This window comes from Pseudomonas sp. zjy_15, assembly GCF_043101865.1.
GTDB classification, from domain to species: domain Bacteria; phylum Pseudomonadota; class Gammaproteobacteria; order Pseudomonadales; family Pseudomonadaceae; genus Aquipseudomonas; species Aquipseudomonas putida_Y.
In genome coordinates this window covers 1-56,258 of sequence record NZ_JBICII010000105.1, presented here as the reverse complement: position 1 = coordinate 56,258, position 56,258 = coordinate 1, and the positions used below count along the sequence as shown (strand labels likewise).

Annotated in this window: 49 protein-coding genes and 3 pseudogenes (1 of these 52 running past the window's edge); 27 read left to right on the top strand and 25 right to left on the bottom strand. The window is 62.6% G+C overall.

Features of this window, described 5'->3' with window-relative positions; genetic code table 11:
- The 3 genes in view from ACF8EF_RS19790 to ACF8EF_RS19780 are tightly spaced (at most 14 nt apart) and all read right to left on the bottom strand, a layout consistent with a single transcriptional unit that may run on beyond the window.
- Positions 1-5,953 carry the 5' portion of an AAA domain-containing protein gene (locus ACF8EF_RS19790; protein ID WP_392462373.1) on the bottom strand. Its footprint begins 347 nt before the window's first position, so the window shows 5,953 of its 6,300 coding nt (coding positions 1-5,953); its start codon is at positions 5,951-5,953; the stop codon falls past the left edge of the window.
- Positions 5,954-5,967: 14 nt separating this feature from the next.
- Positions 5,968-6,603, bottom strand: coding sequence for a 4Fe-4S cluster-binding domain-containing protein (locus ACF8EF_RS19785; RefSeq protein ID WP_176684157.1), 636 nt, complete (start codon positions 6,601-6,603; stop codon positions 5,968-5,970).
- Between the two features lie 2 nt (positions 6,604-6,605).
- On the bottom strand, positions 6,606-8,438 hold the full coding sequence (locus tag ACF8EF_RS19780) for an AAA family ATPase (RefSeq protein WP_176684029.1): 1,833 nt from the start codon (positions 8,436-8,438) through the stop codon (positions 6,606-6,608).
- 252 nt (positions 8,439-8,690) lie between these two features.
- Here ACF8EF_RS19780 and arfB point away from each other — a divergent pair, with 252 nt between their 5' ends.
- From arfB to ACF8EF_RS19765, 3 genes and pseudogenes are all read left to right on the top strand, one after another.
- The gene (arfB, locus tag ACF8EF_RS19775; RefSeq protein WP_392529300.1) at positions 8,691-9,104 is read left to right on the top strand and encodes an alternative ribosome rescue aminoacyl-tRNA hydrolase ArfB; all 414 of its coding nucleotides are present in this window, start codon (positions 8,691-8,693) and stop codon (positions 9,102-9,104) included.
- A 242-nt stretch (positions 9,105-9,346) separates the two neighbouring features.
- Positions 9,347-9,787: pseudogene (locus tag ACF8EF_RS19770) on the top strand (outer membrane lipoprotein-sorting protein); the annotation flags it as partial.
- Positions 9,783-10,237 (top strand): annotated as a pseudogene (locus tag ACF8EF_RS19765) (transporter); the annotation flags it as partial. The pseudogenes ACF8EF_RS19770 and ACF8EF_RS19765, both read left to right, overlap by 5 nt.
- A 69-nt stretch (positions 10,238-10,306) precedes the next feature.
- On the opposite strand, the gene ACF8EF_RS19760 reads toward ACF8EF_RS19765, so the two are convergent.
- The 4 genes and pseudogenes from ACF8EF_RS19760 to ACF8EF_RS19745 all read right to left on the bottom strand — a co-directional run bounded on the left by ACF8EF_RS19760 (position 10,307) and on the right by ACF8EF_RS19745 (position 13,087).
- Positions 10,307-10,690 (bottom strand): MerR family transcriptional regulator, encoded by a 384-nt coding sequence (locus tag ACF8EF_RS19760; protein ID WP_176684027.1) that lies wholly within the window; start codon positions 10,688-10,690, stop codon positions 10,307-10,309.
- Between the two features lie 161 nt (positions 10,691-10,851).
- A complete protein-coding gene (locus ACF8EF_RS19755) occupies positions 10,852-11,430 on the bottom strand; it encodes an NAD(P)H-dependent oxidoreductase (protein WP_176684026.1) in 579 nt (192 codons plus the stop codon).
- A gap of 282 nt (positions 11,431-11,712) precedes the next feature.
- Positions 11,713-12,011: pseudogene (locus ACF8EF_RS19750) on the bottom strand (type II toxin-antitoxin system PrlF family antitoxin).
- Between the two features lie 161 nt (positions 12,012-12,172).
- Positions 12,173-13,087, bottom strand: coding sequence for a LysR family transcriptional regulator (locus tag ACF8EF_RS19745; protein ID WP_003253946.1), 915 nt, complete (start codon positions 13,085-13,087; stop codon positions 12,173-12,175).
- A gap of 206 nt (positions 13,088-13,293) precedes the next feature.
- On the opposite strand from ACF8EF_RS19745, the gene ACF8EF_RS19740 reads away from it, so the two are divergent.
- From ACF8EF_RS19740 to ACF8EF_RS19720, 5 genes are all read left to right on the top strand, one after another.
- Positions 13,294-14,316 carry a zinc-dependent alcohol dehydrogenase family protein gene (locus ACF8EF_RS19740; protein WP_176684025.1) on the top strand — a complete coding sequence of 341 codons (1,023 nt, stop codon included), beginning with the start codon at positions 13,294-13,296 and terminating at the stop codon, positions 14,314-14,316.
- A 516-nt stretch (positions 14,317-14,832) separates the two neighbouring features.
- A complete protein-coding gene (locus ACF8EF_RS19735; RefSeq protein WP_176684024.1) occupies positions 14,833-16,218 on the top strand; it encodes a hypothetical protein in 1,386 nt (461 codons plus the stop codon).
- Positions 16,218-17,573, top strand: coding sequence for a GntR family transcriptional regulator (locus tag ACF8EF_RS19730; protein WP_392462371.1), 1,356 nt, complete (start codon positions 16,218-16,220; stop codon positions 17,571-17,573). The genes ACF8EF_RS19735 and ACF8EF_RS19730 overlap by 1 nt, the downstream gene beginning before the upstream one ends.
- Positions 17,574-17,719: 146 nt before the next feature.
- On the top strand, positions 17,720-19,369 hold the full coding sequence (locus tag ACF8EF_RS19725) for a VRR-NUC domain-containing protein (protein ID WP_176684022.1): 1,650 nt from the start codon (positions 17,720-17,722) through the stop codon (positions 19,367-19,369).
- On the top strand, positions 19,366-21,627 hold the full coding sequence (locus ACF8EF_RS19720; protein ID WP_392462369.1) for an ATP-dependent DNA helicase: 2,262 nt from the start codon (positions 19,366-19,368) through the stop codon (positions 21,625-21,627). Before ACF8EF_RS19725 ends, ACF8EF_RS19720 begins: the two co-directional genes overlap by 4 nt.
- A gap of 87 nt (positions 21,628-21,714) precedes the next feature.
- Here the strand turns inward: ACF8EF_RS19720 and ACF8EF_RS19715 are convergent, their stop codons facing one another.
- Complete coding sequence (locus tag ACF8EF_RS19715; protein WP_392462367.1) at positions 21,715-22,896, bottom strand: NnrS family protein; 1,182 nt, start codon at positions 22,894-22,896, stop codon at positions 21,715-21,717.
- 216 nt (positions 22,897-23,112) lie between these two features.
- On the opposite strand from ACF8EF_RS19715, the gene xerC reads away from it, so the two are divergent.
- From xerC to ureG, 9 genes are all read left to right on the top strand, one after another.
- Entirely contained in the window at positions 23,113-24,027 is a 915-nt protein-coding gene (gene xerC, locus ACF8EF_RS19710; RefSeq protein WP_021782337.1) for a tyrosine recombinase XerC, read from the top strand.
- Between the two features lie 278 nt (positions 24,028-24,305).
- Positions 24,306-25,139, top strand: a complete 834-nt coding sequence (locus ACF8EF_RS19705) for an urease accessory protein UreD (RefSeq protein ID WP_176684019.1) — start codon at positions 24,306-24,308, stop codon at positions 25,137-25,139.
- Between the two features lie 9 nt (positions 25,140-25,148).
- Positions 25,149-25,451 carry an urease subunit gamma gene (locus ACF8EF_RS19700; RefSeq protein WP_003253929.1) on the top strand — a complete coding sequence of 101 codons (303 nt, stop codon included), beginning with the start codon at positions 25,149-25,151 and terminating at the stop codon, positions 25,449-25,451.
- 19 nt (positions 25,452-25,470) lie between these two features.
- Positions 25,471-25,788, top strand: a complete 318-nt coding sequence (locus ACF8EF_RS19695) for an urease subunit beta (protein ID WP_010953752.1) — start codon at positions 25,471-25,473, stop codon at positions 25,786-25,788.
- Complete coding sequence (gene ureC / locus ACF8EF_RS19690; RefSeq protein WP_392462364.1) at positions 25,785-27,488, top strand: urease subunit alpha; 1,704 nt, start codon at positions 25,785-25,787, stop codon at positions 27,486-27,488. Before ACF8EF_RS19695 ends, ureC begins: the two co-directional genes overlap by 4 nt.
- Before the next feature lie 9 nt (positions 27,489-27,497).
- Positions 27,498-28,001, top strand: a complete 504-nt coding sequence (gene ureE, locus ACF8EF_RS19685; protein WP_021782340.1) for an urease accessory protein UreE — start codon at positions 27,498-27,500, stop codon at positions 27,999-28,001.
- 18 nt (positions 28,002-28,019) lie between these two features.
- Positions 28,020-28,565 carry a HupE/UreJ family protein gene (locus ACF8EF_RS19680; RefSeq protein WP_021782341.1) on the top strand — a complete coding sequence of 182 codons (546 nt, stop codon included), beginning with the start codon at positions 28,020-28,022 and terminating at the stop codon, positions 28,563-28,565.
- Positions 28,565-29,239 (top strand): urease accessory protein UreF, encoded by a 675-nt coding sequence (locus tag ACF8EF_RS19675; protein WP_176684017.1) that lies wholly within the window; start codon positions 28,565-28,567, stop codon positions 29,237-29,239. The genes ACF8EF_RS19680 and ACF8EF_RS19675 overlap by 1 nt, the downstream gene beginning before the upstream one ends.
- Before the next feature lie 11 nt (positions 29,240-29,250).
- Entirely contained in the window at positions 29,251-29,874 is a 624-nt protein-coding gene (ureG, locus tag ACF8EF_RS19670; protein ID WP_176684016.1) for an urease accessory protein UreG, read from the top strand.
- 533 nt (positions 29,875-30,407) lie between these two features.
- Here ureG and ACF8EF_RS19665 read toward each other — a convergent pair.
- The 10 genes from ACF8EF_RS19665 to mcpP form a co-directional block, all read right to left on the bottom strand.
- Positions 30,408-32,609, bottom strand: coding sequence for an LTA synthase family protein (locus ACF8EF_RS19665; RefSeq protein WP_392462362.1), 2,202 nt, complete (start codon positions 32,607-32,609; stop codon positions 30,408-30,410).
- Between the two features lie 135 nt (positions 32,610-32,744).
- Complete coding sequence (locus ACF8EF_RS19660; RefSeq protein WP_176684014.1) at positions 32,745-34,025, bottom strand: hypothetical protein; 1,281 nt, start codon at positions 34,023-34,025, stop codon at positions 32,745-32,747.
- Positions 34,026-34,071: 46 nt separating this feature from the next.
- A complete protein-coding gene (locus ACF8EF_RS19655) occupies positions 34,072-34,824 on the bottom strand; it encodes a hypothetical protein (RefSeq protein ID WP_176684013.1) in 753 nt (250 codons plus the stop codon).
- 45 nt (positions 34,825-34,869) lie between these two features.
- Positions 34,870-35,550 carry a C39 family peptidase gene (locus ACF8EF_RS19650; protein ID WP_176684012.1) on the bottom strand — a complete coding sequence of 227 codons (681 nt, stop codon included), beginning with the start codon at positions 35,548-35,550 and terminating at the stop codon, positions 34,870-34,872.
- Positions 35,551-35,611: 61 nt separating this feature from the next.
- Entirely contained in the window at positions 35,612-37,063 is a 1,452-nt protein-coding gene (locus tag ACF8EF_RS19645; RefSeq protein WP_176684011.1) for a heme utilization protein, read from the bottom strand.
- Between the two features lie 49 nt (positions 37,064-37,112).
- Positions 37,113-37,691: an adhesin gene (locus ACF8EF_RS19640; RefSeq protein WP_176684010.1), complete on the bottom strand. Its 579-nt coding sequence runs from the start codon at positions 37,689-37,691 to the stop codon at positions 37,113-37,115.
- Position 37,692: 1 nt separating this feature from the next.
- Complete coding sequence (locus ACF8EF_RS19635; RefSeq protein ID WP_176684009.1) at positions 37,693-38,130, bottom strand: hypothetical protein; 438 nt, start codon at positions 38,128-38,130, stop codon at positions 37,693-37,695.
- 298 nt (positions 38,131-38,428) lie between these two features.
- The gene (locus ACF8EF_RS19630) at positions 38,429-38,998 is read right to left on the bottom strand and encodes an AAA family ATPase (RefSeq protein ID WP_392462359.1); all 570 of its coding nucleotides are present in this window, start codon (positions 38,996-38,998) and stop codon (positions 38,429-38,431) included.
- Positions 38,995-39,561: a nicotinamide riboside transporter PnuC gene (gene pnuC, locus ACF8EF_RS19625; RefSeq protein WP_176684007.1), complete on the bottom strand. Its 567-nt coding sequence runs from the start codon at positions 39,559-39,561 to the stop codon at positions 38,995-38,997. Before pnuC ends, ACF8EF_RS19630 begins: the two co-directional genes overlap by 4 nt.
- Positions 39,562-39,801: 240 nt before the next feature.
- Complete coding sequence (mcpP, locus tag ACF8EF_RS19620) at positions 39,802-41,436, bottom strand: methyl-accepting chemotaxis protein McpP (protein ID WP_176684006.1); 1,635 nt, start codon at positions 41,434-41,436, stop codon at positions 39,802-39,804.
- Positions 41,437-41,735: 299 nt separating this feature from the next.
- Between mcpP and ACF8EF_RS19615 the strand changes: the two genes are divergently transcribed.
- Both ACF8EF_RS19615 and ACF8EF_RS19610 read left to right on the top strand, forming a co-directional pair.
- Positions 41,736-42,566, top strand: a complete 831-nt coding sequence (locus tag ACF8EF_RS19615; RefSeq protein ID WP_176684005.1) for an undecaprenyl-diphosphate phosphatase — start codon at positions 41,736-41,738, stop codon at positions 42,564-42,566.
- Positions 42,559-42,972, top strand: coding sequence for a DUF1294 domain-containing protein (locus ACF8EF_RS19610; RefSeq protein WP_392462357.1), 414 nt, complete (start codon positions 42,559-42,561; stop codon positions 42,970-42,972). The genes ACF8EF_RS19615 and ACF8EF_RS19610 overlap by 8 nt, the downstream gene beginning before the upstream one ends.
- A 58-nt stretch (positions 42,973-43,030) precedes the next feature.
- Here the strand turns inward: ACF8EF_RS19610 and ACF8EF_RS19605 are convergent, their stop codons facing one another.
- Both ACF8EF_RS19605 and ACF8EF_RS19600 read right to left on the bottom strand, forming a co-directional pair.
- On the bottom strand, positions 43,031-43,390 hold the full coding sequence (locus ACF8EF_RS19605; RefSeq protein WP_392462355.1) for an MmcQ/YjbR family DNA-binding protein: 360 nt from the start codon (positions 43,388-43,390) through the stop codon (positions 43,031-43,033).
- A complete protein-coding gene (locus ACF8EF_RS19600; RefSeq protein WP_003253907.1) occupies positions 43,383-44,285 on the bottom strand; it encodes a LysR substrate-binding domain-containing protein in 903 nt (300 codons plus the stop codon). Before ACF8EF_RS19600 ends, ACF8EF_RS19605 begins: the two co-directional genes overlap by 8 nt.
- 133 nt (positions 44,286-44,418) lie before the next feature.
- On the opposite strand from ACF8EF_RS19600, the gene ACF8EF_RS19595 reads away from it, so the two are divergent.
- Positions 44,419-45,030 (top strand): FMN-dependent NADH-azoreductase, encoded by a 612-nt coding sequence (locus ACF8EF_RS19595; RefSeq protein ID WP_392462353.1) that lies wholly within the window; start codon positions 44,419-44,421, stop codon positions 45,028-45,030.
- Between the two features lie 74 nt (positions 45,031-45,104).
- Here ACF8EF_RS19595 and ACF8EF_RS19590 read toward each other — a convergent pair whose 3' ends face one another.
- The 3 genes from ACF8EF_RS19590 to ACF8EF_RS19580 form a co-directional block, all read right to left on the bottom strand.
- The gene (locus ACF8EF_RS19590) at positions 45,105-46,307 is read right to left on the bottom strand and encodes an NAD(P)/FAD-dependent oxidoreductase (RefSeq protein WP_392462351.1); all 1,203 of its coding nucleotides are present in this window, start codon (positions 46,305-46,307) and stop codon (positions 45,105-45,107) included.
- A gap of 80 nt (positions 46,308-46,387) precedes the next feature.
- A complete protein-coding gene (locus ACF8EF_RS19585) occupies positions 46,388-46,987 on the bottom strand; it encodes a helix-turn-helix domain-containing protein (RefSeq protein WP_176684000.1) in 600 nt (199 codons plus the stop codon).
- A gap of 39 nt (positions 46,988-47,026) precedes the next feature.
- Positions 47,027-48,979, bottom strand: a complete 1,953-nt coding sequence (locus tag ACF8EF_RS19580; protein ID WP_392462349.1) for an FAD-dependent oxidoreductase — start codon at positions 48,977-48,979, stop codon at positions 47,027-47,029.
- Positions 48,980-49,153: 174 nt separating this feature from the next.
- Between ACF8EF_RS19580 and ACF8EF_RS19575 the strand changes: the two genes are divergently transcribed.
- From ACF8EF_RS19575 to ACF8EF_RS19550, 6 genes are all read left to right on the top strand, one after another.
- Complete coding sequence (locus ACF8EF_RS19575; protein WP_176683998.1) at positions 49,154-50,197, top strand: ABC transporter substrate-binding protein; 1,044 nt, start codon at positions 49,154-49,156, stop codon at positions 50,195-50,197.
- Positions 50,151-50,975, top strand: a complete 825-nt coding sequence (locus ACF8EF_RS19570; protein ID WP_392462347.1) for a class II aldolase/adducin family protein — start codon at positions 50,151-50,153, stop codon at positions 50,973-50,975. The genes ACF8EF_RS19575 and ACF8EF_RS19570 overlap by 47 nt, the downstream gene beginning before the upstream one ends.
- Before the next feature lie 164 nt (positions 50,976-51,139).
- Positions 51,140-52,024, top strand: coding sequence for an EamA family transporter (locus ACF8EF_RS19565; RefSeq protein WP_392462344.1), 885 nt, complete (start codon positions 51,140-51,142; stop codon positions 52,022-52,024).
- 70 nt (positions 52,025-52,094) lie between these two features.
- On the top strand, positions 52,095-52,415 hold the full coding sequence (locus ACF8EF_RS19560; RefSeq protein WP_003253898.1) for a YbjQ family protein: 321 nt from the start codon (positions 52,095-52,097) through the stop codon (positions 52,413-52,415).
- 138 nt (positions 52,416-52,553) lie between these two features.
- On the top strand, positions 52,554-52,742 hold the full coding sequence (locus ACF8EF_RS19555; RefSeq protein WP_021782365.1) for a hypothetical protein: 189 nt from the start codon (positions 52,554-52,556) through the stop codon (positions 52,740-52,742).
- Positions 52,743-52,885: 143 nt separating this feature from the next.
- Positions 52,886-53,197: a hypothetical protein gene (locus ACF8EF_RS19550; RefSeq protein WP_176683996.1), complete on the top strand. Its 312-nt coding sequence runs from the start codon at positions 52,886-52,888 to the stop codon at positions 53,195-53,197.
- A 46-nt stretch (positions 53,198-53,243) separates the two neighbouring features.
- On the opposite strand, the gene ACF8EF_RS19545 is transcribed toward ACF8EF_RS19550, so the two are convergent.
- Positions 53,244-53,576, bottom strand: coding sequence for a hypothetical protein (locus ACF8EF_RS19545; RefSeq protein ID WP_392462342.1), 333 nt, complete (start codon positions 53,574-53,576; stop codon positions 53,244-53,246).
- A gap of 300 nt (positions 53,577-53,876) precedes the next feature.
- Positions 53,877-55,019, bottom strand: coding sequence for a class C beta-lactamase (ampC, locus tag ACF8EF_RS19540; RefSeq protein ID WP_392462340.1), 1,143 nt, complete (start codon positions 55,017-55,019; stop codon positions 53,877-53,879).
- Between the two features lie 107 nt (positions 55,020-55,126).
- On the opposite strand from ampC, the gene ACF8EF_RS19535 reads away from it, so the two are divergent.
- Complete coding sequence (locus ACF8EF_RS19535) at positions 55,127-56,128, top strand: bile acid:sodium symporter family protein (protein ID WP_176683994.1); 1,002 nt, start codon at positions 55,127-55,129, stop codon at positions 56,126-56,128.
- The last annotated feature ends 130 nt before the right edge of the window (positions 56,129-56,258 follow it).

The window sequence follows — 56,258 nt, the reverse complement described above, 5'->3', positions numbered from 1 at the left end:
TGGCGAAGCCGTCGTGGCCCTGGTCGTGCCCATGCACCTGCGTGCTGCGGTCCGTCTGCAGGCGGCCAAGCAGCTTGCCGCTGTAGTCGAATTCGCCGGCACACAGCGCGCGTGCATATTCCAGGTAGCCTTGCAGGTAGTCGCGCGGGCTGGCGGGCGCGCGCTGGGTGTTGAGCATGTCCGAAATGTCGGCGATGGGCATCGAGGTGATCATCACCACCTTGCGCCGAGCACGGGTCACCGCCACGTTCAGGCGGCGTTCGCCACCGGTCTGGCCGAGCACCCCGAAGTGGCGGCGGAAGGTGCCCTGGCTGTTGCGGCCGAAGGTGGAGGAAAACACGATCACGTCGCGCTCGTCACCCTGCACGTTCTCGACGTTCTTGACGAACACCGACATGTCTTCACCGCCCTCGCTGCGCTCGCGCTCCTGGGCGTACGCGGCGCGGAAGGCTTCGTTTTCGGCGGCGTGGGCTTCCATGTGCTCCTCGATCAGCTCGGCCTGCTTGCGGTTGAAGGTCACCACGCCCACTGACGGGCGCTGCGCGTAAGGCAGCTGCCAGAGCGCCTCCAGGTACTGCACGACACGCGCGGCTTCGGTCGCGTTGCTCTGGTTCTGGTACAGGCCCTCGACCTGGATCAGTTCCAGTGGCTTGAGCTGACGAATGCTCGCCTGGGGGTGGCGCACCGGCACGTTCAGGCGGTTGCCGTAGAACGAGGCATTGGAAAAACCGATCAGTTCGCGGTAGGCCGAGCGGTAGTGGATCTGCAGGGTGGTGCTGGGCAGGGCGTTGCGCGCCAGTTGCAGCAGGTCTGGGCAGTCCTTGATTTCGCGGCGGTTCCAGGTGTCTTCGAACGCTTCGCGTTGTTCCTCGTCGGCGTCCTCGTCAGGCTCATCGCCATCGAACAGCTCGGCCTCGTCACTTTCGACCCGGCTGGAGAAGAACGCCGTCGGCGGCATCTGCTTCTCGTCGCCACTGACCACGGTGACCTGGCCGCGGAACAGCGTCGGCAGGGCAAACTCCACTGGCATCTGTGATGCCTCGTCGTAGATTACCGTGTCGAACAGACCGTTCTTCAGTGGCAGCACCCGACTGGCCACGTCCGGGTTCATCAGCCATACCGGGCGCAATGTCATCAGCCCCAGCGGAGCACCCAGTTCGAGGAATTCACGCAGGCGGCGCGAGCGCTTGCCGGTCAGCCGGGTCACATCCTCCCACTGCTTGCGGCTGCCCAGGCGCGTGGGGTCGATACTTGTGGCCAGCAGTTGGCGGTTGAGCTCACGCATCCGTGTATCGGCTTGAGCCAGGCTGGCAACCTTGGCCTGGGCCTCCTCCTGGCTGAACAGCAGCTCCGGGTTGGCCTGTTCGATGCGGTGTTTCCAGCCCAGCCGCGCTTCGCGGTTGAGCAGGCGGCGCACGGCGGCGTCGAGCTGCTCTGAGGGCAGCAGGTCGAGTTGCGCCTGGCGCTGGCGCAGCAGGGCGAGCAGCTCCAGGTCAGCCTCGGCGAGCTGCCCGGCGCGGGCGCGGAAGCCCTGGTAGGCCGCCAGATGGGGCAAGGCGTCGTGCAGGTGGCTGAGCGCCAGTTCGTTGCTCAGGTTGTGTTCCACGGCATACCGCAACTGTTGAGCCAGTTCGTTGCCAAGCCAGTCTTCGAGCCGCTTGAGCTGGTCAAGGCTGGACTGGCGCACGCCTTGGCGCAGCAGCGAGGCATCCAGCTCTCCGAGCAAGGCCTCCAGGTGTTGTTTGTCGCCGGTAAGCACGGCATCGTCTGCCTGGTGTGCGCGGGGCGACTGTGCCAGTGCCTGCGCCAAAGCCTGGACCTCGACGAGCTGATGGATATCAGCCTTTACCAAGGCAGCCAGCTCCAGGCCTGCCTGCGGAGCAGCGCCGTCCAGGGCCAAGGCCTGGTGAAGTGCAGCCAGTTCGGCGCGCAGGGGGCGCCATTGCTGTTCCAGGTCGATGGCCGCGCGCAGCCCTGGCAGGGCTTCATCCACACGCTCATTACCTTGAGCTTCGAGGAAATCGTGCAGACGCTTGCGTCTGAGCAGGTGCATCGGGTTCATGCGCGTCAGCCAGGAGCGAGCGGCCATGACCTTGGTGCAATCGCTTTCCAGGCCGCGCAGCGACTTGCTGTCTACCAGGCTCAAGGCAGGCGACAGTGCTGTCAGGTAATCGCCTTCGGGCAGTTGGTCGAGCTGCTGCTGCAGTTGCCGCAGCTCATTCAGCATCGCTTCGCCACGCGGCAGCTGCTCGCCGTCCTTGCTGCGGAACAGGGGGAGCCAGCGGGCCAGGCGCAGTCGCTGCTCCTGGCTCAGCCCGAGCAAGGTCGCCACATGGGCGGCCATCCATGCCCGGTACGGCGCAGGGTCGTCGATCTCGAAGCTGGCCGGGTGTGCTTGCAGGGTCGTCTGGCGCTGTAGCTCAGCCTGGCTGAAGGCCAGCAGGCTGTCGGTAAAGGCCTGCAGAGTGGAGCGGTCAGTGGCGAACGGCTGCAACTGCACCAGAGGGCTACCTTCGTAGCGGGCAGGCAGCCACAGGCGTATCAGCGGCGCACAGTTTTCTTCCAGGCGTGTCAGGCTGGCAACGTCAAGCACGGCCAGGCGCTGGCGCAACGCCGGGAATTCGAGCGGTGGCGGCCCGTCTTCGAGCTCGATCAGTTCGCCCAGCAGGCGCCGGTAGCTCAAACCGGTTGCCGGGTCCGGGCGGTGCAGGCTCTGGTGGAAGCGGTCCAGCTCGCCTTCGAGTGTCTCGATGCGCGCCGCCATTTGTTCGCGTTGGCGGAGCAGGCCCTGGCCTTCATCGCCACCGATGAACAGGGTTTCCAGCTGTTCGCGAATATTGCGGATGATCGGTTCGCGGTCGCGATTGACGTCGTTGAGCATGACGATACGCTGCCCCAGCCCTTCGGCTACCAGGCGCTTGTACACCACCTCCAGCGCCGCGTGCTTCTGGCAGACGATAAGCAGACTGCGTTGGCGGCCGATGGCATCGGCGACCATGTTGACGATGGTCTGGCTCTTGCCTGTGCCCGGTGGCCCCTCCACCAGCAAACCCGGGCCTTGGCGCGCTTGCAGCACGGCAGCCTCCTGGGAGGGGTCGCTGGCGACGGTGAAATAGCGGTGCAGTTCCGCCGGCGGGGCCACGGCCTCGTCTTCCTCGCCGGTCCTGAGCCGCAGTGCGGTCTCGAGCCCGCTGCCGGCAGGCGAGAGCGACTTCAGCTGGCGCAGGTCCTCGCCGATGGCCTGGCCCATGAAGGTGACGTGAAACAACACGCCGGCACATGCCAGTTCGTCCTGGTAAGGCACGACCTCCACGCTGCTGGCCGGCAGCCCAACGATGCTGCGCGAGCGCGCAGTGGCAAGCATGCCGAACGCATCCATCACATCGCTGGCGCGGATCGAGGAGCGGCCAAGCAACTCATCGGCCGTCTTGCGCCAGCGCTTGCAGGCCTCGGCCCCGAGTACGCTTTCCAGCGCCGGGTTCAGGCGCACTTCTTCGCGTTCGCTGTCGAAGGCCAGGGCCGCAAGGCCGCGGTTGCCCACTTCCAGCAGCAGCTTCACCGGCCACAACAACAGCGGAATGATGCGTGTGCGCGTGGTGCCGCGCGGATCGCGACTGAGCAGGAAAGGGAAGCCCAGATACAGCCCATCGATGCCGGTGTCGCGTTTGTACAGTGCGCTCTGCCGGTGCAGCGCGTGCAGGCGCGAGGCAATCTGCGGCGTGGCCTGGAAGCATTCAGGGTCCAGGTTCACGGGCCGTTCGTTGCGCAGCAGCAGGTGGTCGAGCAGGGCGGCAGCTGGGTGGCGCTCGCTGTGCAGTTCGTTGAGATCGACCCGGGCGGTTGTCTTGCCGATACTCATGCGCACCAGCGGGCCGCGCATCACTGCGGTTACCACCTTCTTCTCGAAGAACTCGAGGATCTGCGACACATACTGCTGCTTTTGAGGTTCAAGCCACTGGCTTGCCGGAATGGCCAGCAGCACCAAGGCTTGGGGCAGCGGCATGCGCCGTTCCAGGCGGAACTGCTCGGCCCATGCATCCACTTCGGCAACGCCGCAGCGGGCGAACCCGCGTATGCGCTCATCGACGCTGTGGTAAAGATCCTGGCGCGGGTACTGTAACAGCGCTGTGGCAGCGTCGCTGTCGAACCAGCCGACTTCGACACTGTTCGCCAGCTCAGCCGCTTCCTGGATGATCGCGTCCACCGAGCGGAATTGGCCGATCGAAGCGCTGAGCAACACGATCAGGTCTTCCTCGGCGATGATCCGTCGTTCCGCCAACGCCAGCAGGCCGGGGTGCGCGGTATCCGGCAGTAGGCGTTGGCGTGCCTGCCATTCGCTGGCCAGCTTTGCCCGCGAGGTTGACAGCAGGTATACCCTCAACGTCTCTTCGACCAGTTCGATCTGCTGATGCAGGGCACGCTGACGCACCTGCTCGGCGCGCAGTTTGAGGCGAGAAAGCCAGTTGTCGGTCTGCAGTTGCTCCAGCAGGTCGGGCACCGAGCCACTGATCAGTCGGTAGCCTTCCAGCGGATGCTCCAGCAACCAGCCCGGGGTGACGATCTCACCGCGGTGGATCAGCGGGATTTCCGGGTTGAGCAGTTTCAGCGCGAGCATCAAACGGAAATCGTCCTCCAGCCCGTCATGCTGCACCACTTGGCGCAGGCCGGCGAGCAATGAAGGGGAAAGGCCGAGCTGCTCGGCCCAGGTGACGATGACGCCGCGCAACAGATGGTCGAGCGCCTGCTGCCAGTGCTCGGCGTGCGCGGCGGCGAGGGCGAAGACCGCCGGCTTGTGGTAGCGCGTATCGCCCAGTTGCAAGGCAGCACCTTCGCCGTCGTCGCGCTCGGTGAAGGGTGAAGCCGGCGCCTGCACCGGGCGCCCGTCAAGCCAGGCCTCGACCTCGGGCCATTGCCAGCGCTGGTGCCGGTCGCGTGCCAGCAGGCCGCGCAACAGCAGGTTCAGCTGTGGGTCGAGGTCGTCGGGAATCGGGACACCATTGGCCAGTACATGGATGAGGAAGGCATTGGCATGGATGCCCTCGAAGCAGGCCCCTGCGGTCAGTTGCTCGAGCAGGATCATGCCGAGGCTCCACCAGTCCGAGGCGGCCGCCACACCGCCGGCGATGGCTTCAGGGGCCATGTAGCGGCTGGTTTCCAGGGGCGAGACGATGTCCAGGTCGAACTCCGACAGGCGCGCCGAACCAAAGCCGCTGATCACCAGGTCCAGTGGCTCGTGGGCACGTACCAGCAGGCTGCTCGGGCGCAGGTCACGGTGGCGCAAGCCGGCCTCGTTGAAGGCGTGCAGTGCCTGGCCCAGCTCCCGCAGCATATGGCGCACGCTGTGGGCTTCACGGATCACGCCGCCGAGGTCGGCCAGGCTGCCGCCGGTCAGTTCCTCGACCACTTCGAATGCACGGCCATCCCAGCGGCCGGTGGCGATGATTTCGGGCACATGCTCGCGGGGCAGGCGGCGGATCACGTCATAGACCGCTGGGTCCGGCTCCGCACCTGGTCGATAAAGGGTGAGCACCGCCTGGCGAGCGGTTTCCTGGTGCACTGCAAGGTAACGCTCGCGGACGCCGTCGGTATTGCTGATCTGGCGGATCAGCGACCAGCCGTCGATCAAGGTTTCGCTGGCTGCGGGCGCATCGTCGACCGGGGCAGCCGGCACACCGTTGGCCGCTGCTGACTGGGCCGGCGAAGCATCGCACTGCAGGCACATCAGGTCGCCAGGGTCCATGGCATGGCCGTTTTCACAGACGAGGCCGGGCGCTGGAGATGTGTCCGTCGGCGGGAGATTGTCCACGGTATGGATGATCTGCGGGCGCCAGCCGTCAGCGTGGATCGGCTCCCCGGCCAGGTCCCAGTTGCAGGGGTGCTGGTCGACGGTGCCCTCGCAGAACATTTCCTGTACCGGGCGTGCGGTGTTGCAGTTTGGGCAATAGCGAATCATTGGGCGAATTCCGGTCAGTGGCGGTGCACGCTGGTGCTAACCTGGTGGCCTTGCGCGTTCAAAAGGTCGCGCAGACGCAGTACGTCATCACGCCGAGGGATCCCTGCCATCCACACGCTACCGTTCTCGTCGAACATCAGGTCAAGGGCCTGGTCAGCGGGTTGCAGGGGACGCTGGTAGCTGGCAAGGCGTTCATGGCCGAGCGGGGTCAGCAGGTTCAGGCGCTGATTGTCGCTGCCACGCAAGGCCAGGGATTGTTCGCTGCGTTTGTCGAAGGGGTCGCTGATCAACGCATCGATCAGGCCTTCGGCTTGTTGCAGTTGGGGTTGCAGTTGCTCCAGCGAGTAGCCGCTGTACACCAGAATGTCCAGTGGGCTCGACTGGCGAAGACCTTGGAGCATGGCGAGCAGGGCAGGGAACTGGTCGAAGGGTTCGCCGCCGGAGACGGTGATGCCCTCAGCCTCGGCCAGCCAGGGCATCAGTTGCTTCAGCAACTGTGCGATGCCCGCACGGCGCTTGCCTGGCCCCCAGGTGTCGACGGAAATACACCCTGCGCAGCGGATGCTGCAGCCCTGAAACCAGATGCCCAGGCGACGACCAGGGCCGAGGGTGGTGACCGGGAAGTGCACGCGGGACAGGCTCAGTTCCATGGTCAACGGCGTTCCAGGGTCAATTCGCCGACACCCAGACGGCTGATGGTGAAATGCTCGCCAGGTTGAGCGTCCTGGTCGAACAGGGCCCGCGCCAGCGGGTTGAGCAGATGCGCCTCGAGCTGGTTGCGGATGCCACGGCCGCCGTTGGACAGGTCGCGCAGACACAAAGCGTGCAATGCCTGGCGCGCCTCAGGGGCGATGGCCACGTGCAGTTTCTGCTGCTGCAGGTCCTTGAAGGTGCCATCGACCATTTGTTCGAAGATCTGCTGACCGACATCCTCACGAATGAAGTCGAACACGATGACGTTCTCGCCGATACGGTTGAGGATCTCCGGACGATTGAGCACCTGCTTGAAATGCCGGTCGATCTCGCAGTGGACTTTCTCCCGAACCTGCTCGTAAGGCTCGCCCGGCAGCACGTTGGCAATGCGCTCGCCATTCTCGCCCAGGCGGTAGATGCCCAGGTTGGAGGTGAACACGATCAGCGCCTCGGAAAAGTACACCCGGTCACCGCGACCGGAGGTCAGTACGCCGTCGTCAAGAATTTGCAGGAACTTGTCGAGGATGCGCGGGTGGGCTTTTTCGATCTCGTCGAACAGCACCACACTGAAGGGTTTCTCGCGAATCGCATTGGTCAGTTCGCCACCGACGTCGTAACCGACATAGCCGGGTGGTGCGCCGATCAGGCGCTGGTCGGCATGTTCTGCACTGAATTCCGACATGTCGAAACGGATATACGCGCTTTCGTCGCCGAACAGCAGGCTGGTCATGGTTTTGGCCAGCTCGGTCTTGCCCACCCCGGTCGGCCCAGCCAGGAAGGCTACGCCACGCGGGCGATTGCCCTTGCGGCTGGCGCCGACGCCGGTCATTGCCCGCTTGACGATGTCGAGCATGTGGGTCACGGCGTGGTCCTGGCCTTTTACCCGTTGGTGCACCAGTTCTTCGCCCTGGCGAATGCGCTGGCGATCGATGCGCAGCCAGGGGTCTTCGGTGACACCCACTTTATACCGGCGCACGGCATCAGCGATCTGCACCATGCCCACACCTTCGACCCGTGCGAGTTGCGCGATGGCGCTGAGGTCGAGCAGCAGCAGGCCTTCGGTGTTCTGCACGAAGGCGTCCGCGGCCTGGGCGAGCGCTTCCAGACTCGCCTCTTGGCTACCGGCGAGCCCCTTGAGCAGCGCCGGGGCCAGGGCGCGGCGGGCCAGTTGGTCAGGTTTGGAAACGGGAATGTGGCGAATCCGGGGGTTGTCGACCAGCAGCCAGTCCGGCAGGTCGCCTTCTTTCTCCACCAGCCACAGCAGCGTATTGAAGAAAGGCTTGCGCGTTTGTGGCTGGGGCCGGCTGCGCGCCTGGTGGGCATGCACCAAGGCCTGAGTGAACAGCTGATGCTCGGCCGCGCTCAAGGAATCGCTACGTACCGCCAGGCGCGAGGCGAAGTCGATGATCAGGGCGACAGGCGTATCGGTGCGTGCCAGCAGCCGCTGCATGGTGGCGGCCAGCAGGTCGATACCCGCAGGCGCGGCGCCGTTCACCGGGGTCAGGCCGAGTTCCTGGAGCAGGGCTTGGCCCGGTGCCGGGTCGTTGCCGGGCTTGCCAAGCACACGAAAACCAGCCACCGGGTCCCAAGCCAGCACATGGCCATAGCCGGTGTCGAGCAGGGCATTGCACAGGGTCTGGTTGAAGCTCTGGGCCGTGACCGTGCCAGGAACGACCTCACAAGCCTGGAGGTCGCGGATGTTGCCCGACAGGACGAATTGGCTTTTCAGTGGCAGGAAGCGGACGAGGTCACGCATCCAACGCGGGGTTTGAAACGGTGTAGTCCCTGACATGTTCAACTCGTCTAGGTTGTATCCTTGGCAGGGTATTGGTCCTTGCGCGCATTTTCCAGTATTGCTGTCTGAAAGTTCAGCGCGTTGGAGGGCAGCATTTCAAGTATGCCTCGATACGTACCAAGGATGGCAGCCAGACAAGTCCATGAGTTCAGCAATGGTAGATTTCGGCGCTGATTCAAGGAATTGTGCGTGGTGCTATGGGACAGCGGCGCAGGCTGTAATAATGGGGGCAATTACACGGGCCATGTCATGCTGACCATCACCAATAACGTGCATCTGCCGGATGCCGACATCGAACTGACATACATTCGCGCGCAAGGCGCGGGTGGGCAGAATGTCAACAAGGTGTCCAGCGCGGTGCACCTGCGCTTCGACATCCCGGCATCGTCGCTGCCCGAGTTTTACAAGGAGCGGCTGTTAGGGCTGCGTGACAGTCGCATCACCGGTGACGGCGTGTTGATCATCAAGGCCCAGCAGTACCGCACCCAGGAGCAGAACCGCGCTGACGCACTGACGCGTCTTGCCGAGTTGATCATCGCTGCCGGCAAGACCGAGAAGAAGCGCCGCCCCACCAAGCCGATCCTCGGCTCGAAGACCCGCCGGCTCGAAGGAAAAGCCAGACGCAGCACTATCAAGAGGGGGCGGGGCAAGGTGGAGTTCTAGGCTCTGTACGAAAAGTCTTGAGACGCAGGTCAGGCAAGGCGAAAACAGCCGAGGAACGGCCGGGGTCGCGCCCGACTGTACTGGAGTACATGAGCATTCCGAGGCTGTTTTCAACGCAGCATGAACAAGTATCAAGGCTTTTCGTACAGCGCCTGGGCTCTACAGTGCGGCTGCATCAAGCGCATGTACGGCTGGCTAAAAGAGAGTGTCAGATGAACAGCCCGCCCGACGACGCCTAAAGACTGTCAGGATCCCAAGGAAACAGCCGCATCCGCGAGTTCAGCTACCTGCAAAAGGATTACCCGGACAGCGACACATTCACCCTGTATTTCTCCGCGCCGAGTGATGTGCGTGACGTCGCCTTTCACATCGAAAACCCGCGCGAGGTCCTGGGCCTCGAAGACAGCCAATGGATGTATTTGCCGGTCAGCCGACAGACCCGAAGGATTTCCACCACCGACAAACGCGGGGCGTTCATGGGTAGCGACTACTCCTATGGCGACCTCGACCAGATCGACAGCACTACCCACAGCGAAACCGAGGACTTCATCGCCGGTACTCGCTCTCGGCTGCGCTTCAACCAGTTGCAGTACAACGTCGCGCTGGACGACCGCCTGTTCACGCAGACTGCGATCAAGTGCGGGCTGATAGCCGGCGACTTGCCGGAATACGCCGTGTCTGCCCATCCTCGGCATGCTGACGTTGCTGACCACGTCGATGACGGTGTACGGCAGTATGTACCTGTTGGATATCGATTTGAACATCGGTACCACACTGGTGACGTTCCTGGTGGTGGGCGTCGTGGATTACGCCGTTCACCTGCTGTCACGGATCAGGATGCTGGTGCAGAAGGGCATCGAGATCGACGAGGTTATCCTGGCGGCCATGCAGGGCGTCGGGCGCTCGACGGCGGTCAACGTCGTGATCTTCTCGATGGGCTTTGTCGCGCTACTGTTCTGCGCCTACAAAACCGTCATTGACCTGGGTGTATTGGTGATACTGGCGCTGTCATCCAGCGGCTTCATTAGCATTTTGCAGGTCACGCTGATTTCGCCGTGGTTCTTTGCCGCGATTGTGCCGCAGCCAGCAGTGCAAGAGGGTGAGCAGCCGGGGGTGGGGCTGTGCCAGGCTAAATCGCCGGGGCGCCTGCGTGCTGAAAACGGCACCGTGCGCCATGGCCGTTCAGGGGCAGCGGAGCGGATTCAGCGGGCTTTTTCCAGGTGTTCGAACTGGCATCGCATCTGAGCATCTTTGAGGCTCAGCTCAAACTCAACCAAGCCGTCATGCACTTGCTGCAATGTCTGGATCTGCCCCATCAATTCCTGCTTTTTGCTATCGATGGCCTGCATGGCCAGATCCCAGGGCAGCGCCTGGCCGCGATGATCCTGCAGAATGGCCTGCATTTCCTTTAGCTTGAAACCGAGTTGCTGAGCGCATTTGATGAAGGTCAGCAGCTCTACGCTTTGCTGGCTGTAGATGCGGTACTTGCCTTCGCGCTGCGGGGGGGGCAACAGGCCGATTTCTTCGTAATGTCGAATGCTTTTGACGGTGGTGCCCGACAGTTGGGCCGCTTTGCCGATGTACATGAAAATCCCTTTTTTGACGCATCAGAGGCGAAAAGATGTCGCGTGCTCGTACAGGCGCGCGACATCTTTGCACGAGCATCAGGGTGTGGGAAGCCTGGACAAGGTGTCACAGCAGGGAGGCTCGGCTGGGCAGCGCAGGGGCACGGCCCGACCGGGGCCGATCAGCGGCTGGCGACTGCCTGGACTTGTTTGAGCCAGGCTTCGCGCTGTTGCGGCTTGGAGCCCAATATCGGACCGAAGGTCAGGGTTTTCAGGGTTTTTATGCCGCAGAACTCCAGGGTGGTCTTGCGCATTTGGTGCAGGCCCGGCATGCGATACACCCACCGGTAGTACCACGGTGGCGTGTCCATGGTCACCAAAAGGTGAGCCGTGCGGCCCTTGAGCAGCTTATCCGGGAAGGGCGAGCCCTTGCGGTACTTGAAGGCAAAACCGGGCAGAAACACGCGGTCGAAGAACCCCTTGAGCAACGCCGGAATGCCGCCCCACCAGATCGGGTACACCAATGTCAGGTGTTCGGCCCAGGTAATGTCGTTCTGTGCGTCGATCAAATCGGGCTCAAGCAACTGGATCTGGTTATAGCCATCGTGCAAGACCGGATCGAAATCCAGGGTGTCCAGGCGCAGCAGGCGCACCTCATGGCCTGCTTGCGTGGCGGCCTCGACATAACGTTCGGACACAGCGCCGCAAAAGCTGTTGTTCGAAGGGTGGCCGAGGATTACGAGCATGCGTTTGCGCTTCATGACAAACTCCAGGTAATGAAGTGCCAAGGGTAAAGTCTGCCCCTTACGGTAGAGTCAAGCCTTGCCGGTTAGCGGTAGAGACAAACAGTCCAGCAGCGCTCGGGTGTCGCCCGGCAAACCGTTGAATGAGGGGGCGCAGAAACGCAATGTGCGTTTTTCCGGCAGCTACGAGTGGATTACAGTGGAAGCACCGAGGGGGGCGGTGTCTAACGTGCAATCCGTCACCCAGTCGCTGTTAAGTCACACCTTCATGGAACAACAGTGTCCAGCCATGTCGCAGCATCAGATTGCGACCTCACCGTCGATATCTTCGTCCGATTTACAGCGTGGCCCGCATTGGCGAGCATGGTTTGCGCCAGGTTTTCCGGCAGGGTGGTGAGGTTGCGCCCGCTTCGGATGTCAGCCTCCAGCAAACCCAGGAACGCACCGATGGCAGGGGCCTCATGGATGGCTTCTACGCGGCTGACCACGACTTCCCCGGCGTGTACGTCGAATGCGATCTTGCCACCCGTGTCGAGGCCTAAAAGCTGGCGAACGGACTTGGGCACTGTGACCTGCCCCTTCGAGGTCAACGTGGCGATTTCGTGGAGGCAGGCATGAGCGTTCTCCCGGACGTATTGATTGAGTGGTAAGGAATAACCCTTACATGGTCAATCTTGGTTTTCTGCTGATCAAGCAAAGGCGGGGAGGACGCTCAGTAGCGCCGCAGGATGAGTTACACCACCTCTCGGGACACGATCCTCTAAAGACTGTCAGGGTCCCCAAAGAACATCTGTATCCGCGACCGCAGCCACCGCTCCGCGGGGTCATTGTCCTGTGCCCCGCGCCAGGCCATGTGCAGTTCGAAACTGCGCACGGGTATCGGCAGATCCTCGGCCCGCAAGCCGCCGGCGGCCGTCAGTGCATCCGCCGTGTAGTCCGGTACCGTAGCCACGATATCGGTGCCTGCCAGCAAGCTCCCCAGCCCGTTGAACTGCGGTACCGCCAGCACCACGTGGCGCTTGCGGCCGATTTCTTCCAGGGCTTCGTCGATGAACCCGGACAAGTCCCCGGCAAACGACACCAGTGCATGGGGCCGGGCGCAGAAGTCATCCAGGGTGATGCTGCCGGGTACGCTGTCGGCGCGCAGCAGTTTCGGCATGCTGCGGCGCAGCACCTTGCGCTTGGCGTTGGCCGGCAGTTCGCTGGTGTAGCTGACACCCACCGAAATCTCGCCCGAGGCCAGCAGGGTTGGCATCAGCAAGTAGTTGACCCGTCGCACCACCAGCACGATACCCGGCGCCTCGGCGCGAATGCGCTTGAGCAGTTGCGGCAGCAAGGCGAACTCGGCGTCGTCCGACAGGCCGATGCGGAACACCGCATTGCTGGTGGCCGGGTCGAATTCGGCAGCGCGGCTGACTGCAGTGGAGATCGAATCCAGCGCCGGTGACAGCAGGGCAAAGATCTCGTGGGCTCGTGCCGACGGCTCCATGCTGCGCCCTGTGCGCACGAACAGCGGGTCATCGAACAGGTTGCGCAGGCGCGACAGCGCCGCGCTGATGGCCGGTTGGCCGAGAAACAGTTTTTCTGCGGCACGGGTCACGCTGCGCTCGTGCATCAGCGTTTCGAACACAATCAGCAGGTTGAGGTCAACACGACGCAGGTCGTTTCGATTCATCGGTGCGCTTCGCCTAATGTGGGGCAGAGGTGAATCTTAAGGCCAAAGGCTGTTACCCTGCACGGGTTTAGGGGGACCAATCGCAGGGAAAGTCAGGTGCCCAATCGATGACAAGCATGTCGACTATTAATGGCCACTGATGGTCTAACGGGCAAAGCCCGGATAGAGTCAGTGGTAATTAGAGGTTCACAAAGGCGAGGTATGCGATGTCCCGCATGATCCGTTTCCACAAGTTCGGCGCTGCTGATGTGCTCCGTTGCGAAGACCAGGCCGAACCGTCACCCGCTGCCGACGAGGTGCAGATCCGTGTCGAAGCGGTTGGCGTCAGCTGGTATGACGTGCTTTGGCGCCAGAATCTGGCACCGTCCCAGGCACGTCTGCCAGCAGGGATCGGTCATGAAATGGCCGGGGTGGTGACGGCGGTCGGTGAAGGGGTCGATGACATTGCCGTCGGTGACCGGGTTGCCAGCTTCCCGGCCACCAGTGCCAACGACCACCCGGTTTACGGCGATGTCATCGTATTGCCGCGTACGGCCATTACTCGCTACCCGAATGTGCTCACCCCGATCGAGGCCAGCGTGCACTACACCCCGCTGCTGATTGCCTATTTCGCCTACGTAGACCTGGCACGGGCCAAGGCCGGGCAGACAGCATTGGTCACCGATGCCAGCCATTGCGCCGGGCCTGCCTTCGTGCAGCTGGGCAGGGCCCTGGGGCTGAAAGTGTTCGCCGCCACCAAGGATGCGGCGCAGCGAGAGTACCTGCTGGGTCTGGGCGCAGACAAAGTGATTGTCACTGAAGAGCAAGACCTGCTGTTGCAGATTGGCAAGTACACCGATGGCCGCGGCGTGGACATGGTGCTCGATGGCATGGGTGGCCCGCAGATGTCGCTGTTGGGCGATGTGTTGGCGCCGCGTGGCAGCCTGGTGCTGTACGGCCTGCAAGGCGGCAACCAGACACCGTTCCCGGCCTGCGCGGCATTCCAGAAAAACATTCAGTTCTATGTGCACTGCATCGGTAATTTCACCGGCAAGCCAGAGCTTGGCATCAGCCAGGACCAGGTGGCACTGCAGCGTGCCTTGCGCGATATCAACCAGTTCACCGCCGACCAACTGCTGACGCCGCAGATCATCAAGGTGTACCCGTTCGAGCAGGTGGTCGAGGCGCATCGTTACATGGACCAATGCCCGTGCGGCGGGCGGGTGGTGCTGGACATGGCGCAACACTGACGGTTACTGAAATGACCAGAAAACCCGGGCAGGCCCCGGGTTTTTTGTGCGCGGGGTAAAGTGATCCAACTTTTTAAGTAGGACTGTTCCTACAATAAGTTGCGACGCGGACTACATATAAGTCAGTGGTCTTTGGGGTTTCAGAAATATCCCGCCAAATATTCAGCCTTGAACGCTTTTCCCTTGCGAGCCACTGTGAACTGACGCGGTCGCTGAATGGTTTTTTTACCGTGAACTGTGTCTTCAATTCGCGCTGCCTCCCTCTCGATAATGGCCCAATGATAGTTTGTGCAAGGAACCTGGGATGAGCATGGCTATGCCTGGTATAGAGCAGCATGTGACAGCGACAGGGCATCGCAGTGGTGGTTTTTTCTCGATGGCTTGGCGACAGTGAAGGGTTCCGTCATTACTTTCATTTGGTTGTAGGAAATTTCTTCTGGGTAAGTTTGGCGCATGTTCAAGTTGAAATGGTTGGTACGGCATGCGCTGGCTGCATGAAGTTGATGAGGTGATTGCGTGACTGCTATTCACGACCAGGCGATGCATTATATCTACCAGCAAGTACTCGAGCGCTTGTTGAACCACATGTCTCAGGCGCAGCGCGCTTCCTTGCAGTTGTTGATACAACGCCTGTTGGTTGCTGCAGGTGGGCCCGAGTACATCGGTACTTTCAGCTTGCAGCTATTGCAAGGTAGCGACCGCCATAGCAGCCGGCTGCTGGCCATGTTGCGTGCCGCGCAACTGAGTATTGCCCTGCGTTCGCCGGTAACCTTCCAGTTGCGGGTATTGGTGGTCAGCCTGCCGGTTGCCGACAGCGCCACGCTGGAAGCTCACGAGCGCAGTTTTAGCGCCCTGTTCATGCAGGATGACCCGCGGGTGCAATTGCAGATGATCGAGGGGCGCGCAGTGGTGCCGTTCAGTTGTCGGCTTTCGGTAGTGCCTGAGCGCTGGCTGCTTGCCAGGGATGCGTTGTTGATGTTCGGCCACATGATCGATGCCAGGCCTGAAGCCCTGCTGGGTTGCCGCTTGCACCTGGAGCTGGCGGGGGCTGTGGATCATGCGCTGCAGTCGGCGGTGCCTCCCGATGCATTGGTCACTGCCGTGTCCGGGTTCCAGCGGCGCCGATACCTGGCGTGGGCCCGGCGTAGCCTGCGCCTGGCCGGCGAGCGTGGCCCGCATGCAGTGCACCAGTGCCTGGCGGCACTGGCCCAAGGTCTGAGCCGATTGCACGGCGCTGTTGGGGGCGCACCGGGTGGCCAGCACGGGCTGATACCGGGCGCCGTACCGGAGCGTGCGACGGTGCGGCTGATTGCTATTGATGACCTGCTACCGCACTTGCTTGAAGAGCAGCAGCTTGACGCGATGCTGGGTTGTCACTTCGAGGCTGCTGCGGATGCTTTGCCGCTGTCTGAGTTCGTCGACTCGCTAGCCACGGCACAGTTGCATGAACTGCGTGCCCGCAGCCTGGAGCCGCAGGCCGGTCGCCCAGCGCTGAAGCTGGCAGGGCAGGCGGGTGGCAGCAAGCAGCGTGACGCCACCCCGTTGCTATTTGGCAAAGCCTACGGCATCAATCAGGCCCAAATGATGTGCCTGCTGTTCAGCCCGTTTGCCAGGCAGGGGAAAAACCTCGAGCGGTTCTTGCAGTGCCGGCATGCCGACATGGTAGTGGCGTTGCCGTACCTGCACAGGGCCTTGCAAGGCAAACCCTGCCCTGACGCAGTCAAAGCCTGGCTGGTGAACACCAGTGGCCTGCCGTTGGGGCAACTGCGGCAGATTTATGATGGCCAGTTACCGCTGACGGGATGGCGCCTGCTTAACAACCTGGCCCGCCGCGATGTACACCTGAGGCTGCTGCCGAAACAGGCGTTGGGGCGGCGGCGTGGTGCTGCGGGGCTGCCTTGATGGGGCGAGCGGCCCCTGGCGAGTTCGCGTATCGCAAGGTGTATCGCTACCTGGAAGCGTTGATCGACCAGGCTGCCGGCGTTGACACATGCCGGTTGCCGTCATTGCGTGAACTGTCCCGGCGGCTGCGGGTGTCGTTGGCCACGGTGCAGAGTGCCTACAGCCTGCTGGAAGAGGAGGGCCGCGTACATTGCCTGCCGAGGTCGGGCTATTACGTACAAAACGCTGGCAAAGATCAGGCTGTAGAGGTGGCGCGGCAGCCTCCCTTGCCGACGCAGCCACTGTTGGAGCGCATTCTGCTTGGTCACGAACGGCGTTTGGCGCGTCGGCGTGATCGCAGCGTCGCCTCGTGGGAAGCGGTTGGCAGCGCCCGTTTGCGTAGCGCTGTGGCTGAGCGATACACCCGCTGCTCCAACCAGTACTGGCAGGCCGATGACGTCCAGTTGGCCCCCGATGTGCTGGCGTTACTGGAGACACTGCTCAGGGCACTGGCCATGCAAGGTGGTACTGCGTTGGTGCATTCGCCCTGTTGCTGGCAAGTGTTGCGCGCCTTGGCGCGTGTCGGCATGCGCGTGCTGGAGGTACCACGGGATGCCCGTGGCAACCCCGAACTGCACGCTTTGGCCCAACTGCTTGGGAGCGAGCCGGTAAGCCTGTTGGTCATGCCGTCTTGCCTGGGCATGCCACAAGGGCGGCTGGTTTCACCGTATTATCAGCAGCAGCTTGGGTTGTTGCTCGGCCAACACCCGATATGGCTGCTGGAAAACGACCTGGACAGCGAGCTCTGTTACGACGGGCCGCCGAGCACACGCCTGCGTGACTGGATCGACCCGCGCTGGCTGTTGGTGATGGGCACGTTCGAGGCCGCGGTGGGGGCAGAGGCGCCGTATGCCTATTTACTGAGCCGTGACACCGTGTTGGCCAAGGCATTCGCCGAGCGAGCGTTTCGGCTTGCGCCGCTTCGCTTGCAGGCGCTTGCTCATATGCTCGGCAAGGGGGAAATCGAAACGCACCTGGTACAGCAGCGCACAGACTTGCAAAGGCGTACGCAATATCTGGCGCATGTGCTGCAGTCGCAATTCGGCCAGCGCGTGGTCTTCGAGAGGCCGCAAGGTGGGCAAATGCTGTGGGTGAGCTTCCGCCAGCCGCTGGCGTGGGACGATATTGTCGCAGCGTTGGCAGGTTCTGCATTGCATGCACTACCGGGCGAGCAGTTCGGTCTGCCGGGGCATTACCCTCAACACCTCGCATTGATCTGGCTGCGGGGGGACCCGGATGAGCTGCAACTGGCGGTAAGGCGACTGGCGCAGGCGCTTGAGGTGCGCTGCGGGCGAAGCACCCGCTTCTCAAGTTGAGATCAAGGCGCTTGCAGGCACCGGCATGTGCTGCGAAGGGGCCGACAAGTCAAGAGAACGAGTCAACGGGCTGACCCACGGCTCTTGTCAGCTACGCTTTTCTGTATGTATAACCAGTGTCTGTTTTTGCTACCTGATGCCATCCCGTGATTGCCCATTCCGTCGACGACCCGTTCTACTACCTGCATAACTTCCGCCAGGTAGTGTCGTGGGTCGAACAGCGCTACCAGGACCTGCTCGATGACCAGGAACTGGCCTTCATCCGTGCCTTCAGGCAACTGCAAGCGCCAGCCCAGGCCTTGATGGTGCGTATGGTCATGCGCAAAGGCGAGTTGTTTCGCAGTGATCGGCTCGACTACGCCGAAATCGGCGATACCGCACTGGCGCTGCAGCCGTTGTTGGCCCTCGGCTGGGTACGGGAACCCGAGCAACTGGACCTTGAACAGCTGTTCGCCTTGCTGCGCAAGGAAGAACTGGCCCGCTGCTTCGCCCGGCAACTGAGCCGCCCGCGCGCTGCCAAGCATGAGCTGTTGGCACAGTTGCAGCCCCTGGCGCTGGCGGCGCGGTCACTGGGCGAATGGTTTCCCGACAGCGAGGTGCGCATTCTGCAGTGGTGCCTGCAACCTCTGTGCGACCGCATGCGCCTGCTGTTCTTCGGCAACCTGTACCAGGACTGGTCAGACTTCGTCCTCGCCGACCTGGGCTTGCTGCGTTACGAGCAGGTACCGTTCAGCTCTGATTCTCGCGCCCTGCAGCAACGTGCCGATGTCGACTTGGCGATGGCGCTGCACCAGTGCGCCGAGCGCCTGGAGCAGGGCGGCGACCCGGTGCCGATCCTTGCCACCCTGCAGGGCCTGCACAGCGACAACCCCTGGCTGGCCCGGCGCCATGCGCGGCTGCAATTCGCCGTGGGCCAACAATGCGAGCGCCTGGGTGAATGGGACCTGGCCACGGCCGTGTATGCGCAGTGCAACCATCCCCAGGCGCGCATTCGCCAGGTGAGGGTGCTGGAGCGCAGCGAACAGTGGCACCAGGCCCATGCACTGGCATTGCAACTGGCTGCGGCACCGGCCAACGCGCTGGAGGAGCAGGCGCTGCAGCGCATGCTGCCACGGCTGGCGCGCAAACTCGGCGGCCCGCCCCAGCGGCGCCAGCGCACCACGCCGCTGGAACTGATCGAGCTCGAGCTGCCCCGCGGGCATGCTGCGCTGGGCGTTGAAGAAGCCGTGCGTCAGCACCTGATGCAAGAGGGGGGGCAGGCGCATTACGTGGAGAACACGCTGTTCAACAGCCTGTTCGGCCTGTTGTGCTGGGAGGCCATCTTCGCCCCGGTGCCCGGCGCATTCTTCAACCCGTTCCAGGCCGCACCACAGGACCTGCACGACAACGACTTCCAGCAACGGCGCAGTGCACTGTTCGAGCGCTGCCTCGGGAAGCTCGACGATGGCAGCCATCGTCAGGCGATTCTCGACTGCTACGTGGCCAAACAGGGGCTGCAGTCGCCGTTCGTGTTCTGGTCCATGCTCAGCGAGGCGCTGCTGGAGCAGGCCTTGGCCTGCCTGCCGGCCGCTGCGCTCAAGCAATGTTTCCTGCGCCTGTTGCAGGACATTCGCAGCAACCGTGCCGGCATGCCCGACCTGATCCAGTTCTGGCCCGAGCAGGGCCGTTATCGCATGGTCGAGGTCAAGGGGCCTGGTGATCGCCTGCAGGACAATCAGCTGCGCTGGCTGGAGTTCTGCCGGCAACACGGCCTGCCGGTCGCGGTGTGCCACGTGCGCTGGAGCGAATCGCCTTGAGTTACAGCGTAGCGGTGCGCGCCTTGTGTGAGTTCAGTGCCAAGGTCGGCGACCTGGACCTGCGTTTCACGCCGTCGCCCACCGCCCAGGAGGGTATCGAAGGGCATCAGCGGATAGTGGCACGGCGTGCTGCTGGCTACGAGTCGGAAATCACCCTTGAAGGCCAGTTCGAAACCCTGACGGTGAGGGGCCGTGCCGATGGCTATGACCCTGGCAGCAATCGCCTGGAAGAAATCAAGACGCACCGTGGCGATCTGGCGCGTCAACCGGCCAATCACCGTCAGTTGCACTGGGCACAGGCCAAGGTCTATGGCTGGTTGATGTGCCAGGCGCGACAACTGCCGGCCATCGAGGTGGCGCTGGTGTACCTCGACGTGGACAGCGATGGCCAGACGCTGTTCAGTGAGCACTGTTCGGCTGCCGAGTTGCGGGCCTTCTTCGAAACCCAGTGTCGGCGCTTTCTGGGCTGGGCCCGATTGCAGCAACAACGCTTGGCCGAACGTGACCAAGGCCTGCTGGCGCTGAGTTTCCCGTACCCACAGTTCCGAAAGGGACAGCGGCAGTTGGCTGAAACCTTGTACAAGGCGGTTAGCACCGGCCGTTGCCTGATGGCCCAGGCCAGCACCGGCATTGGCAAGACCCTCGGTACCTTGTTCCCGCTGCTGAAGGCCATGGTGCCGCAGCAGCTGGACAAGCTGTTTTTTCTCACCGCCAAGACACCAGGCCGGGCGCTCGCGCTGGACACCATGCGCCAGATCACCGATGCCACGCCACAACCTGCGTTGCGCACACTGGAGCTGATCGCTCGCGACAAAGCCTGTGAATACCCGGACAAGGCCTGTCATGGTGAGTCCTGCCCATTGGCCGCAGGCTTCTATGACCGTTTGCCGGCTGCGCGCGAGGCTGCTGCAGCAGTACCGTTGCTCGACCGAGCCAACCTGCGTGAAGTGGCCTTGGCGCACCAGGTATGCCCGTACTACCTGGGCCAGGAGATGGCGCGCTGGGTCGACGTGCTGGTCGCCGACTACAACTACTACTTCGACGCGCATGCGTTGCTGTTCGGCCTTACCCAACTCAACCAGTGGCGAGTGGCAGTGCTGGTGGACGAAGCGCATAACCTGGTCGAGCGTGGGCGCGGCATGTACAGCGCCAGCCTTGACCAGGGCCAGCTGCTGGCGTTGCGCCAGAGCAAACCGCCTGGGCTGGTCAGTGCGCTGGAGCGCCTCAACAGGCAATGGAACGCGCTGTATAAAGAGCAGCGTGCGCCGTACCAGGCCAGCGAGTCGCTGCCTGAAGGGCTGTTGCGCGCCCTGCAGCAGTGCGTTGGGCTGATTCAGGAGCAGATGAACCAGGCGCCCACGCACATGGACCCCCAGGTGTTGCAGTTCTATTTTCAGGCCTTGCAGTTCTGCCGGGTTGCCGAACTGTTCGACGAGCACTTTCTGTTTGACATCAGCCAGCGCCAGGGCCCGCGCAAACGGCGGCTGGCCACCCTGTGCCTGCGCAATGTCACCCCGGCACGGCTGCTGGCACCACGCATGCAGGCGGCGCGCAGTGTGACGCTGTTTTCCGCCACGTTGAGCCCACGGCACTTCTACAGCGACCTGCTGGGCATGCCAGCCGATACCGCCTGGCTGGAAGTGGCCGCCCCGTTCCGTGCCGAACAGCTGGAAGTGCGCATTGCCAGCCAGGTGTCCACCCGTTACCAGCAGCGCCAAGCCTCCCTGGCGCCGATCGTTGACCTGATTGCCCGGCAGTATCAGCGCATGCCGGGTAACTACCTGGCGTTCTTCAGCAGCTTCGAATACCTGCAACAGGTGGCAGGGTTGTTGGCCGAGCGGCATGGTCAGATTCCGCTGTGGGCACAGGCGCCGGGCATGGACGAGGCGGCCCGTCAGGCATTTCTCGATCGCTTTGTCGCCGATGGCCGAGGTGTGGGCTTTGCCGTATTGGGCGGTGCTTTCGGCGAAGGGGTGGATTTACCCGGCACGCGGCTGATTGGCGCGTTTGTCGCCACCCTGGGGCTACCTCAGGTCAACCCGGTCAACGAGCAGTTCAAACAGCGCCTGGGGCGGCAATTTGGTGCGGGTTTCGATTACGCGTATCTCTACCCGGGCGTGCGCAAGGTTATCCAGGCGGCGGGCCGGGTTATTCGGGGTGACCAGGACCGGGGCGTACTGGTGCTGATTGACGAACGCTTCGCCGAGCCCCGGGTGCAGCAGATGTTTCCCGACTGGTGGCCGGTGGCTATTATCTAGCGGTCTTTGCCTTGGGCGATCAGCTGCAATCGGGAGGGTGACCAATCCACTCATGCTGGCACACCGCTGCAAGGCGGCCCAGCCGCGTCAACCGGGCATTCCATCTGCCCGGGGCCGCAGCAGGATCGGCAGGTAATGGCGCAGGAACAGCAACAGCGCCAGGCTCCAGCACAGTGTAGAAACGCTTACCCCCAGCGATGTGAACAGCGGCAGAATCACCCGGGTCAGGGTCGCCAGTTGCATCAGGGCAAAGGCCCAGGCAATGCTGGTCGGTACCTGCAATGGCCTGCCGGTGTGGCCCAGGCTGACCCGCGCCATCATGGCCAGGATCAGCCCGGTCATGGCGCCAACGGTTAGCGCGTGGGTCACCAGGCTCGGGCTCAGGGCCACCCCGCTGTGCCACAGCGCCATGCCCAGGCAGGCCAGGGCGATCCAGGCGTAGGCCAGGTGCAGCGACCACAGCAACGGTACGCGCCACAGGCCACGGTCGTGCCACAGCACCAGTCGGGTCGCGTGCAGCGCGAACAAGGCGAAAAACAGCACCGCCAGACTTGCTTGTGGTGTATCGGCCAGGCCGGTGGCGAACGCCAGCGGTACTGCCACGCTGAGCAACAGACAGGCACGGTCCAGCCAGGGACGGGCAGGGGCTGCGCCAAGGTTACCCAGGCCGCGGCGGGTAAAGAACGGAATGACCCGGCCGCCGAGCACGGTCATCATCGCCGTCATCAGCCACAGCCCGGCAAATATACCGCGACGCTGCCACCGTTCGTCCTGGTGTAACCAGCCGGCCAAGGTCAACCACTGGCAGGCGGCAATCAACAGCACCAGTACGACGATAGGGTAGTTGTTGCGCAGGCGCCGTTGCACGATCGGTCGTGCCAGGGTCAGTGCCACCAATGGCAGGAAGCTGCCCTCGACCAGTACCAGCACGCTACCCGGTAGTGGCAGAAACCAGCTCACCCGGCCCAGCAGCCAAAGCAGGAACAAGCCCTGCAGCGCCCGCCCGCTCAAGCCCGGGATGCCGCTCCAGCTCTGTACGGCGGTCAGCAGAAAACCCGCGATAACGGCGGTGGCGAAGCCGTAAAGCATCTCGTGGCGGTGCCAGGCGAGCATACCGCCGGGCGGTGCAGGGGCCAGGGCCCCGGCCAGTACGCCGGCCCACAACAGCAGGGCAATCAGCGCAAACAAACTGCCACCCAGGAAGAACGGGCGAAAACCCAAACCCCAGACGGCTTGGCGCGGGCGTGAAGCAGTGGGTTGCAAGAGCATGGGCGGTCCTTGGTTCGTTCAGTAGGCCTCAATTGGGGTAAGATCACGATCCGTGCCAGTTTGCAAAGCCCTTGAATATCAAGGTGATGGCACTTCTCAGGGTCCGAATGACACGTGCGTTTTGCAGTCATTCGGACTGGCTTGTATGTCGTTTTGACTTGCTTCAGGGTTCGCCTGGTTCAGTGCCGGCTGACGCTTCGCTACAGGATTCACGCTTTGTCCGACCTCTCGAAAAATCCGCTGCTGCAGTACATGGCCCGTCTGGCCCCATCCAGCCAGCAAACCATGCGCTACATTCTTCAGGACGCCGCCGACCGGCTAGGTTTCGTCGACTGCAACATCGTCGATGTGCCTTGGCATCGGCTCGAGCCGGGCCATGTGATTGCACTGGTGGCTGCCCTGCGTGCTGATGGCTACGCGCCCAACAGCTCGTCGCTGTACGTCAACGCGATTCGCGGGGTGATGAACGAGGCCTGGCGTCAGGGCCTGATCGACCACGAGCAGCTGTTGCGCATTCGCGAGGTCAAGCCGGCCACAGGCTCCCGTCTGCCGCCAGGGCGCAACCTGCGCCGCAGCCTGATCCGCGAGCTGATGGATGTGTGCGCAGCCGACCCGCGGCCACAGGGGGTACGTGATGCGGCGATCATTGCCTTGCTGTACGGCACCGGCATGCGCAAGTCGGAGTCGGTCGACATCGACCTCGACCAGGTCGACTTCGAGGCGCGCAGCCTGCAGGTAGTGGGCAAGGGCAATCACCAGTTGGTCAAGTATGCACCGCCGTGGGCGTTCGAGAAGCTGCAGGCGTGGCTTGAACTGCGCCGCCAGGACCTGCCTGCCGGGGCGGAGGATGACCCGTTTTTGTTCAACCGCATCCGTCGCGGCAGCCACATTACCCGTGCGCGCATTACCAAGCATGCGATCTACTACATTGCTCGCCAGCGCGGTGCGCAGGTGGGAGTGAAGATCATGCCGCACGATTTTCGCCGTGCATTCATCACCCGGGTGATCGAAGAGCACGACCTGTCGATTGCGCAGAAGCTGGCGCACCATGCCAATATCCAGACCACGGCCATCTATGACCGGCGTGATGACAATGAGCGTCGGCGTGCCGTTGACCGCTTCGATTACTGAGGTCTGATCTTTAGGGGCTGCAAAGCTGCCCCATTTTCACGGGTGCCGGCACCGAAACAGGGCTGGCGCACGCCCCCGCTTTGTGCGCCATCCCCCCGTATGCCCGATGCCAGAGCGGCCGCAGCATAAGTTTCATCATCCTTCACCTGCGGAGTTGGCCCGCAACCTGCTATATCCAGCCTGCGAATTTGATCGAGTGGTCAGGCCGTGCGCGCTGGCAGGCGCCCGCGCCGGACCCTCTAAACGGCCAGCAGGCCACGGATTTCAGGGGCCGCAGGATGTCGCTCGCGGAGCAGATCGAACAACAACAAGACGATGCAGGCTGGAGTGCTCACCTGCAGTTGCGCTTTGTGCAGCGTGACAGCGTGACCCGCCTTGGTGCGTGGAAGCATTTTGGACCTCTTTTGGTGCAGCGGCCTTTCTATCCGGAGGGTGCGCCGTGCCATGTCTATGTCTTGCACCCGCCGGGCGGCATCGTCGCCGGCGACCGCCTGGAACTGGATATTCACCTGGAGCCGGGTAGCCATGCGCTGCTGACCATGCCCGGCGCCAGCAAGTTCTATCGCAGCATCGGCCCGACCGCGCGGTTGGCCCAGCGCTTTCACCTGGCCGCGGGCAGCACCCTGGAGTGGCTGCCGCAGGACAGCATCTTCTTCTCCGGCGCCCGCGCCAGCCTCGCCAGCCGTTTTACCCTTGAGCCGGGCGCCCGCCTGTTGGCTTGGGAAACCCTGTGCCTGGGCCGCCCGGTCATGCACGAGCGTTTCGACCACGGCGCCCTCGACAGCCTTTTGCACATCGTACTGCCTGACGAGGTTGGCCTGCATGAGCGCCTGCGTCTCGAGGGCGGGCACCTGGACAAGCTGGGTGGGCATCCGCTACTCGCCACTTTCTGTGCCGCACCGGCCGATCAGGCCGTGCTGGAGCAGGTTCGCCCGCTACTCGATGAACTGGGCAACCCGGCCGGTGCGACCCTGCTCGGGTCGTTGCTGGTGATCCGCCTGCTCGACCATGACAACCAACACCTGCAACGCACCCTGCAACGCCTCTGGCATGTGCTGCGTCCGGCCATCCTCGGCCTGCCCGCCTGCCCGCCGCGTATCTGGGCTACCTGAGAGAGCGCCATGGAGCTTACCCCGAGAGAGAAAGACAAACTGCTGCTGTTCACTGCCGCGCTGCTGGCGGAGCGGCGTCTGGCCCGTGGCCTGAAGCTCAACTACCCGGAGGCCGTGGCGCTGATCAGCGCCGCAGTGCTCGAAGGCGCCCGCGATGGCCGCACAGTCGCCGAACTGATGAGCCTGGGGCGCGAAGTGCTGACCCGTGAGCAGGTGATGCCCGGTATCGCTGAAATGCTTCACGACGTGCAGGTCGAAGCGACCTTCCCGGATGGCACCAAGTTGGTGACCGTGCATGACCCCATCGTCTGAAACCGCCAAGGAGCGTTGCATGATCCCAGGTGAAATCCAGGTCGCCGCGGGCGACATCGAGTTGAACAGTGGCCGAGAAACGGTCAGCGTCAGCGTGGCCAACCATGGCGATCGGCCGGTGCAGGTCGGCTCGCACTACCACTTCTACGAGGTCAACGACGCGCTGGTGTTCGACCGTGCGCCCACCCTGGGCTTTCGCCTGGACATTCCGGCCGGCACTGCCGTGCGCTTCGAGCCGGGTCAGGCGCGTACCGTGCAACTGGTGGCTTACGCCGGCAAGCGTGAGGTCTATGGTTTTCAGGGCAAGGTGATGGGCGCGCTGGAGGGCAGGGCATGAGCCGTATTTCCCGTCAGGCCTATGCCGACATGTTCGGGCCCACGGTTGGCGACCGCGTGCGCCTGGCCGACACTGCGTTGTGGGTGGAGGTCGAGAAAGACTTCACCATCTACGGCGAAGAGGTGAAGTTCGGCGGCGGCAAGGTCATTCGCGATGGCATGGGGCAGGGCCAGATGCTGGCGGCCGAGGCCATGGACCTGGTATTGACCAATGCGCTGATCATCGACTACTGGGGCATCGTCAAAGCCGACATCGGCATCAAGCATGGACGCATCGCGCTGATCGGCAAGGCCGGCAACCCCGATGTGCAGCCGGGCGTGAACGTGCCGGTCGGGCCAGGGACCGAGGTGATTGCGGCCGAGGGCAAGATCGTCACCGCCGGAGGTGTCGATTCGCATATCCACTTCATTTGCCCGCAACAGGTGGACGAGGCATTGAACAGCGGTGTCACCACGTTCATCGGCGGCGGAACCGGGCCGGCCACCGGCACCAATGCCACCACCTGCACGCCCGGGCCTTGGTACCTTGCGCGCATGCTGCAGGCTGCCGACAGCTTGCCGATCAACATCGGATTGCTCGGCAAGGGCAATGCCTCGCAGCCTGAAGCGCTGCGCGAGCAGATTGCCGCAGGTGCTGTCGGGCTCAAACTGCATGAAGACTGGGGCTCTACGCCAGCGGCCATCGACTGCTGCCTGGGCGTGGCCGAGGAAATGGATATCCAGGTGGCGATTCACACCGACACCCTCAACGAGTCGGGCTGTATCGAAGACACGTTGGCGGCCATCGGCGACCGCACCATCCACACCTTCCATACCGAAGGAGCCGGTGGCGGCCATGCCCCGGACATCATCCGTGCGGCGGGGCAGGCAAACGTGCTGCCATCCTCGACCAACCCGACCCTGCCTTACACGATCAACACCGTGGACGAGCACCTGGACATGCTCATGGTCTGTCACCACCTGGACCCGAGCATCGCCGAGGACGTGGCCTTTGCCGAGTCACGCATTCGCCGCGAAACCATCGCTGCCGAGGACATCCTTCACGACATGGGCGCCTTTGCCATGACCTCGTCCGACTCCCAGGCCATGGGCCGGGTTGGTGAGGTGGTGCTGCGCACCTGGCAGGTGGCGCACCAGATGAAGTTGCGCCGCGGGCCGCTGGCACCAGACACCCCTTACAGCGACAACTTCCGGGTCAAACGTTACATCGCCAAGTACACCATCAATCCGGCATTGACCCATGGCATCGGTCACGAGGTGGGTTCGGTGGAGGTCGGCAAGCTGGCCGACCTGGTGCTGTGGTCGCCAGCGTTCTTTGCGGTCAAGCCGGCCCTGGTGCTAAAGGGCGGGATGATCGTTACCGCGCCAATGGGCGACATCAACGGCTCCATCCCCACGCCCCAGCCGGTGCACTATCGGCCGATGTTCGGCGCGCTGGGTGCGGCGCGGCATGCCACACGCATGACATTCCTGCCTCAGGCGGCAATGGACCGCGGGCTGGCCGAGGAGCTGAACCTGCGCAGCCTGATTGGCGTGGTCAACGGCTGCCGGCGGGTTCGCAAGCCGGACATGGTCCACAACACCCTGCAGCCGCTGATCGAAGTCGATGCGCAGACCTATCAGGTGCGTGCCGATGGCGAGCTGCTGGTCTGCGAACCGGCCAGCGAACTGCCGCTGGCCCAGCGCTATTTCCTGTTCTGAGGAGCACCCATGATTGTCTTGAACCGCCGTATCTCCGAACCCGGCACGCGGGTTGTCAGTGGCACTGTGACCCTTGATGTGGACAGCCGTATCAAAAGCCGCCTGCGAGTAACTCTGGACGATGGCCGCGAAGCCGGGCTGATGCTGGAGCGCGGTCACCTGCTGCGCGGAGGTGAATTACTGGCCGATGCCGAGGGCACTCAGCTGATCCGCGTGTTGGCGGCGCCCGAAGCGGTGTCGACGGTGCGCTGTACCGATCCACACCTGTTGGCCCGCGCCGCCTACCACTTGGGTAACCGCCATGTGCCGCTGCAGATCGAACCCGGCCTGCTGCGCTTCCAGCACGACCATGTGCTGGACGACATGCTGCGGGGGTTGGGCCTGACGGTAGAGGCCGAACAGGCCCCGTTCGAGCCTGAAGCGGGTGCCTACCAAAGTGCACCGCATGGCCACAGCCACAGTCATGCCCATGGCCACGACCACCCGTTCGTTCGCCTGCCTGCCCATTCCTGAACTGCCCTGGAGCAACCGATGAAAAAGACTTTCGCCCTGTTTCTGTTGATGCTGGCACTGCCAGCCTTCGCCCATCCAGGCCATGACAGCAACCCGCTGCAGGACGGCCTGCTGCACCCGCTGACCGGGCTCGATCACCTGCTGATGCTACTGGGCACCGGCGTGCTCGCCGCGTTGACCCGGCGCAACCTGACGTTGCCCCTGGCTACCCTGGCGGCCATGTTCGGTGGTGCCGTGTGCGGTCACCTGTTCGGCGATGTGCTGGGCATGGAGACCCTGATTGCCGTTTCGCTGCTGGTGGCTGCCGGGGCGGTGCTGCTGCCGAGCCGCCAGTTGCTGCTGGCCATGGCCATGCCGGTGTTCGCCTTGTTCCATGGCTGGGCCCATGGTGTGGAAGCTACGCCGAGCGCTTTCTGGCAATTCAGCGCGGGGTTTGTCGCGGTCAGCGGCTTGCTGCTGGCGGCAGGCTTTGCAATCGGTTGCCTGCTGCGCCGCCACAGCGGCCTGCAGAAGGCCTTTGGCGGTGGCCTGTTGGCCGGCGCCGCGCTGGTGCTGGCCGGTTGATGAACAGCGACCTGGCGCTGCTGCGCCTGCTGCAGTTGGCCAGCCCCGGCTTGCCGGTGGGTGGTTTCACCTATTCGCAAGGCCTGGAGTGGGCGGTCGAGGCCGGCTGGGTTCGCGGCGTGGACAGCTTTGCCAGCTGGCAGCGTGAGCAGGTTCACGACACCTTGGCTTGCCTTGACTGGCCAGTATTGGCACGTCTGTACCACGCCTGCCAGGCCGAGGACGCCGAAGCGTTCTACCACTGGAGCCGGTTCTTGCTGGCCAACCGCGAAACCGCCGAGTTGCGCCTGGAAGAACAGCAGCGCGGCGCGGCGCTGGCGCGGTTGCTCGACGGTTGGCAACTGGGCCAGGCACCGGCCTGGCGCACCAGCCTTGAGCTGACCCAGTTGGGCGGCATGGCCTGGCTGGCCGCGCACTGGGCCATCCCGTTGCGCCAACTGGCTTTGGGCCATGGCTTTGCCTGGCTGGAGGGCGCAGTCATGGCCGGGGTCAAGCTGGTGCCGTTCGGCCAGCAGGCTGCCCAGACCTTGCTGCGCGACCTCGGCGCCGACTTGCCCGCTGCACTGGACCAGGCACTGGCCCTGGGCGATGACCAGCTCGGCGGCGGCCTGCCGCTGCTGGCCATCGCCTCATCGCGTCACGAAACCCAATACACCCGTTTGTTCCGTTCCTGAGGACTGCCTTCATGCAAAGCTATCAACAACCCCTGCGCATCGGTGTCGGCGGCCCGGTCGGCTCTGGCAAGACCGCACTGCTGGAAGCGCTGTGCAAGGCCATGCGCGATCACTACCAGATTGCCGTGGTCACCAACGACATCTATACCAAGGAAGACCAGCGTATTCTCACCGAGGCCGGCGCCCTTGAGCCGGAGCGCATCGTCGGTGTGGAGACCGGCGGCTGCCCGCACACGGCCATTCGTGAAGACGCGTCGATGAACCTGGCGGCGGTCGAGGCGCTGGCGCGCAAGTTCGGTAACCTCGAAGTCATTTTCGTGGAAAGTGGCGGTGACAACCTCAGCGCCACGTTCAGCCCGGAGCTGGCCGACTTGACCATCTACGTGATCGACGTGGCCGAGGGCGAGAAGATCCCGCGCAAGGGCGGCCCAGGCATTACCAAGTCTGACTTTCTGGTGATCAACAAGACCGATCTGGCGCCTTATGTAGGGGCTTCACTGGATGTGATGGAGCGCGACACCCAGCGCATGCGGCCGCAGCGGCCCTGGACCTTCAGCAACCTGAAGAAGGGCGAGGGGTTGCAGGCGGTGATCGATTTTATCGTCGAGCGCGGTATGCTGGGTGTGCGAGCCTGACAGATCGAGGTCTCTTTGCGCTCATGCCCGCGAAGAAACCAACGCAGTGGATGGCACCGGCTCCGCCGGTGTTCGCGGGTGAACCCGCTCCTACGATGGCCTGTGTCCCTCCGGTGTGCGTCCGTCACCGATCAGGCGTAGGAGCGGGTTTACCCGCGAATACGGTGGCGGCGGCAACGGTGAACGGCCAGGGATATTGGCCAGCAGGCCCGGCCCTTTCGCGGGTGAACCCGCTCCTACGATGGCCTGTGTCCCTCCGGTGTGCGCCCGTCACCGATCAGGCGTAGGAGCGGGTTTACCCGCGAATACGGTGGCGGCGGCAACGGTGAATGACCAGGAATATTGGCCAGCAGGCCCGGCCCTTTCGCGGGTGAACCCGCTCCTACGATGGCCTGTGTCCCCAGGTGTGCGTCCGTCACCGATCAGACGTAGGAGCGGGTTGGGCCTGCCCCGTGACAACGGACGCCAAGAAGCTGGCTATAGAGCCAACTGCCTTAAGCCTTTTGCGTACTCGTTCGATGAGCGGTACCGGCTCATCCCGAGTGGGCGATATGCCCCTCGGCCAGTTCATCGGCGCCGTCATCCTCGCCAGGCAGGGCGGTGATCACGCTGAAATCGCTGACTTCTACCTTGCCGCCGCCATAGCCCAGCAAATGGAAGGAAAACGCCTTGCGCTCGGTCGGGTTGTCGAAGCTGAACTCCATCTCCAGGGGCGCGTCGGCGGTGACCTTTACCTCTTCTGGCAGGCCTAACGGCACGTCCTGTTCCAACTGCTTGGCCTTGAGCCGTATATAGGCCGCACGTTTGGGATCCAGCGAGCGTACCTTGACCCGCACGCGGGTGTGCGAGCCTCCAGGCATTTCCAGGTACTGGGCGCCAATCAGGTTGTCGGCCCAGTCATCGTGAATGCGCTTGCGCAACTTGATCGGCGAAGGGCCGCCGAACTGGTAACGCAGGTTGAGCGGGGTTTGCAGCAGGGATTGGTCGAGCACCCCGACCAGGGCGCCGATCTGCTGGCCCAGCAGGCTGTCGGCCGGACCGAGGTAGCGGGCCTGGTCGGCGATGAAACCTTCACTGGCATAACGCCGGCAGCGCTGCTGGAAGTCACATTCGGTGAACAGGCCCTGGCCGTTGTGGTAGCGCAGCATGCCGTTGGTGTAGGAGATCATTTCGCGGCCGTTGTCGTAGTCGCGGTACAACGAGCGGCCGCCAAGCGCGACAGGAATGGGCAGTGCGAAGTAGTCGAGCAGCGAGGTGGCCAGGTCGATATGGCCGTAAGTGCCGTGCTTGATGGTTGGCAGTTGGGCCTGCTCCGGCGCCAGGGTAAGGTTGAAACCCCAGGACGAGGCCAGGCGCACGCCATCGATGCCGTGGGACTCGTCGGAAGTCAGCACCACCAGTGTGTCCTTGAGGACGCCCTGGCGCTCGAGGTTGTCAAGAAATGCCCCGACCGCGTCATCCAGATAGGCGACCGCTGCCTGTTTCGCTGTGTCGTAGCGCTTGAGGTACTCGGCCGGCGCCGAATAGGGCTGGTGGGTGCCCACGGTGAGCAGCGTCAGCATCCAAGGCTTGTCCTGCTTCTGCAACTGGCCGACATAGCGCAGGGCGCCTTCGAAGAAAGCGCGGTCATCCTTGCCCCATGGGAAGTTCAGGTAGTTCTTGTTGCTGAACCACTCCTGGCCATGCACCGAATCGAAACCGATGTGCGGCATGATGCGGTCTTTGGCCATGAAGCGCAGGCCCGCGCCTTGCAGGTAGTGGGTGGTGAAACCGGCCTGGCGCAATTGTGCCGGCAGGCAGGCCTGGTTGCGTGCGTTCTGGGTCAGCAGTTCCACGCCCTTGGGCGTGCCATTGGCCAGCTTGTCGTAATCGCCGCACAGCATCGCATACAGGCCACGGATGGTCTGGTGGGTGTGCAGCACGTAGTCTGGGGTGTTCATGCCGCGCTCGGCCCACTTGCTGAGCCTGGGCATCAAGTCCTCATTGAAACGGCTGTTCAGCGCCTGGCGGTTAGGCCGCAGGTAGGCGCCCGGGATGCCTTCCATGGTAATCACCAGCAGGTTGCGGGCGCTTCCCGGGCCGGCAAGCAGCCTTTGCCCATGCAGGTCGGATTGAGTCAGGCCGCTGCTGGCGAGCGGGGTGAAGGTTTGCGTGCGGCCCATCCAGCCTTCGACCTGGCGTTGCAGGTTACCGACCCCGGCAGACATCAACTGGTGGGGGAGGTTGTATTGCCGCCACTGGTCGGCATCGGAAGGTAGCAACTGCTGGCTGCCCCAGTGCGTGCCAAACAGCAGTACGGGTATGGCCCAGGCCTTGTGCGGCAGTGGCTGGCTGGCCTGTGCACGGCTGCGCCATGCGAAGGCCAGCCAGGCCAGCAAGCCGCCACCCAGAGCCCAGGGCAGCCAGGCATGGGCCAGGCTGCCACCGGTCGAATTCTCCATGAACTGCGGGTCTACCAGGTAGTTCAGGTCGGCGCTGGTGGGCAGTCGGCCCACTGCGCTCACCAGTTCGGCCGAGGCCACCCACAGCGCCGCCCAGGCCAGCAGCACGGGCAACGCAAGCCACCACGGCCTGCGGTGTAGCAGCACGATCAACAGGCTGCCGAGGGCGAGGTCTGACAGGTAACCGAACGGGTTGGACCAACCCAGCATGGCGCGCGTACCCAGTGGGATCACCAACACCAGGGCCGCCAAAGCGGTAAGCCGGGTGCGTGGGTGGTCGGACAGGCTCTTCACAAAAACTTCCCTTTTGCCATTAAATCGTCATGCAACTGTGCTTGATGATAACAGGGCAGGGCAGGGAAGGCGGTCGATTACAAGGTTGGTAACCAAAGCCGGGGTCGTTCGCACAGCCCCGGCCGATGGCAACTATCAGAAGTAATAAGGGAATTTCAGGCTGAAAGAAAAGTCCGGTGCGTCATCGGTCAGACCAATGGACAGGTTGGGCACGATGGTCAGGTTGTCGGTGGCGGCGAAGGTCATGCCGATGTTGAAGTTGGCCGCGTTGTAATCGCTGTTGGAGATCGATTGCCAGTCGCCGCCATCAGGTTTGATCTTGCTCTTGCGGGCGAACTGGTCGGATACCGAGAACGACATGCTCATCTTTTCGTTCAGGGCAAAGGCGATGCCGCCGCCAATCTGCCACGAGTCACCAAGCTTGACGTCACCCGGCACCTTGCTGTTCACCTGCGGACTGATGTCGCTGAACGAGTCTTGCATGTTGTAGGTGTAGGACAGGCTGCCGAACAGCACAGCCGGGTCGAAGGTCTTGACCAGCGAGATGCCCGGTGTGATCGACCATACGCCGTTGCCAGTCGGTAGGCTTTCCGGTACCGCGAGGTTGTTGTTGCCATCCACCTCACGCAGTTTGATGCCATAGGGGTCCTTGCCGGTCGGTGCCTTTATTCGCAGGGTGGCCACTGCGTCCGGCCAGGTTTCGTCCTCGTCGAGGAATTTATAGGCCACCCCAACGTTGATATCGCCGATTTCCGGGTCGCGGGTCACGCTGGCATCGGAGGTGGTTGCCCCGGCCCCTCCCGCACCGCCAGACGAGTAGGTGGACTCGCGGTAGACCACGGGGACGTTGATATCGAACTGCCAGCGCTGTGCCAGGTTATAGCGCGCGGTCATGTCCAGGGTCCAGTTGTCAGCCTTGATCCGGTCGAGGTTGATGCTGCCGAGGAAGATCGAGTCCAGTGCCAGAAAGCCATTGAGGGTCAGCGCACGGGTATCGTAATGGGTATAGGTGAGGCCGGTTTCGAAGCTGAACTTGCCCCCGCCAAAGAATCCGCTGGCTTCGTCATACAGGTTGGTAACGCTTTGCGCCGGCTGGGAGTCGGCCGTCAGTGCCTGACCGTAGGAGCTACCTGAAGTGCCCGGTGCCCCAGAGGCAACGGTTTGCGCACCTTTTACCCCCTCGGCGGGAGACTTGACCAGGCGTCTGGGTTGCGTTGCTGCAGGGGCCTCTTCGACCTGGCGTACACGTTGTTCCAGCACCATCAGTGCCTGTTGCTGTGCCTCATAGCGGCGTTTGAGTTCAGTCAGTTCCTGTTTCAGCGCTTCGACCTGTGGGTCAGCGGCTGCGTAAAGTGCTGTGGCTGGGGCCAAGGCAGTCAAGCACACAAAAGCTCTGAGCGTAAAAGATCGGTACATGGAGTTGCCGTCCCTTCCAACTACTTTCGATGAGACTGAGCGTAGATCAGTATCCGAAGGTGCGAAGACCTTTGAGCTGGTCGAGGCTACCGCTGAGCGAAGCCGCTGTCGGCACGCTCTCACGCATGACAACGTTCAGGCTGGTGACGTTGTTGACCAGGTTACCGTTGCCGAGCAGCGTCGAATTCTGCAGCAGGCCACCCTGGGCCAGGCGTTGCACGCTGCTGCCCTGGTTGTTGCTGGCATTGATGTTGAGCTGCACGCCCACACCGCTGGAAGACACACTGAGTGCGCCGGCGCCATTTTCCCCAACCAGGGTCTGGCCGGCGGCCAGTACCTGGCCGTGCTGTTGTACGGCGGGGGCCTGGTTGGCTTTGGTCACGTTGATATCGACGTTGTTGTAAGCGGCGTTGTTGTCACCGGCTGCACGCACCACCTGGGTCACACCTTCGGTGGTGGTCAGGCCGTTGCCGCCCGTTACCACGCCAGTCCCGGCAGCAGAAGCGCTGCTCGGCGCCTTACCTGCGCCTTTTTTATCAATCATCGATACATAGAACTGGGGCTTGATGGTCGATTGCTGAACCTGCAGCGTGGACGTTGCCCCGATCACATCCCCTTTGGCATTTTGCCAGGTGCTGGACATGATGATACCGAAGCTCACGATTCGTCCGGGCATCACATAGCGGCCCCGCAGGTTCGCCAGCTCCTGGTCCTTCAGTTCGATGGGTTTGAATGTCTCTGCGTGACTGGGCAGGCTGGCTGCCAGACAGACCATGGCCAACCACAATGAAGTCTTCATGAAATGCTCCCTGGAGCATCATGCTCCTTGTCATTAGAACAGTCGTTAGAAGAAGTCGCTTCTGATGAAGCCGAAGTCCAGCAGCTCTGAGTCCTGCACGGGGGTGAAGTTGTTCACCCGGTCCTTGGCGGTCAGTGGCAGGGGCGGGTCGAGCAGGATGTTGTTCTTGTCGTAACCCTGGCCGATCACCGCGAAGATGATGCCGTTCCAGCCCTTGAGGAAATCGTCGACCTTGTATCGCTTGTGGCCCAGCACCGGGTCACCGATGTACACCCAGCCTTTGTCGACCTTCTGCATGACCACGAAGTGCTTGTAGCCGCGCACATCCATCAGTACCACGACGGGAATCCGCACGCTTTGCAGGGTTTCGGGCGCCACCCGGTAACCGCGGGCACGCATCCCGAGGCTTTCGATATAGCGCTTCATGTCGAGCATCGAGAAGCCTTGCGTGCGCACAAGGTCCTGGTCGGCGTGGGCCAGCATGCCTTCGATGATCTGATGTTCGTCCACGTCCAGCCAGTAGGCCTGACGCAGGATGGTGGCCAGCGCGGCGGCGCCGCAGCTGAAGTCGGTCTTTTGTTGCACCAGGTCGGCGAACTTGCGTTCACGCAAGCTCTGGATCGGTTTGAACACCACGGCGCCGCCCGGCAGGACGGACAGGGGCATTTGTGCAGCTTCGCTCACGCTGGCCAGGCACAGCAAAAACGCCAAGGCGAAAATACGCATGATCGGGTGCCTTACGGTGTGTTGAAGAAAGGCCCCCCGAAGGGGGCCTCAAGCACAGCGGTCAGAACGAGGTGTTGGAGATGGCCAGCGAGTTGCTTTGCTGGTTGCCCACACCGGCTGCTACGTTGACGCCCAGGTTACCGCTGCCACCATTCACCGAACCGCTAAGGGTTGCAGTGTTGGTAACTGGGTTGGCCCAGCCGGTCGGGGTCAGCACTTGGAAGGACACAGTATTGCTCAAGTCGTAAGCGCTGCTTTCGCTGTAGCTCTTCGAAACGTCGTTCGAGGATTGTTTCGATTGCTCGCCAGACTTCGAGAAGTCGGATGCCGAAGCATTCTCGTACGAAGAGTCGTGAGACTTGGAGTACGAAGAGTCCTTGGACTTGTCATACGCCGATTCACGCGACTTGTCGTAGTTGGAGTCGAATGCTTTCTCGAACGACGAGTCGTATGCACTTTCGCGCGACTTGTCGACCGATGCATCCAGCGATGCACTCAGCGAGCCATCGAAGGACTTGGAGTGGGAGCGCTCATAACGGCCATAGTCGGTGGTATGGGTACGCGTGGCGTTAACTTCAGCGTCCAGCGAAGCTGCCAGGCTGGCGCTGCTCGACGCGCTGTGGCTGCCGCTGGCAGAGCCACTGGCACCCCAGCCGCTCGAGCCACTTGCGCTCGAGTTGTGGGAGCCGCTGGCATTGCTGGAATGCGAGCCGCTGGAGTCCCAGCCACTGGAGCCGCTGGAGCTGGCGCTATGCGCACCGGCGAGGCTGAAGCTCGAGGACGAGCTGCGGTCGTCGGTCGAGTTGAACGAGCCATCACGCGAGCTTGAACCGCTGGCCGACTTGGTGATGGTAATCGTATCCACCCGGTAGGTGCGGTCAGCGCTGTTGTTTACAATCAGGCCTGGGCCGTCCTGATTGGCCGACGCGGTGGCGGTGGCGTTACCCAACGGTGCACCGGTGTTGGCGATGGCCATGGTGTTTTTCTGCTGGTTGAGGTCGCCACCGGCAATGTTGATGCCAATGTTGCCCTCAGCGCCGCTGGCTGAGCCGCTCATCACAGCCGAAGACTGGGTCGAGTAGTTGTCGACCCGGTTGTTTCTGCTGGTTTGCACAACGTCAGCCGTGGCATTGGCCATGCCGAACACGAAGCTGTTGTCCAGGCTCGAGTCAGAGCCTGCGTTGGCAATGGCAGCGGCGTTATCTTGCTGGTTGCCGTTACCGGCCGCCACGTTTATGCCAACGTTGCCGCTGGAGCCGGTGCCAGAGTCACTCATCTCGGCATCGTTGATGGTGCCTTGGTTGGTGATGCGGTTACGCGTGCTGGTTTGGGTATCCCAGGCATTGGCCGTTGCATACACAGGGATCTTGGTGGGTGGAGGCGTGTGATGACCATTGTTATGGTGGCCGTTATGGTGGTCATTACGCCGATCATTTTGCCCAGCTTGTACAGCAACAGCCATGACCGCAGCAATTGCGAAAACCAGAGGCTTGATTGCCATCGAGGGTTTCATGGTGATTCTCCGTACGCTATTAGGTTAAGTGTCGTTCTTAACTGCAGGGTCAATCCGCGACCCGGATGCTCAAGGTGTTGGCCATTCGGTTTCCCACCCCGGCACTCTGGTTCAACTGGATCACCCCGTGGCTACCGGTGAAGGCCTGGTCACTGGTGGTGACCTGGCGATAGCCTGCTGGAATGTCAGTTGCTCCGGAGTTGTTGATCAGCGCCACGTTTTGTTGCATGAGGACGCTGTCGTCGATGCTTTGCGGCTGCGCACCAATGCTGATGTTCAGTGCGTTGGCTTGCTGGGTGTTGGCGCCTGCGCTCTGGTTGATCCCCAGGGCGCCGCTGCCGTTGCTGAAGGCGTTGCCCTGGATGGTCGAGCGGGCGTCCATTGCAGGGTCAGCGGGCGTATTGAGCCGTTGCCGGATCTGGGTGCTTGCACTGGCTTCGGGGCCGACGGCGATGGCACGCGCATTGACCTGCTGCTGCATGTCGCCAGCAGCCTGGTTGACAGAGAGGTTCCCCTGATAGCGACTGCCGGAGCTGTCGATATCGGCGTTGTTGATGACGGGAACCAGGGATTGCGCGAAGACCGGTGCAGTGCAAAGGGCGGCCAGCATCAGCAGAGTGCGCTTCATCTCACTTGCCCCCGCCGGTCAGGATCTGCAGCGGCGCGAGGCCACGCTGCACGCTTGAGTTGACCATGTTCGAGATACCGTTACCCGACCCCGTACCGCGCCCGCCCGCCAAGTTGGGGAGCTGGTTCTGGTTGCCGAGGTTGCCCCCCAGGTTGTTGGTTTGTTGGGTGATCATGTTGCTGATGCCTGCACCACTGCTGATGCTGGCGAAGTCGCCATCGCTCAGCTCGCTGGTTTGCTTGAGCACGTGAGCTGAAGGGTTGGCATTGATGGTGGTAGGGCTCGGGTCTGGGATCAGAGGGGGGATGGTCGCGTTGCGCACTTGCACATCGCGCTTGATGATGATGATCCCCTTGTCCGCCTGAGCCGTCAGGCTTAGTGACCCCAGTACACAACCCACCAGTAATAGGTGATAGAGGCGATTGTCACTTTTCCTCACGACGGCAACTCCTTCTTTGAGCGCTGGCCCTGTTCAGCGATGCGTACCACAGAGCAGAAGGTGTGCCGCTTTTTAGAATCCTTTTCGGATCAGATAGTTAGCGCTGAGGGCTGACAAAATGCGGCGCATGCTGTCTCAGGCGTGAAACAGCTTGCCGTGATCGTTGCCGGCAAAGGCAGCGGTGGCCTTGAGTGGAAGGGTTTTTGCAGAGTGTGTTTCATGAGCGTGACACTGGCCCCAGGTCGGGGGAAAGCCCCGCAATTTCGGGGGCTTTGCCCCGCCGGGTTGTGTCAGAGGCTTAACACTCGGCAGGGCATGATGGCTCATCGCCGCTAAGTAGCGTAGCAACCGCCTGCAAGGCCACCAATTGGCGCTGCGGCCAATTGCCATCCAGTATTTGGTGCGGTTGGTTGTGCCGCTTCAGCCAAGCCAGGCTGTCCTCGAAAAAGCCTTGACGATCGCTGAGGTCGGGTTGGCAACGCTGGCCATCAGCAATCCAGTCCACCCCTTGCGGGCTGAGCAACAGGTGCAGGTCATAACGCCGTGCCAGCAGTGCTTCTTCCAGCCAGGTTGGGCAATCGTCGAATAGCGCGTGGCTCCAGAGCATGTTGCTCAGCAGGTGGGTGTCCAGAATTAGCAGCGGTGGCGCCTGCTCGCGGGCACGGTCCTCCCATGCCAGTTGCCCACGGGCGATGGCGGGAATATCGGCGTAGCAGGTGTCACGGCATTGCTGGTCGATGAAATGGCGCACGTACTCGCCCACCACCACGCCACCAAAATGTGCCTGGATCACCCCGCTAAGCCAGCTTTTGCCACTGGATTCAGGGCCGCACAGTACCAGCACTTTCATTGATTGCTGCGCACTCATGGCTGTACAAGCGCCGGGTCGCGGCGCCATTCCAGCCAGCCGCGTACAGCAATCAGGGTGAGCACGGCGAAGAAGCCTGCGGTGAAATACAGCTGCTGATGCAGGTATTGGCCCACATAGATAATGTCGACCACGACCCACAGTGGCCAGCACTGCAGGCGTTTCTGCGCCATCCACAGTTGCGCCACCAGGCTGAAGCCGGTCAGGGTGGCATCCAGCCAGGGCAGGGCGGCATCGGTCCAGTTGGCCATGGCCGCGCCCAGGGTTGCGCTCAGCAGCGCCCCGGCGGCCAGCCCGGTGAGCAGTGCCGGGCGTTGCAGACGGGAGACCTGGCGGGCGTCCTCAACGTGGTCGGGGCGTTTCCATTGCCACCAGCCGTACAGTTGCAGGATGGCGTAGGCCAGTTGCAGCAACATGCCCGAATACAGCTTTACCTCGTAGAACAGCCAGCCATAGATCAGCACCATGACCAGGCCGATCGGCCAGCACCAGGCGTTCTGCTTGACCGTGAGCCAGACAGCGGTTACGCCGAGGACGGCGGCAATGAGTTCAAGGCCGGACATCGGCGATCCTTGGAGGCTACGGGGGAGGGGCGCGATTGTAGCGGGTCGGCCGCGGAAGGTGTAGGGCGCAGCGGTGGGATGCCCCTTGGTAGGAGCGGGTTCACCCGCGAACACCGGCAGCGCCGGTGCCATCCACCGCGTTGCTTCCTTCGCGGGCATGCCCGCTCCCACAGGTGCGCAGGCTTCAAGGTCACTCGATACCTGCAAGAGCAGGCATGCCCGCCCACCAAGGGCTTGTTCTCAGACCCGGAACTGCCGCAACAACTGCTCCAACTCTTCGCTCAATCGCCCCAGCGCCGCCCCGGCATCGCTGGACTGACGGGCCGCATCGGCGGTCTGCTGCGACAACCCGGCGGTATCCAGCACATTGCGGTTGATCTCTTCGACCACATGCGACTGCTGCAAGGTGGCGCTGGCGATGGAGGCATTCAATGCGGTGAGGTTGTTCAGCACCTGGTTGATGGCGTCCAGGCTGGCGCCGGCCTCGCGTGCCTGTTCGACGGTCTGGCGCGATGCCTCGCTGCTGGTGTCTATGGCCTTGACTGCAGCGTCCGACTGGCTCTGCAGGTGCTCGATCATGGTATGAATCTCGGCCGTCGATTGCGCTGTACGCTGGGCCAGCAGTCGCACCTCGTCGGCGACCACGGCAAAGCCTCGGCCTTGCTCGCCGGCCCGTGCCGCCTCGATGGCAGCATTCAGCGCCAGCAGGTTGGTCTGTTCGGCAATGGAACGAATCACGTCCAGCACACCACCAATGCGCGTGCTGTGCCCGGCCAGGTCGCGAATCACCTGTACGGCCTGATCGATGGTCAGCGACAGGCGGTCGATCTGCGCCAGGCTGCCGTGGATGGCCTGCTGACCGTGGGTCACCTGTTGTTGTGCCGTACGCATCTCTCCGGCGGCCTGTTCTGCAGTCTTGGCCACGTCCTGCACGGCGTAGGTCACCTCATTGACTGCAGTGGCCACCTGGTCCATCTGTAGCGATTGCTGGGCGCTGTGCTGTTGGGCGGCACCCGCGTTGTCACCGACGTGCCCGGCGGATTGGGCCAACGCGTGGGCCGCGCCTTGCAGTTGGCCGACTACGCCTTGCAGTTTGCCGTTGAAACGGTTGAAGTGCTCGCCCAGGTGGGTGATCTCGTCGCGGCCATGGGTGTCCAGGCGCCGGGTGAGGTCGCTTTCTCCGCTGGCAATGTTGCCCATCGCCTGCACCGCTTCATGCAGCGGGCGGGCTATGCTGCGGGCAATCAGCATGACCACCAGCGCCATCAGCAGGGCAATGCCCACGCCAACCAGCGAAGCGTCGCGCAACTGGCGAGCGAATTCGGCCTGCACGTCATCCACATACACGCCTGAACCGATGATCCAACCCCACGGCTTGAACAGCTGAATATAGGAAGTCTTGGCTACCGGCTCACTGGCGCCGGGCTTGGGCCAGCGATAGTTGACCGGGCCGGCGCCCTGCTGACGGGCAAGGGCGACCATTTCGTTGAACACGGCGAAACCATCGGGATCGCGAATGGCTGAAAGGTCCTGGCCGTCGAGCTTGGGGTTGGCCGGATGCATGATCATCTTCGGCCCCAGGTCGTTGATCCAGAAATAGTCGTCATGGTCGTAGCGCAGCGCGCGCACCACTTGCAGCGCCTGTTGCTGGGCGGTTTCGCGGCTGAGCGTGCCGGCAGCTTCCAGGCCTTGGTAATAGGCCAACACACCCGCGGCGGTCTGCACCACATGGCGGGTTTTCTCCGCCTTGGCCTGGTAAAGGTCACCATGGATCTGCCGCAGCATCAGCAGGCCCAGGACCACCAGCATGGCCACCGCTACCACAAGGATCAGCCACAGGCGCCGACTGATTGACATCGATCTCAGAGTGTTCATCCATCAGCTCCCGCATTGTTCTTTTTATTGAGGTGCATCGAAGCATGCTTTGCAGCGAGCCCCCACTCGACTAATGGCTAAGTGCTATGTTGGTGATAGTCTGCAACAGGTCGTTAAAGCGATTGCCAAGGGGCTCTGTCAGGATTTCGGCCGCGCAAGATGAAACCTTTAACAGGCGTGAACTTTTCCACTGGCGTTGCGCCCAACAGTCGCTGTAAAACAGCCGGGCCGTGTAAGGCAATCTCAAGCGAATCAAGAATAAGGGGCCTGCGACAAGCAGCGCTCCATCCGGGGGAATGATGGATTTTTGGACTGCCTTCCAGGCAATCATCTTAGGCGTGGTCGAAGGGCTGACGGAGTTTCTGCCGATCTCCAGTACCGGCCACCAGATTATCGTCGCCGACCTGATCGGTTTTGGCGGCGAACGGGCCATGGCTTTCAACATCATCATTCAGCTGGCGGCGATCCTGGCGGTGGTGTGGGAGTTTCGCAGCAAGATATTCGAAGTGGTCTTCGGCCTGACCCGTCAGCCCACGGCGCGCCGCTTTACGGGCAACCTGCTGTTGGCGTTCATGCCGGCGGTGGTGCTGGGTGTCCTGTTCGCCGACCTTATTCACGAATACCTGTTCAACCCCGTCACCGTGGCGGCGGCACTGGTGGTGGGGGGCATCATCATGCTCTGGGCCGAGCGCCGTGAGCACCGCGTGCAGGTGGACCATGTGGACGACATGCGCTGGAGCCATGCACTGAAAATCGGCTTCATCCAGTGCCTGGCGATGATCCCGGGCACGTCGCGCTCCGGTTCGACCATCATCGGTGGCCTGCTGTTCGGCCTGTCGCGCAAGGCAGCGACCGAGTTCTCGTTCTTTCTGGCAATGCCGACCATGGTCGGTGCGGCGGTGTATTCGGGCTATAAGTACCGCGACTTGTTCCAGCCCGGCGATCTGCCGGTGTTCGCGCTCGGCTTCGTGACCTCGTTCATCTTTGCCATGATTGCCGTACGGGCATTGCTCAAGTTCATTGCCAACCATAGCTACGCGGCATTTGCCTGGTATCGCATTGTGTTCGGCCTGTTCATTCTGGCGACCTGGCAGTTTGGTTGGGTCGACTGGTCCACGGCGCATGGCTGAGGCGCTGCGTGGGCAACGGGCTGAAGGTGTGCGCAATGTGCACCTGAAGCTGCTGGTGTTGGGCGTGCTTTGCCTGTTGCCCGGCTTGGGGGCGGCGCGCATGGCCTGGAACGATCAGACCTGGTGGCCGTTGGCGTTGTACCCGGCCATGAGCCTGATCAGCCTGTTGCTGTATTGGCAGGACAAGCAGCAGGCACGTACGCGGGCCTGGCGTACACCCGAGAAAGTGCTGCATGCCAGTGAATTGCTCGGTGGTTGGCCGGGGGCGCTGTTGGCACAGCAGCTGTTTCGGCACAAGACCCGCAAGGTTTCGTTCCAATTGGTGTGCTGGGGGATTGTGCTGGTGCACCAGGTGTTCTGGGCAGACTGGCTGTTTCTTGACGGGCGTTATCTGCCCTTTGGTTGATGTGCAGTTGTACCGGCCTCTTCGCGGGTAAAGCCGCGAACGGGCCGGCACAGCTAGATCACATGACCAACCCCACTTGCAACCGCTTGGGCAACCGACGCACTACCAGCTGGTGCGACCGCTGCAACACGTCACACAGTTCATCACGCCCCATCGGGTAGGGTGGCGTCATGCTGACCCACCGCGCCCGCGCCAGGTACGGAGCTGGCCGTATCCCCGGGCGATCGCAATAACCCAGAAACAGCTCGTCGGCCACCTTGAACGATAACCCGGCACCCGCCAGGTCGAGCACCGCGAACATCTTGTTTTCTGCCACCGAAAACACTCGGATGCCGCCCCATTTGTAGTCTTCCCGCGAACCTGGCAGGCTCAGGCAAAACGCCGCTACCTGGGCTTCGCTCATTTTTCGTTCAGACATACCGCTCTCCACAAGCCTCGAATGACGCCGCCAGGTGATCGATCCACACCCGGACCGCAGGCAGCAAGCCACGCCGGTGTGGGTAAACTGCCTGCAGGTAGCCACCCGGCAGCGACCAGTCTGGCAGCAGGCGCACCAGTTCGCCGCGTTCCAGTTCCTCTTCACAGAACATGCTGGGCAGCGCAGTGAACCCCAGGCCGGCACGTACAGCAGCGTTACGTACTACGAAATCATCGATCGCCAGGCGCGGTTCCAGCGCTATTTCCTGCTGCTTGCCATGGGGGCCGAACAGGCGGAAGTGTACCAGCCGGTCTGCTTCGGCTGCGCCCAGCACGGGCAATGATGCCAACTCGCCCGGTTCGCGAATGTGGTCGGCAAAGCCGGGCGCGGCTACCAGTTGCATTTGTGCCTGGCGCAGGCGGCGGGTAACCAGGGCCGGATCTTCGTCGCCCAGGTCGCGTACGCGCAACGCTACGTCAATGCCTTCGGAAATCAGGTCGACCCGGCGGTTGAGCAATACCATGTCCAGTTGCACCAGCGGGTACTGCTCAAGAAAGCGGCTGATCACATCCGGCAGGAAGGCGTGTGCCAGTGCCACCGGGCAGGATACCCGTAAACGCCCGCGCGGCTCACTGCTCATGCTGGCCACGGTTTCGTCAGCGGCTTCGGCCTCCAGCAGCATGGCCTGACAATGATGCAAGTAACGTTCACCCACTGCGGTGAGCTTGAGTTGCCGTGTGGTGCGCTGCAACAGACGTGTGCCCAGGCGCTCTTCAAGCTCGGCGATACGCCGCGACAGGCGCGACTTGGGGATGCCCAGCTGGCGCCCGGCGGCGGCAAATCCGCCAGCTTCGACGACGCGCGCGAAGTAGAAGAGGTCGTTGAGGTCTTGCATGGGAATGTCTCACTGTTCCATCTGTGGGACAAACTAACGCATTTTTGCTTACTTATCAGCTATTGATCACTTCGGTAGGATCTTCCCCATCGTGATCGCCCACAGATGCGGTCTTCAATCACAGGAGAGTCCCATGAAACTGTTGCACATCGATTCGAGCATCCTGGGCGACAATTCCGCCTCGCGCCAGTTGAGCCGCGAAGTGGTCGAAGCCTGGAAGGCTGCAGACCCAAGCGTTGAAGTGATTTACCGCGACCTGGCTGCCGATGCCATCGCCCACTTCTCCGCCGCCACCCTTGTGGCTGCAGGCACCCCTGAAGACGTACGCGACGCGGCCCAGGCTTTCGAAGCCAAGCTGAGCGCCGAGACGCTCGAAGAGTTCCTGGCTGCCGATGCCGTGGTGATTGGTGCGCCAATGTACAACTTCACCGTGCCGACCCAGCTAAAAGCCTGGATTGACCGCGTGGCCGTCGCCGGCAAGACCTTCCGCTACACCGAAGCCGGCCCGCAAGGCCTGTGCGGCAACAAGAAAGTGGTGCTGGTTTCCACCGCGGGTGGCCTGCACGCTGGCCAGCCGACTGGTGCCGGGCACGAAGACTTCCTGAAAGTGTTCCTGGGCTTCATCGGTGTTACCGACCTTGAAATCGTCCGGGCCCATGGCCTGGCCTATGGCCCGGAGCAGCGCAGCCAGGCGATCGATGCTGCACAGGCGCAGATCGCCAACGAGCTGTTTGCTGCTGCCTGATCAAGGGAATGCGGTGGATCGCAAGAGTGGCCCCTGTCGAGGCACAAGGCCACTCCAACCTGTAGAAGAGTGACTCAGACCACCGGGATAAGCGGATCAGCTGCCGCCAAGGCCGCTTCCCGGTCAGCCGCTGGCGGATAAATCCACACTGAATTGATCTGGCGCTTCAGCGCCTTGGCTTCGGCCTTGTCCTCCGGTGGTGAAACCTCACGGTCCCATCCTTCGGTATAAACCGCACCCCAGGCCCCCAGGTCCAGGCACGTCACGTACTTGGGCTGGCTGTAAGCCACTGGTGCTACGCCAAGCAAATCGGCTGCGGCATTGTTGCCCGCATGGCGCCCCAGCGGAATCGCGTGCTGGCACGACATCACGGCATGATTGCCAAGCGCGTCACAGGTGGCGTAAGCCACATCTCCAGCTGCATACACGGCCTCATTGCCCTTGACCTTCAGGTTGCCATCGACATGCAAGCGGCCGCGGTTGTCGCGCTCGCCGCTGATTTGTTCGGTGAGCGGGTTGGCCTTGAAGCCAACCGTCCATACCACCGTGCTGGTGTCGATACGCTGGCCGTTGTCCAGCTGCACTCCGGCAGGGTCTGCCGAAACCACCGTGGCACCGCAAACCCACTCTACGCCCAGGGCCTCGCATGCCTGCTCGATGGCCGGTCGGATGCCGTCACCCAGGGCTGCACCAATGTTTGCGCCGCGGTCGATTACCACTACGCGCAAACTGACGTCTTCACCCAGTATCGCGCGCAAGCGGGCCGGCAGTTCGGTGGCCGTCTCGATGCCGGTAAAACCGCCCCCGGCTACCACCACGGTGTTGCGTGCCGGCATGTTCGGCAGGCTGGCCAGTGACTTCAGGTGGGTTTCCAGGCGTGCAGCGCTGTCGAGCGTGTCGACATCGAAGACATGCTCGATGCCGACCATGTCAGGGCGATCGAGCACACTGCCGCAGGCCATGATCAGGCGGTCGTAGGGCAGGGCGCAGCGAGTGCCGCTGCGGGTGCGGTAGCCCACGCGACGGGCTGCCTCATCAATGTGGAATGCCGTGCCCTGCACGAAGCGGACATTGACAGCGTCGAACAGCGCCTGCAGTGGTGCGGCCATGGTATGCACGTCTGGCTCGTAGAAGCGCGGACGCACAGACAGTTCAGCCTGGGGCGCGAGCAAGGTGACCTCGACGTCCTTGCTGCCGTTGAGGTCAAGCTGGCGGATGGCGCTGAGCGCGCTCCACAGGCCGGCAAAGCCCGCACCAATGATCAGGATCTGCTTCATGGTTGTGCTCCTTTGAAGTTCGGTGGACAAGGTAGACCTTATTGCCGGTCAACGGTGTTACCAGTGCTTGCTGGAGTGCTTCAGAATGTTGGCGGCGTGATCACCCAGATCACCACGGCATCCACTTCACCGGGGTTGCCGTAGCGGTGTGGTTCCTGGCTCGGGAAGCTGAAGCTGTCGCCTTCACTCAGCTGGAAATGCCGCTCGCCTACCCACAGCTCAAACGTGCCGCTGAGGAGGTAGCCGGCTTCTTCACCGTCGTGGCTGTAACTTTGCTGGCTGTAGGTTCCCGGAGGGAAACGGGAGTGCAGCATCTCCAACTGGCGGTTGGGCTGGGGGGTGAGCAGTTGATCGACGATGCCGTCTTCATAATGCACGCTCAGGCGGCTGTTGCGCCGCACCACATAGCCTTGGTCTTCGGGCGCGGTGGTGGCCTCGCTGGCGAAGAACCACTGGATGGTCACGCCCAGGCTGCGGGCGATGTTGAACAGCGCCGGGATCGACGGATAGGACAGGTTGCGCTCCAGCTGGCTGATGTAGCCTGCGGTCAGTTCACTGTGTGCGGCCAGCTCCGCCAGGGTCATGCCGCGGCGCTTGCGCAGGCCGCGGATGCGGGTGCCGAGGAACTGCGGCGCGGCGCCCCCGGGTTCGCTGGCGGGAGGCTGGGAGGGTTGGCTCATGCGCGTCGGTCCATCGCAAAAGCCGCAGTATGTACAGCCTCAGAGCGACCAGGCAACCGTCAGACCATCGTGAATCGCTTCTTCGGCCGTGCGCGGCGCCAGGCAGTCGCCAATCCGCCGGACGTCCACCACACCTGCCAGTTCGGTGGCCAGGCGGTCTTGCGGTTGATGCCCCATGCACAGCACCAGGGTGTCGATGCCTTCGAAGATCATCGGATCGCCGCTGGCGGTGTGCTGCAGGTACACCGTGTTGTCGTCGCTGCCATACAGGCGTGCGTATGGTGTGACAGGGATACCCAGGCGATGCAGCTCGCCGGCCAGTTGGTCACGTACATAAAGCGGCAGGCTCTCGCCGCAATGAGTGCCATTGACCGCCAACTGTACCTGATGGCCTTCACGCACCAGGCGTTCGGCGATACCGGGGCCGATCCAGTCACAGCGCCAGTCGATCACCAGCACCGAACGCCCCGGTTTCACCTCATTGCGCAGCACTTGCCAGGCGTCCACTACCTGAAGCTCGCCGGTACGTTCGAACGCGGGCCAGTAGGGGGTGGCGCCGGTAGCAGCGATGACCAGATCAGGGCGCTCACGTTCGACCAGTGCGCGGTCGACCCGGGTGTTGCGCACCACTTCTACCCCCGCCAGGGCCATTTCCCGTTGCAGGTTGGTGCTGGCCCCCCCGAACTCGCTGCGCCGTGGCAGCAGTTGGGCGAGCAGCACCTGCCCACCGAGCTGCGGGCCCGCCTCGTACAGCGTGACCTGGTGCCCGCGCGCGGCAGCCACGGCGGCGGCTTTCATGCCGGCAGGCCCGCCGCCGGCGACCATTATGCGTTTGGGCGAGGAAGTGGGCGTAAGGTGCCCGTACTGTAACTCTCGGCCGGTTTCCGGGCGCTGGATGCAGGAAATGGCCAAGCCGCGATGGAAATGGCCGATGCATGCCTGGTTGCAAGCGATGCAGGCGCGCACGTCTTCAACCTGGCCGCGTTCGGTCTTGACTGGCATCAACGGGTCGCAGATCAGCGCCCGGGTCATGCCGCACACATCAGCCTGACCGCGGGCCAGGATCAGCTCGGCTTCCTGGGGCTGGTTGATGCGCCCGGTGACGAACAGGGGGATGGCCAGCTGCTGCCTGAAGGTGCCAGCCTCGCGGGCCAGGTACGCCGGTTCGATGGCCATCGGTGGCACGATATGGACCGCGCCACCCAGCGAGGCCGAGGTACCGGCGACGATATGCAGGTAGTCGAGCTGGCCCTGCAAGGCCACGGCAGCAGCCAGTGACTCGTCCTCACTCAGGCCCTGGCTGTCGCGCTCGTCAGCGCTGATGCGCAGGCCGATGATGAACTGCTCATCGGTGGCGGCGCGCACTGCGGCCAGCACTTCGCGCAAGAACCTCAGGCGCTGATCCAGGTCACCGTTGTAGCCATCACTGCGTACGTTCACCCGCGGGTTGAGAAACTGCGCGGGCAGGTAACCATGACTGGCCACCACCTCGACGCCATCCAGCCCGGCCTGGTGCAGGCGGCGGGCGGCGCTGGCGTAGCCCTGGACGATTTCGTCGATCATTGCCTGGTCCAGCGCACGCGGCATCACCCGGAAGCGCTCATTGGGCACCGCAGAGGCCGAGTAGGCTACCGCCAACAGGCCGTCTGCCGACTCCATGATCTCCCGCCCGGGGTGAAACAGTTGCGACAGCACCACGGTGCCGTGCGCGTGGCAGGCCTCGGCAAGCTGGCGGTAGCCGGCGATGCAGGCATCGTCAGTGGCCATCAGCACATGCGAGGTGTAGCGGGCACTGTCGTGCACCCCGGTGACCTGCAGCACGATCAGGCCGACGCCGCCGGCAGCGCGGTCGCGCTGGTAGGCGATCAGTTTGTCGTTGACCAGGTTGTCGGTGGGCAGGCAGGTGTCGTGCCCGGTGGACATGATGCGGTTCTTCAAGCGTTTGCCGCGGATCTGCAAGGGCTCGAACAGGTGAGGGAAGGCGGTCTGCATCAGGCGGCTCCGGTACGGGTTTGTTATTTTTTCTTATAAAAGTGTAGCGATAGTAAAAAATCAACTTGTTTTTTTACTAGTGTCTGTCTAGGTTTTCCTCACTCGCGTGGCGAGGGTGTGACCTCAGAACAACAAGAAAACGGGCCCGTCGGGCACCGGAAGGAGGAAGCTACGATGCAGCTATTTCCACGAATGACCGGCCTTTGCGCAGCCTTGCTGGCCCTTGGCCTGGGCAATGCGCAAGCTGCGCAGCAGATGGTTGTGGTCGGTTATGGCGGCGCAGGCCAGAAGGCCCAGGATGAGGCGATCTTCAAACCCTTCAGTGACCAGGACGGCAGTCAGTTGATTCAGAGTGAATACAACGGCGAAATGGCACGTATCCAGGTCATGGCTGACACCGGCCACGTCGATTGGGACGTGGTGCAGATCGAAGGCCCTGACTTGATGCGCGGCTGCGACGAGGGAATATACGAGCATCTGGACTGGCAGCGCCTGGGCCATGCAGACGAACTGATCCCGGCAGCCGCACAGGATTGTGGGTCGGCCGCGCTGGTCTGGAGCGTGGCTATTGCCTATGACCGCAACAAGCTCGCCCAGGCGCCGGCCTCGTGGGCCGATTTCTGGGACATCAACAAGTACCCTGGCAAGCGTGGCCTGCGCAAGCGTGCGGTGTACAACCTGGAATTCGCGCTGTTGGCTGACGGGGTCAAGGTCGAGGACGTTTACCGGGTACTGTCTACGCCGGCGGGTGTCGAACGGGCCTTCGCCAAACTCAGCGAACTCAAGCCCCATATCCAGTGGTGGGACGCCGGCGCTCAACCCGCGCAATGGCTGGCAGCCGGTGACGTGGTGATGACCTCCACCTACAGCGGACGAATTGCGGTGGCGGCGCAGCAGGGCAGCCCGTTGGCCGTGGTATGGCCTGGCAGCCTGTACGGTATGGACTATTGGGCGATCATCAAAGGCTCGCGGCATGTCGACCAGGCCAAGCGGCTGATTGCCTATGCCAATCAGCCGGATACCCAGGTGCGGTATGTGCAGCAGATACCCTATGGGCCGACCAATACCCAGGCCGCAGCCAGGCTTGACCCGTCCCTGGCCAATTGGGTACCCACGTCACCACAGAACCTGCAAGGGGCGCTGGCCATGAACGTGGAATTCTGGGTCGACCATGGCGAAGAATTGGAGCAACGCTTCAACGCCTGGGCCAGCAAATAGCGTTCAGTTAAGGGGCAACAAGATGACTGCAACGGAACAAAGCCTGCGTCGGGAGTTGGCTGCCTGCTACCGGCTGATCGCACATTTTCGCATGAGTGATCTCATCTTCACGCATATCTCCTTGCGCTTGCCTGGGCCGGAGCACCATTTCCTGATCAACCCGTATGGCCTGCTCTTCGATGAGATCACCGCTTCCAGTCTGGTGAAGATCGACCTGCAAGGGCGGCCGGTGGGGGCTGCCCGTCACCCAGTCAACCCAGCCGGGTTCGTCATTCACAGTGCCATTCACGCTGCCCGCGAGGATGCCCAGTGCGTGCTGCACACCCACACCCGCGCAGGTTGCGCGGTGGCCGCACTGGAATGTGGCCTGCTGCCGGTCAGCCAGATGTCCATGGAGTTTTACGGCAATGTGGCTTACCACGCCTACGAGGGCATCGCGCTGGACATGGATGAACAGCAACGGCTGGTGGCCGACCTGGGCAACAAGCCGGTGATGATACTGCGCAACCATGGGCTGTTGACCACGGGGCGCAGTGTGGCTGAAGCCTTCCTGCGCATGTACTACCTGGAGAAGGCTTGCGAGATCCAGTTGGCGGCGCAGCGTGCTGGGCAACTGATTTTCCCGTCGACTGATGTGTGCAGTCGTACCGAACGGCAGTTCAACGCGCCGGGGAGCGGCTTGAAGCAGGGGGAACTGACCGACCCGGATGCGCTGCAATTGGCGTGGGCGGCGTTGTTGCGAATGCTGGAGAAGGTGGCGCCTGGTTATCAGGATTGAACCTGTGCTTGCTGATTTGGTTGCGTAGATGTCCAGCCAGATAGCGGGCGGACGGAACAGTCACTGTAGTGCAACCATTGGTTTCAACTGTGCTGGTCCCTTTGTGTGGAATACCTTTATGCTGTAACGAAATATGTCTAAAAAGCCTGCAGAAGGAAGTCGCAATGCCACTCAAGGACCTGCTTATCGCCCTGGTGGTGATTGTCGCCTGGGGAGTCAACTTTGTGGTCATCAAGGTTGGCCTCGACGGGCTGCCACCGATGTTGCTGGGGGCATTGCGTTTCTTGTTGGTGGCGTTCCCGGCGATCTTGCTGGTCAGGCGGCCCAAACTGCCGTGGCGCTGGCTGATCGCTTACGGTGCGACCATTTCACTGGGCCAGTTCGCGTTCCTGTTTCAGGCCATGTACAGCGGCATGCCGCCAGGGTTGGCTTCGTTGATCCTGCAGTCGCAAGCCTTCTTCACCCTCGGTTTTGCAGCGTTGTTTCTCGGTGAGCGGCTGCGCCTTGCCAGCGTGCTGGGGCTACTGGTGGCGGCCAGTGGCCTGGCGCTGATCGGCAGCGAAGACGGCGGCCATGTGCCCATGCTGGCGCTGGTGCTGACGCTGTGTGGCGGCGCAATGTGGGGCCTGGGCAACATCATTACCCGACGGTTTGGCTCGGTCGACCTGGTCGCGTTGGTGATCTGGGGCGGGCTGATACCGCCACTGCCATTTCTGGCACTGTCCTGGTGGCTGGAAGGCCCCGAGCGCATTGGCCATGCCTTGGCCAATATCAGTTGGAGTTCGGTGCTGGCCCTGGCGTATCTGGCCTTTGTGGCCACCATGCTCGGCTACAGCCTGTGGAGCAAGTTGCTGTCGCGCCACCCGGCAGGCAAGGTGGCGCCGTTCTCGCTGCTGGTACCGGTGATTGGCCTGAGTTCGTCGGCTTTGCTGCTGGGAGAGCGCCTGACCGCTACGCAGGGCTGGGGTGCATTGCTGGTGATGGTCGGCCTGCTGGTGAATGTGTTTGGTGCGCGCATCGGTCAGCGTTTGCGGGCAGCCAACGCGTAAGGCGCTTCAATCTGCTGAGCTGCGCTCTGTTAGAATCGGCCTCTTTTTGCCAGGCCAACGGAGCGCATCCATGATCATTTCCACCACCAGCCAGCTCGAAGGCCGCCCGATTGCCGAATACCTGGGCGTGGTCAGTTCCGAATCGGTGCAGGGCATCAACTTCGTGCGCGATTTCTTTACACGGTTTCGCGACTTCTTCGGCGGCCGTTCGCAAACCCTGGAAAGCGCGTTGCGCGAGGCCCGGGAGCAGGCCACGGAAGAACTCAAGGCCCGGGCACGACAGTTGCAAGCCGATGCGGTAGTGGGGGTGGACTTTGAGATCAGCATGCCGTCGGTACAGGGCGGCATGGTCGTGGTATTTGCCACCGGTACGGCAGTACGCCTGAAGTAAAGCCTGCGGCCATTGGTCGGCTACAAGGTTCTTGTCCGGTCGGTCCGCAAATGACCAGCTAGTCTCACTCTCACAGGCCGCGTTTCCTGGGCAACTTGTCTGGTTGCCGACGCGACCGCCACCGGAGGGAGACTGGGCATGAGCGAATCCTTTTTCGAAGACCTGAACGATGCGTTCCCGATCAACAGCCAGGTGCGTTGCGGCCAGGCGGCATTTCGCCTGGGTTTCGCCCACATGACGCTGGATGATTCCGAACAGCTCCAGCCTGCACATTTGCAGCGCAGCAAAAAAGGCCGCTTCATGCCGCGGGTACCGATCAAGAAGTGATCCCGCGTCTGCACACGCCCCCCGCCCAACGGCGGGGTTTTTATTGCCATTCGTTGATCCGCCTCATGGTATTGCCCGGTAGCGCTCGCCGGATGGCCCGGCCTGTGGTTTTCTGACGCGGCATTCCAGCGACGGAGGATTGAATGCTCATGCGAGTCAGGGAAGAAACCTATTGGCAGTGGGCCGACGCACAGTTGCACAGCCGCTGCCACGACGAAGCACTCAGCGACGGCACCACACTGGACGTGCAGGTGCGCTTGTCGCGCCTGGGGGCGACGCAGCTGTTTCTGGGGTTGTACGCCGGGAATGGGCGGGCGTTGCTGGAAGAGTATTACCCTGCGCTGCCGGGCGAGACCATGACCCGTGCGCTGGTGTGGGGTGTCGACCGCGCCCGGGCGATGGCAACGGGCGCCTTGCCTTTGCCGGAAACCCGCTTGCAGCGGCGCCAGGCATGAAAAAGCCCGGCCTGTGCGGGCCGGGCTCTGGTAAGGGTACGAACCCTCAATTCAGCGGTTCGATCACCTTGACTGCCTGCTGCTCACGGGCAGCGGGCCATTCTTGTTGCAGGGTCTGCAGCACGCGGCTGACGAATTCGGTGTCGGCGGCGGCTTTCTTGCCGACGTAGCCTTGGCCACGGCGGTAGACCTTGAAGCGGGCACGCATGCTGGGCAGGTGCTCTTCAAATTCATCTTCGACGGTGTTCGGTGGCAGGCGGTCGAGGCGCACTTCACCGGTTTGGCTAACCCACAGCAGATGGTCGTCAAGGCTGTCCTTGCGCACGGCGAACAGCTGGGCCAATTGGTCGATAGTCGGATTGTTGTTCAAGTTCATCATAAAGCCCCCATTACCCATTCATAGGTGATTTTCACAGTTGGCGCTATCACGGTGTAGCGCACTACCAAGGCTGCTACAGCAGCATCGCAACAGGGGCTTTCTCACGCTGCCTTTTGGACAGTTTCCCTCTCCACGGACGGCCTGCGTTACCGCGCAGGCCGTCTGGAACACCCTTGCCACCGCTCCCGATCGGGGAGACGGCTTCATCATGCCCAAGCGCGATGAACGGCGTCAACCGTTTTGTAGTGATTTTTTTTGCTCACTACATTCTGTCGTTTTGTCCGACAATCACCGCTGGCGTTACAAGCCGGAAAGGATGTCGAAGGCGGCTTGCACCCGCGCTTGGTTGGGGTAATTCCGATTGGCCAGCAACACGACTGCCAGTTGTTCTGCCGGCACGAACGCGGCGTACGCGCCGAAGCCATTGGTGGAGCCAGTCTTGTTGTACCAGGCTGCCGGTAGCGCGGGCAGGGCCGGTTGCAAGCGAGTGGTTGCCTGCGGTTCACGGATCAGCAGCGAGCTGTTGCCATCGATCAGAGTGCGCAGCGTGGCCGGGTAGGGGTAGCGTTCCCAGCCCAGTCCTTGCGTCATGGCGCCAACCTGGAAATAGCCTTGCTGGGTAATGGCGGTGGCTTTCACCAGGGCCGGTGGCAGGCCCTGCGGCTGCATGTGCAGCCGCACATAGCGCAGCAGGTCGCTGGCGCTGGTTTTGATGCCGTATGCCTCGTCGGCGTAAGGCCCGGGCCCCACACGCACCGGCTTGTCGGCGGCGTCATACCCTTGGGCATAAAGCCCCTGGGCGCTGGCCGGAACCTGAAGGTAGGTATTCTTCAGGCCCATCTTCGCCAGCAGGCCTTCAGTCATCAGCGTGGAAAACGGTTGGTGCTGCGCCCGGGCGGCCAGGTCACCGAACAAACCCAGGCTGGGGTTCGAGTAGCAGCGCTGGGTGCCGGGTTTGGCGCGAGGTTGCCAGTGGCGGAAGAAATCGACGACCTGTTGCGGCGATTGCACAGTGTCGGGGAACTGCAGTGGCAGGCAGTCGGCGCTATAGGCGCCCAGTTCCAGCACGGTCGCGTCGCCGATGGGGACACCGGCCAGTGCCGGGTGATAGCGCTTGGCCGGGGCGTCGAGGTCAAGTTTGCCCTCGGCGCTGGCAAGTGCGGCCAGGGTGGCAGTGTAGGTCTTGCTCAGCGAACCGATCTCGAACAGCGTATCGCGGCTGACCGGTACATTGTCGGCCTTGCTGGCCAAGCCGTAGCTGAAGTAATGCGCATGGTCGCGTGCATAGATGGCCACAGCCATGCCGGTAATGCCTTGTTCCTGCATGAGCGGGCGGATGATCTGGTCGACCTTGGCCTGTAACTGGTCGTCGGCCTGGGCGCTGGCATGGCCCAAAGCAAAGGTAATGGCGGCTGCAAGTGCAGCCAGACGTGGGCGGAGCATGGCGAGTCCTTGTTGTGGAACGTGTCCGTTGAGCGATACCACTCGGGGTTCCGGCGTTAGCGACGGAGAGCCAGAGACCTTATCGTCTGCCCAGCCACAATGACAAGATGGATACAGTGATGAAGTATTTGCGCATGTTATTTGACAATTTCACCTTGGCCTTGCTCGGGGTGGTACTCATCGCCACCGTGCTGCCTTGCTCGGGCGATGGCGCGGTGTATTTCGGCTGGCTGACCAACCTGGCCATCGGCCTGTTGTTCTTCCTGCATGGCGCCAAACTGTCGCGTGAAGCCATCATTGCCGGTGCCGGGCACTGGCGCCTGCACCTACTGGTGTTCTCCTGTACTTTCGTACTGTTCCCGCTGCTGGGCCTGGCGTTCAAACCTTTGTTCGTACCGCTGGTGGGTAACGAGCTTTACCTGGGCGTCCTGTACCTGTGTGCCTTGCCTGCGACCGTGCAGTCGGCCATTGCCTTTACCTCGCTGGCCCGCGGTAACGTGCCGGCGGCCATCTGCAGCGCGGCGGCCTCCAGCCTGCTGGGTATCTTCCTCACACCGTTGCTGGTGATGTTGCTGCTGGGTGCCAGTGGTGATACAGGTTCCGGCCTGGATGCGGTGTTGAAGATCACTTTGCAGTTGCTAGTGCCATTCGTTGCCGGGCAGATCGCGCGGCGCTGGATCGGTGCCTGGGTCAAGCGCAATGCACGCTGGCTCAAGGTGGTGGACCAGGGTTCGATCCTGCTGGTGGTGTACACCGCCTTCAGTGAGGCCGTGGTTACCGGGCTGTGGCATACCGTATCGCCGCAGCACCTGGCGGGGTTGTTCGTGGTGTGCGCGATTCTGCTGGCAGTGGTGCTGTTCGGCACACGCATGCTTGGCAAGGCCCTGGGCTTCGACCTCGAGGATCGCATCACCATCCTGTTTGCCGGCTCCAAGAAAAGCCTGGCTACTGGTGTGCCCATGGCCCAGGTGTTGTTCGTGGGCAGTGGCATTGGCGCGATGATCCTGCCGCTGATGCTGTTCCACCAGATACAACTGATGGTGTGTGCTGTGCTGGCGCAGCGTTATGCCAGCCGTGAGCAGGCGGTGGAGGCTTCGGCGGTGTCTTGAGCGCCTTTACGTTCCCATGTAGATGCTGTGTTGGTGGTCAAGCTTTTCTGCGGTGCTGAGAGCTGAAAAGCTTGGTCGTACAAAGGGTTGCTACCCGCGAAGAGGCCAGGGCTGCTGGCCAATCTCCACC

Excerpts from the sequence above, each read along its gene's own strand:
- ACF8EF_RS19785 (WP_176684157.1), bottom strand. The coding sequence starts at position 6,603 with ATGGAACTGAGCCTGTCCCGCGTGCACTTCCCGGTCACCACCCTCGGC.
- ACF8EF_RS19780 (WP_176684029.1), bottom strand. The coding sequence starts at position 8,438 with ATGTCAGGGACTACACCGTTTCAAACCCCGCGTTGGATGCGTGACCTC.
- arfB (WP_392529300.1), top strand. The coding sequence starts at position 8,691 with ATGCTGACCATCACCAATAACGTGCATCTGCCGGATGCCGACATCGAA.
- ACF8EF_RS19760 (WP_176684027.1), bottom strand. The coding sequence starts at position 10,690 with ATGTACATCGGCAAAGCGGCCCAACTGTCGGGCACCACCGTCAAAAGC.
- ACF8EF_RS19755 (WP_176684026.1), bottom strand. The coding sequence starts at position 11,430 with ATGAAGCGCAAACGCATGCTCGTAATCCTCGGCCACCCTTCGAACAAC.
- ACF8EF_RS19745 (WP_003253946.1), bottom strand. The coding sequence starts at position 13,087 with ATGAATCGAAACGACCTGCGTCGTGTTGACCTCAACCTGCTGATTGTG.
- ACF8EF_RS19740 (WP_176684025.1), top strand. The coding sequence starts at position 13,294 with ATGTCCCGCATGATCCGTTTCCACAAGTTCGGCGCTGCTGATGTGCTC.
- ACF8EF_RS19730 (WP_392462371.1), top strand. The coding sequence starts at position 16,218 with ATGGGGCGAGCGGCCCCTGGCGAGTTCGCGTATCGCAAGGTGTATCGC.
- ACF8EF_RS19715 (WP_392462367.1), bottom strand. The coding sequence starts at position 22,896 with ATGCTCTTGCAACCCACTGCTTCACGCCCGCGCCAAGCCGTCTGGGGT.
- ACF8EF_RS19705 (WP_176684019.1), top strand. The coding sequence starts at position 24,306 with ATGTCGCTCGCGGAGCAGATCGAACAACAACAAGACGATGCAGGCTGG.
- ACF8EF_RS19700 (WP_003253929.1), top strand. The coding sequence starts at position 25,149 with ATGGAGCTTACCCCGAGAGAGAAAGACAAACTGCTGCTGTTCACTGCC.
- ACF8EF_RS19695 (WP_010953752.1), top strand. The coding sequence starts at position 25,471 with ATGATCCCAGGTGAAATCCAGGTCGCCGCGGGCGACATCGAGTTGAAC.
- ureC (WP_392462364.1), top strand. The coding sequence starts at position 25,785 with ATGAGCCGTATTTCCCGTCAGGCCTATGCCGACATGTTCGGGCCCACG.
- ureE (WP_021782340.1), top strand. The coding sequence starts at position 27,498 with ATGATTGTCTTGAACCGCCGTATCTCCGAACCCGGCACGCGGGTTGTC.
- ACF8EF_RS19680 (WP_021782341.1), top strand. The coding sequence starts at position 28,020 with ATGAAAAAGACTTTCGCCCTGTTTCTGTTGATGCTGGCACTGCCAGCC.
- ACF8EF_RS19675 (WP_176684017.1), top strand. The coding sequence starts at position 28,565 with ATGAACAGCGACCTGGCGCTGCTGCGCCTGCTGCAGTTGGCCAGCCCC.
- ureG (WP_176684016.1), top strand. The coding sequence starts at position 29,251 with ATGCAAAGCTATCAACAACCCCTGCGCATCGGTGTCGGCGGCCCGGTC.
- ACF8EF_RS19660 (WP_176684014.1), bottom strand. The coding sequence starts at position 34,025 with ATGTACCGATCTTTTACGCTCAGAGCTTTTGTGTGCTTGACTGCCTTG.
- ACF8EF_RS19655 (WP_176684013.1), bottom strand. The coding sequence starts at position 34,824 with ATGAAGACTTCATTGTGGTTGGCCATGGTCTGTCTGGCAGCCAGCCTG.
- ACF8EF_RS19650 (WP_176684012.1), bottom strand. The coding sequence starts at position 35,550 with ATGCGTATTTTCGCCTTGGCGTTTTTGCTGTGCCTGGCCAGCGTGAGC.
- ACF8EF_RS19645 (WP_176684011.1), bottom strand. The coding sequence starts at position 37,063 with ATGAAACCCTCGATGGCAATCAAGCCTCTGGTTTTCGCAATTGCTGCG.
- ACF8EF_RS19640 (WP_176684010.1), bottom strand. The coding sequence starts at position 37,691 with ATGAAGCGCACTCTGCTGATGCTGGCCGCCCTTTGCACTGCACCGGTC.
- ACF8EF_RS19630 (WP_392462359.1), bottom strand. The coding sequence starts at position 38,998 with ATGAGTGCGCAGCAATCAATGAAAGTGCTGGTACTGTGCGGCCCTGAA.
- pnuC (WP_176684007.1), bottom strand. The coding sequence starts at position 39,561 with ATGTCCGGCCTTGAACTCATTGCCGCCGTCCTCGGCGTAACCGCTGTC.
- mcpP (WP_176684006.1), bottom strand. The coding sequence starts at position 41,436 with ATGAACACTCTGAGATCGATGTCAATCAGTCGGCGCCTGTGGCTGATC.
- ACF8EF_RS19615 (WP_176684005.1), top strand. The coding sequence starts at position 41,736 with ATGGATTTTTGGACTGCCTTCCAGGCAATCATCTTAGGCGTGGTCGAA.
- ACF8EF_RS19610 (WP_392462357.1), top strand. The coding sequence starts at position 42,559 with ATGGCTGAGGCGCTGCGTGGGCAACGGGCTGAAGGTGTGCGCAATGTG.
- ACF8EF_RS19605 (WP_392462355.1), bottom strand. The coding sequence starts at position 43,390 with ATGTCTGAACGAAAAATGAGCGAAGCCCAGGTAGCGGCGTTTTGCCTG.
- ACF8EF_RS19600 (WP_003253907.1), bottom strand. The coding sequence starts at position 44,285 with ATGCAAGACCTCAACGACCTCTTCTACTTCGCGCGCGTCGTCGAAGCT.
- ACF8EF_RS19595 (WP_392462353.1), top strand. The coding sequence starts at position 44,419 with ATGAAACTGTTGCACATCGATTCGAGCATCCTGGGCGACAATTCCGCC.
- ACF8EF_RS19590 (WP_392462351.1), bottom strand. The coding sequence starts at position 46,307 with ATGAAGCAGATCCTGATCATTGGTGCGGGCTTTGCCGGCCTGTGGAGC.
- ACF8EF_RS19585 (WP_176684000.1), bottom strand. The coding sequence starts at position 46,987 with ATGAGCCAACCCTCCCAGCCTCCCGCCAGCGAACCCGGGGGCGCCGCG.
- ACF8EF_RS19580 (WP_392462349.1), bottom strand. The coding sequence starts at position 48,979 with ATGCAGACCGCCTTCCCTCACCTGTTCGAGCCCTTGCAGATCCGCGGC.
- ACF8EF_RS19575 (WP_176683998.1), top strand. The coding sequence starts at position 49,154 with ATGCAGCTATTTCCACGAATGACCGGCCTTTGCGCAGCCTTGCTGGCC.
- ACF8EF_RS19570 (WP_392462347.1), top strand. The coding sequence starts at position 50,151 with ATGGCGAAGAATTGGAGCAACGCTTCAACGCCTGGGCCAGCAAATAGC.
- ACF8EF_RS19565 (WP_392462344.1), top strand. The coding sequence starts at position 51,140 with ATGCCACTCAAGGACCTGCTTATCGCCCTGGTGGTGATTGTCGCCTGG.
- ACF8EF_RS19560 (WP_003253898.1), top strand. The coding sequence starts at position 52,095 with ATGATCATTTCCACCACCAGCCAGCTCGAAGGCCGCCCGATTGCCGAA.
- ACF8EF_RS19555 (WP_021782365.1), top strand. The coding sequence starts at position 52,554 with ATGAGCGAATCCTTTTTCGAAGACCTGAACGATGCGTTCCCGATCAAC.
- ACF8EF_RS19550 (WP_176683996.1), top strand. The coding sequence starts at position 52,886 with ATGCTCATGCGAGTCAGGGAAGAAACCTATTGGCAGTGGGCCGACGCA.
- ACF8EF_RS19545 (WP_392462342.1), bottom strand. The coding sequence starts at position 53,576 with ATGATGAACTTGAACAACAATCCGACTATCGACCAATTGGCCCAGCTG.
- ampC (WP_392462340.1), bottom strand. The coding sequence starts at position 55,019 with ATGCTCCGCCCACGTCTGGCTGCACTTGCAGCCGCCATTACCTTTGCT.
- ACF8EF_RS19535 (WP_176683994.1), top strand. The coding sequence starts at position 55,127 with ATGGATACAGTGATGAAGTATTTGCGCATGTTATTTGACAATTTCACC.